Here is a 57,671-nt window from a genome sequence, read left to right on the forward strand (position 1 = left end):
GTCGTCCCGGGTGCGGATCTGCTGGAGCGCCTTCTGCACACAGCGGTGGCCCACCTCGGCGAAGTCCTGGTGGACGGTGGTCAGGGGCGGCACGAAGAACGCGGCCTCGGGGATGTCGTCGAAGCCGACCACGCTGATGTCGTCGGGGACGGCGCGGCCACGCTCGTGGAAGGCGCGCAGCAGCCCCAGCGCCATCTGGTCGTTGGCCGCGAACACGGCCGTGCAGTCGGGCTGTTCGGCGAGCGTGAGTCCGGCCGCGTACCCCGACTCGGCCGACCAGTCGCCGTGCAGCGCCGGTGGCACCGGACGTCCGGCCTCCGCCAGCACCGTGCGCCACGCCTGGGTCCGGCGCTGACCGGAGAAGGAGGTCTGCGGACCGGTGACATGCCATACGGTGCGATGGCCCAGGTCGAGCAGATGTTGTACGGCCTTGCGCGCACCGTCCGCCTGGTCGGTGTCGACCACGGTGTAGCGGTCGCCGGCGTCGGAGTCCACGACCACGGCGTGGACGCCGGGCGGGAGTTGGACGGTGCCGGCGTCCAGGAGACGGATCTCCATGATGACGATGACGGCGTCGACGGCCAGCTCGCCCATGCGCGTGAAGGCCCCCAGCACATTGTCCTGCGTCGGGACGTCGATGGGGATCAGGGTGATCGCGTAGCCCTCGGCCGCCGCGTGGGTGGCGATCGCCTCCACGGTACGGCTGTTGCCGGTGGAGGAGAGGCTGAAGAGGATCACGCCGATGGTGTTGAACTGGCCGTAGCGCAGGGCGCGGGCCGCGCTGTTGGGCCGGTAGCCCAGCTCCCGCATCGCCGCGAGCACCTGCTCGCGCGTCGAGGCGATCACCCCGGGATGACCGTTGGCGACCCGCGAGACGGTCTGGGACGAGACGCCCGCGAGCTGGGCGACGTCGGCCATGGACACCCGCTGCTTACGGCGCCCGCCGGGCACGTCGGAGCCACCCCGTTCCACCACTGGTGCCTCCTTCGATCCCGGTGTGAGCGCTGTTGCGCGCCGCATCGGATGTTACGTGTGGGAAACCTTGACGGCCGTTGGGGCGGATGTCACGATTCCGGCGCCGTCATGTTTACGTAAACATGCTGTCGTCCTGGAAGGGCACGTCGATGCGCAAGACCCCTGTCAGCACCCGCCTCGCCCCCCGACTCCGCGCCACCTTCGCCGCGGTCGCGGTCGCCGCCGTCACCGGCGCCACCCTGGCGGGCAGCCCGGCCTCCGCCGCGCCGAGCACCGACACCACCCAGTTCAAGGGCGTCAACTGGGCCGACCCCCGCGACAACTTCGCCGACGACCTGCTCCAGCTGTCCGGCCTGTCGACCTCGGACGGCTACCGGGAGACGTACACCAAGTCGAGCCGGATCATCGCGGCGTTCCGCGCGAACCTCGGCGCCAACACCGTCCGGCTGCCGATCAATCCGTACACCGTCAACGGCTCCTACTGGAAGTCGTACCGCGGTGTCATCGACGCGGCGACGGCGCAGGGCTTCAAGGTCATCGTGTCCTACTGGGAGGGCACGGGGGAGCGCAAGGACGGCTACATCGACGACACCGCCACCTACTGGCCCATGTGGGACACCGTGGTGAAGGCCTACAAGAACAACTCGAAGGTCTACTTCGAGCCGATGAACGAGCCCCACGGCTACACCGACACCGAGTGGGCCGACATAGCGGCGAAGTGGCTCCAGACCTACTCGAAGGTGCCGCGCAACCGGGTCTTCGTCAGCGGCGCCGGCTACAACGACCACGTCACCTCGGTCTGCGCCGACCCGCGCCTCAAGGGCACGTACCTGTCGCTGCACCACTACGGCTTCTGGAAGTCGTACGCCACCTACGAGGAGTGGGTCGCCGACCTCAAGGTGCGCATCGGTGACTGCGCGAACCGGACCGTGGCGGACGAGTTCGGCGCCCCGATGACGACCGGCCTGAACTACAACGTGCCGACCCCGGACGACAACTACGTCAACTTCATCCAGGCCGTCACCGACACCTTCCGCGAGCTGAAGATGGGCTCCGTGTACTGGCCGGGCCTGCGGACCGACGACACGTACTCGGTCCAGAAGCTGACCGGCACCCCGGCCAAGCCCTGGCTGGCCACCACCAACCAGTCCGGCGCGGACCGCCTCGCCTGGGCGTGGGGCCGGGGCAAGCCCGTCCAGGACTGATCCTCTGCGACCTGTCCGGCCGCGGTGCGCTCGCTCGCACCGCGGCCGACGGTTGTTCGGTACCCCTAGGCGACGCGTGCCCGGTGGCGGCGGACGGCGTCGCGGTTGGCGCAACGTGGGGAGCAGTAGCGCTGTCTGCCCGTGCGTGAGGTGTCGGCGAAGATCGTGGTGCACTCCGTCACGGCGCAGCGTCTGAGGCGGTGCACGCCGCGTCCCGCCAGGTGGAGTGCGGTGCCCACGGCGATCAGGGAGAACAGCACGCCGCCGAGCGGCTGTCCCGCGTCGCGGTAGTGCAGATGCCAGCCGGTGCCGACGTGGTTGGTCATCCGCGGGTAGGCGGCGGCCGCGGCCAGCATCCGGTTGACCAGCTCGGCGCGCTCGTGCTCGTCCGTGGTGTCGACGACCTTCTCCCACGCGTCCAGCACCTCTCCCGTGCGCTCCAGGTCCTCCGGCGTGGCCGGACCTTCCACCACCAGTCCGGCGGCACGGCAGCGGTCGGTGAGCTCGCAGGCGTCCGCCGGGCGGCGGTTGGCCAGGTCGGCGGCCAGCTTCACGGCATCCTCGCCGTAAGGGTTGAGGTGCATAAGGTCATTACATCAGGGTCATGGTCATGGAACAACGCACCGGACCCCGATCCGACGTACGGCAGGCCGTATCCGAGGTACGGCAGGCCGTGGAGTACGACCTCGTCGAACTCGTCCGCCTGCGGACGCTGCTGTTCGAGCACCTCGGAGGCGACTTCTTCGACCCCGCGGCGGCGGACGACGGCTGGCTGGACGCCCTGGCCGTGGTGCTCAAGGAACAGCTGACCGCGGACGGCGTACTCATCCTGGTCGTGGACGGCGCCGACGGCGGCCTCGCCGCCTGCGGGATCGGCACCATCGAGCAACGGCTGCCAGGGCCGCATCTGCACAACGGCCGGATCGGGCAGGTCATCGGCGTGATCACCGACCCCGCCCACCGGCGGCGCGGGCACAGTCGCGCGATCATGCGAGGACTGCTCGACTGGTTCCGGGACCGCGAGGTCGCGCGCGTGGACCTGTACGCCTCCGTCGAGGGCGAACCGCTCTACCGCGAGCTCGGGTTCACCCCGCACCCCGACCCCGCCCTGTACCGGCGCCCGTGAGACACGGTGCGCAGTCCGATGTGAGGATCCACCCGCAACGTGAACCGGACCTGAAAGCCGCACAGTTGCGGCGTGTTCGGCCGGCAAGCGGGCCTCGCCGAGGCGCGGTCAGCCGGCCGTCCGCAGATACGCGCCGAGCCGGGCGATCGCCGAGGGATTGCGCGGGCTCTCGACCAGGTCGACGTAGTCGAGCGTGAAGATCCGCCGGTGCTTGACGGCGGAGACATTGCGCAGCGGGGCGTAGGAAAGCAGGAACTTCTTCTTCTGCTCCGCGCTGACGTCGCCGTAGTCGCAGATCACGATGACGTCGGGGTTCCGCTGGACCACGCTCTCCCAGCCGACCGTGGTCCAGGAGTCCTGCACGTCGTGCATGACGTTGACGCCGCCGGCCTCGCTGATGATCTGGTCGGGGGCGGCGTAACGGCCGGAGGTGAAGGGCTGGTCCTGGCCGCTGTCGTAGAGGAACACCGTCGGCTTCTTCGCCGGCGCCTCGGCATGGACGGCTGCGACCTCCTTCCTGAACCCGGAGATCAGCGTGGCCGCGCGCTTCTCGACGCCGAACAGCTTCCCGAGGTTGGTGAGGTCGGTGTAGAGGGCCTGAAGCGGCGGCATGATGCCGCGTGAGGTCTTCGTCCGGCCGTTGCGGCAGGACTCGGTGAGGATGTACGAGGGGATGCCGAGCTTCTTCAGGGCGTCGGGGGTGAAGCCGGCGTCCTCGCGGAAGCCGTAGTTCCAGCCCGCGAAGACCATGTCGCCGCGGGCGTCGAGGACGTTCTCCTTGGTGAGCTGGTCCTTGGAGAGCCACCTGACCTTGTCGTAGCCGTCCTTCCACGGGACACCGCCGAGGTCACCCTTGTCGTCGGGCATGGCGAACCCGGCCATCCGGTCCTGCAGACCGAGCGCGAACATCAGCTCGGTGATCCCGACGTCGTTGGTGACGACGCGCTCGGGGACCTTGTCGAACGTCACCTTCTGGCCGCAGTTGGTGAGGGTGACCGACGAGGACTTGGCGTCCTTCGACGTCGTCTCCACCGACGCGCCGCATCCGGTGGCGGTCGCGGCGAGACACAGGGCGGCGGCGAGCAGTTTGCGCATGGGGGTCCTCACGGTTTCTGCGGGAGCAGGTCGAAAAGAAGCTGGAGGGCGCCTGTCTCCGGATGGCGTACGGGATGCGCGCGCACCCCGAACACCTTGGCGAGCAGGGCCGGTTGAAGCACGTCGTGCGGCGTTCCGGACGCGACGACCCGGCCGCCCTGGATCACGTACAGGACATCGCAGTGCGCGGCGGCCAGGTTGAGGTCGTGCAGGGCGGTGAGCACGGTGACGCCGCTGGCGCGCACCAGGGACAGCACGTCCAACTGGTGGGCGATGTCGAGGTGGTTGGTGGGTTCGTCGAGGACGAGCACCCGGGGCCGCTGGGCGAGGGCGCGGGCGATCAGGACGCGTTGCTTCTCACCGCCGGACAGGGCGAGGAACCCGCGCTCGGCGAGGTGCTCCACACCGGTGCGCCGCATGGCCTCCGCGCAGATCTCCGCATCGGAGGCGGCCGTACGGTCCCGGTGCGGCAGCCGTCCCATGGCGACCACCTCGGCGACGGTGAAGTCGAACTCCGCCGACGACTCCTGCGGCAGCGCCGCCAGCACCCGGGCGGTGTCCCGGGCCGGCATCGTGTGCACGTCCTCCCCGTCGAGCCTGATTACGCCCCCGGCGGGCCGCAGTGCCCGGTACACACAGCGCAGCAGCGTCGACTTGCCGCTGCCGTTGGGGCCGACCAGCCCGACGAACGCCCCGCTGTCCACGGCCAGTCGGAGGTCGTCCACGATCCGGGCCCCGGCGATCTCGACCGTCACGTCCTCGATGTCGAGCCTCATCGTCAGCGGCCTCCGAACGCGTAGCCGCCGCGCCGCATCAGCAGCAGGAAGGCGGGCACACCCACCACGGCGGTGATCACTCCGACGGGCAGCTCGGCGGGCGCCAGCAACAGCCGGGACAGCACATCCGCCCATACGAGCAGGACGGCCCCGGCGAGCGGCGCCACGGCCAGCACCCGCCGGTGGTCGGCGCCGACCAGCATCCGTACGACATGCGGCACCATCAGCCCGACGAACCCGATGGCCCCGCTGACCGCGACCACGGTCCCGGTCACCGCGGCGGTCACGAGGAACAACTCCCGTCGCAGCAAAGTCGGACGGACGCCCAGCGCGGCCGAGGTCTCATCGCCCATGGCCAGCGCGTTGAGCGACTCGGCCCGCCACCGCAACCACGCCCACCCGGCCGCCACGGTCACGGCGACGAGCGGCACCTGCGCCCAGGCCGCCCCGCCCAGACTGCCGAGCAGCCACATCAGCGCCGACCGGGCCGCCTCACCGCGCGCCGCGCCGAACACCATCACCGTGGTGACCGCCTCGAAGCCGTACGCCAACGCCGTACCGGTGAGAACCAGCCGCAGCGGGGTCAGCCCGTGCGGAGACCGGGCCGCGGCGTAGACCAGCACCATCGCCGCGAGCGCCGAGCCGAACGCCGCTACCGACAGTGCCCAGATCCCGAGCCCGGCGAACGCGCCGAGCAGGATGACCGCGTTGGCGCCCACCGCGGCTCCGGAGGAGATGCCGAGCACGAAGGGGTCGGCGAGCGCGTTGCGGACCATCGCCTGCACGGCCACCCCGACGGCCGCGAGCCCCGCCCCGACGACGGCACCGAGCACGACCCGCGGCAGCCGGATCTCCCAGACGATGGTGTACGCGGCGACGTCGTCGGCGTGCACGGTCCCGCCGGTCAGCCCGGCCCACAGAAACCGGAAGACCTCCGCCCAGCCGATCCCGGCGGCCCCCAGTCCCACGCCGCCGACCAGGGACACCAGGAGGAGCAGTGCCGTCCCGATCACCAACGGGGGCAGGGGTATTCGGCTCGGTGCGGGACTTCGGCGCACGGTCGGGGCGGTCCTTCGAGTGGGGCCGCCTGATGAACGTCAAGGAGCCGGCCCGTACGACCCGAGGCCGCGCGGTCCCCTCTCGCAGTCCTCGGCGAGCAGTCAACGGGTCGCGCCACCCACGGGCGATCGGGCTCACGCGACACACGGTCGCGCACACCGTTGCGGGTCAGCGCCGGGCTCTCACCGGACTTCCCCCGCGGGAGGCTCGGGGAGCGTAGCAAACAGAGGTGCCGACCGGCCGTGGGGGTAGGCGCAGTTGTGCCCTGCCCGGTGGACGAGCGCGTGGCGTTCCTGACCGCGGTGGCCGCACGGCCCGAACCGGCGCGTGAGCACCCGCGCTCCCGGCTGCTCACGGCCCTCGTACCGATCACCACGGCCACGGCGGCCGCGGCCGTGGTGATGATCATCACCGCGATCCCGTCGGGCGGCGAGACCCGGCTGCCGGAGGTGACCCCGCCGCCCACGGTCGCGGGCACTCACGGCCGCCGTCCTCGTTGCCCACCACCCCGGCGCCGCGCTGAGCCTCATGCGCGCAGGACGACACGCTCCCGGGTCCGGTCGCCGCGGAAGGCCCATTTCAGGTCCGGCTCCATGACGAACCGGAACGCCCTGCGCACGGGCGGTGTGCACAGCACGGTCACGATCACGGCCGCGACGATGGTGACGACGATCTCGCCGAGCGGCTCGTACAGCCAGGCGGGGTCGTACCAGCCCCAGTACTTGGAGCCCTGGGCGACGAACCCGTGCAGCAGATAGCCGTACAGCGTGCCCGCGCCCAGCGCCGTGAACCACATCCGCCGCCCGGGCACCCAGGAGAGGAAACAGGCCACCAGCAGAATCGAGCAGGCGAAGACGACCAGGGTCATGAACGGGCCGTACCAGGCGGGCGCACCGAGTTCCTGGGCGCTGTCCCGGTGGTAGAACCAGGCGCCGCTCATTCGCGGCACCGCCCAGTACGCCAGCGCGAGCGCGCTCACGAACACCGGCACCGCCGCGATCCGCACCTTCCAGCGCCGGATCAGCCGGAAGTGTTCCGGCTTCAGACACAGGCCGAGCACGAAGTACGGCAGGAACTGCAGGGTGCGCTGGAGGTCGAAGTCCTCGCCGATGGACGGTGCCGTGGTCGCCAGCATGGCGACGGCGAGGGCGAGCGGCAGCGGCCACCGTACGGAGCGCCAGACCGGGGTGGTCAGCCGCCAGATGAACAGGGCTGCCAGGAACCACGTCAGATACAGCGGCTCCTGCAGGCTGACCGGGCGGTCCGGCACCCCGTCGGTCCACCGGGTGTAGAAGGTGTACGCCGTCTCGAAGACGATGTACGGGACGGCGACCCCGGTCACCAGCCGCCTGAGCCGCTGCGGGCTCGCGTCGAAACTCCGGGAGAAGTAGCCGGCGATCACGATGAACGCGGGCATGTGGAAGGCGTAGACGAGCATGTAGAGCGCGGAGACGGCTCTGCTGCCGTCGCGCAGCGGTTCCCACGCGTGCCCCGTGGCCACCAGCACGATCGCCAGGTACTTGGCGTTGTCGAAGAACGCGTCCCGCTGTTTCACGGGCTCGGTCCGCGGTGCCGTGTCCTGCCGGGGTGCCTTGGGTGCGACGTCGGTGGCCGGGCTCACCACACCGCCCCCTGCGCACCGCGCAGGAAGTCGGCAGATACGTGTCTGACGGAAGTGGCTGCTGTGATGAGTACCTGGGACATCCCACGCGCCTGACCACTTCTCGGCGCGGCAAACCTCTCAGGCCGCCGGACGCACCAGCCCGGACTCGTAGGCGAAGGTCACCGCCTGGACGCGGGCCCGTCCGCCGATCTTGGCGAGGATGTGGCTGACATGCGATTTGACGGTGGTCGGCGCGATGGACAGCCGCGTGGCGATCTCGGCGTTCGACCAGCCGGAGGCGACGGCGGCCAGGACGTCGCGCTCCCGCTGGGTGAAGGTGTCGAGCCCCACGTCCGACGCGCTGGGCCCGAGGGGTTGCAACTGCCGGACGGTGTCGATGAGAGCGCGGGTCAGATGAGGGGTGATGACCGAGTCCCCGGTGGCCACGACGCGGATGGCGGCGATCAGCTCGCCGGGGGTGGTGTCCTGGGGGAGGAAGCCACCGGCACCGGCGCGCAGGGCGGCGTAGGCGTGACCCTCGTGGCTGGTGGGGGTGAGGACCAGGACGCGTGCCGGGCTGACGGGCTGGTCCGACACGGCGAGGGCCGGGGGCCGGGTGATCCGGCGGATCACCTCGGTGCCTTCCGTCTCATGGATACGGCCGTCCAGCAGGACGACGTCCGGGCGCAGCACGGCGGCCAGCCGGACCGCCTCGGTTCCGCTGCGGGCTTCACCGGCGACGGTCAGATCGGGCTCGGCGGCCAGCAGGATGCGCAGGCCGTGGCGTTGGAGGGACTGATCGCTGGCGATGAGTACGGAGGTCATGCCGGCTCCTTCTAAACGAAACCGTTTCGTTCACCTGGACCTCAGAATACCCCTCCGCCATCGAAACGGAGCCGTTTCCTTTGTGGTCTCGATCACCTCCTCCGCTCAGAGGAACGGCGTGCCCGGGTCCAGCCCGGCAAGGACCCGGCCGTACAGCTCCAGGTTGGTCGCCGGATTGACGAACGCATGCAGATTCAGCGCCTGCACATCCCGTACGGCCCGCTGGATCGGCACCTCCCGATGCAGGGAGGAGGCCCCGGAGGCGGAGGCGACGAGATCCACGGCCTCCTTGGCCAGCCGCGCCGCATAGCCGGTCTGCGCACGGATCTTCGCCCGCTCCTCGGTCGTGAACGGCTCACCGGCCTCGATCCGGGCGACGAGGTCGCTCGTCAGCAGTTCGGCGCAGGAGACCTTCATCGCGGCCTCGGCCGACTGGAGATGGGTGACGGCGGCCTCGTGCTGCCGCTGGTGGAAGGTGTACGCGATGCCCCGCCGGTGAATGCGTTCGGTGAACTCGGCCAGGGCGCCCCGGGCCACACCGAGCGCGTGGGACGCGGTCCAGACACAGAACATCAGCAGGACGGGCATCCGGTAGAAGGGGTCGTCGGCGCCGGCCTTCGAGGGGAACTCGCCCGCCAGCAGCGGCCCGACGGGCAGGACCCGGTGCGCGGGCACGACGACGTCGCGGGCGACGACACTGTTGCTGCCGCTCCCGGCCAGCCCCGAGACGTACCAGTCGTCGAGAACCTCCAGCTCCGCCATGGGCACGGCGGCCCACAGCACCTCGGGCGGCCCTTCACCGGCCTCGACCCGCACCGTCAGCAGATGCCAGTCGGCGTCCTGGCAGCCGGTGGCGAAGCCCGAGGTGCCGTTGACGACATAGCCCTCGTCCGTCGCGACCGCCGTGGCGTCCGGGATGAGAGTCCCGCCGACCCTCACATCGGGGCTCGTGAAGATCTCGTCCTGCGCCTCGTCGGGAAAGAGCGCGGCGATGAAGGCGCAGCCGGCCTGGATCAGCGCCGTGAACCCGGCCGAACCGCACGCGGCGGCGACCTCGGCCAACGCGTCCACCTGGGTACGCGGCCGCGTCTGATAACCGCCGTACCGCCGGGGCACGTTCATCCGGTACACCCCGGCGTCCGTCAGCGCGGCGACGACCTCGGCGGTCACCCTCCTCTGCTCCTCGGTGCGCAGCGCGTGCTCGCTGATCAACGGCCGGAGCGCGTGGACACGCGCGACGAGGTCCGCGTCGGAACGGGGTGCTGGCATGGGCGACCTCCAGTGCCCCACCGTGACGCGAAGGGGCGGAATCGTCAATGGCCCTTCAGGCAACGGGAGTTGGGATCTTCGTGCGGCCGGACGAGGTCGCCCGGAGCCTGCGACCGCGTCGGGTGGGGCCCCAGGGCTTGAGGACCGAGATCACCGTCATGAAGACGTAGGCGGACAGGGACACGATCGGCCCGAACAGCACGTCGCCGGCGTCGGGCAGCGGTCCGCCCGCGGTGACGGCCGCGACCGCGGAGTTCACCCCGGGGCGCAGGGCGAAGACCGTCGCGGTGGTCGTGGCGAGGGTCAGCCAGAACTTCGTCCAGACCCAGCGATGCCGCGCCAGACCCCACTGCGTGCCCAGCGAGAGCAACAGGCCGCTCAGGAGCGTGAGAAGCGCCAGCGGGAGCAGCAGCCAGTCCGCGAACAGCTTCATGGTCCGGACGGAGGCTTCTACGGTCACCGCCGACCCGGTGGTGGTCGCGGTGATCCCCAGCGCCAGCAGCCCGAGCGTGAGCCCGAGCCAGCCGGCGGAGGCGGTGACATGGACGACGAGGGAGGCCCGGCGGGCGGGACGTGTCAGTTTCACCCGATCCACGGTGCCGGGCCGGGGCTTTCGGGGCGTCTGACGGCGGGAGTAACCGCGCGTACTTGCCTCGGAGTACGGTGCTCAGCCCTTCGGCAGATACGCGCTCAGGGCGCTGATGAGCGCGTCGAGGGGCGGCTGCTCGGCGGAGCGGTCCGTGTGGACGGTGCGGCCGTCGAAGCGGACTTCGTACTGGAGCATGTCCGCGGCGCTCATGTTCATCGTGAAGTCCGATACGTCGTCCAGCGCCGGATCGCCGAGAAGCAGGCGCAGCTTCCTGAACTCGGCCGCGGTCGTCCGGCGTACCACCGAGCCCTTGCGGTCGTCACGGGCGTGCACCGTGCCGTCGCCCCGCAGGACCACCGACCGGCCGACCCCGGCGAAGCCGCCGCTGATGTTCATGGACACCAGCGTCTGCCCCGGGCTCCTGACGGGCACCGGCGCCGGGCTCGTGCTCGGGGACGCGGAGGCCGGCTCGGACGATGAGGCGGGCGTGGTCGACGAGGCGGGCGTGGACGCGGCGCTCGCCTCGATCTCCGTCGTTTCGGCAGCCGTACTCCCGCTGCCCTCGAAAGTGCAGCCCGCCAGCGCAACTGCGCAGACCACCACCACAGCCGCCGAAACCCTGCCGAACACGGTGCCTCCACCTCTCGATTGCCACAGCTGCAGTGTCCGTATCACGGAATCCCGCACTCCGACCCGGAAGAGGCCCGCATACGTCGACGAGCGGCGTACCGTCGTAAGAGTGGACGTCACCGCGGACCGTCTCGTGTCCCGGGCCGCGCACGCACTGAGCCGGGCGGCGGACGGGCTGATCCGTGATGTCGAGGAGTGTCTGCGCGGCGAGGTCCCCGAGTTGTGGGACGACCCCGAGGCCATGGCCTCGGCGAACATCGCCCACCATGTCGTCGGCGTACTGGACAGCCTGGAGCACGGAGTCGAGCCGAGCCGCATCGAACCGCCGGCCGCGGAGATCGAACGGGCCCGCCGGATCGCCCGGCACGGCATCCCCGTCAGCACGCTGTTGCGGGCCTTCCGCCTCGGACAGGGCGTCGTCCTGGACCGGCTGCTCCAGGAGCTGCCGCGGCTCACCGACGACGCCGAACTGATCAGCGCCGCGACCCGCGAACTGCTGGCGACGGCCACCGGCTATGTGGACCGCACGTCCGAGTACGGCGTCCTGGCCTACCAGGAGGAGCGGGAACACCGGCTGCGGGCACGGCTCTCCCTGGTCAACGAGGCGGGCCTGCGCATCGGGACCACGCTGGACATCACCCGCACCACCCAGGAACTGGCCGACCTCGCCGTCGAGCACTTCGCCGACCGGGTGACCGTGGACCTGCTCGACTCGGCCCTGCACGGACACGACGTCCTGACGGCGGAGCCGCCCGTCCTGCGCCGGATCGCCCAGCGACCGCCCGCGCAGGAACCGCGGCTCCACAGCTACCCGGCCGGATCGCCACCGGCCCGGGCCCTGGCCACCGGAGAGGCCTCCTGGAACCGTTCGACCCTGGTCGTGCCGCTGCGCGCCCGCGGCACGACCCTCGGCATCGCCCGGTTCGTCCGCGACCACACCGCAGACCCCTACGACGACGAGGACCTGCTGCTCGCCCAGGAGATCGCCGCCCGGGCCGCGGTCGCCGTCGACAACGCCCGCCGCTACACCCACGCCCGCGCCACCGCCCTCACCCTCCAGCACAGCCTGCTCCAGCAACACATGCCGCAGCAGTCCGCCGTGGAGGTCGCCTGCCGTTATCTGCCCGCCGGCGACCGGGTCGGCGTGGGCGGCGACTGGTACGACGTCATCCCGCTGTCCGGCGCCCGGGTCGCCCTCGTGGTGGGCGACGTCGTCGGGCACGGCATCCACGCCGCCGCCACCATGGGCCGGCTGCGCACCGCCGTACGCACCCTCGCCGACTTCGACCTGCCCCCCGACGAACTCCTCACGCACCTCGACGACATCGTCATCCGTCTGTCCGCCGAAGCCGCCGGAGACCCGGACGGTGAGCCCGCCGGCGACATCGGCGCGACCTGCCTCTACGCCGTCTACGACCCCGTCTCCCGGCGCTGCACCCTGGCCCGCGCGGGCCATGTGCTGCCCGTCCTGGTGACCCGCGACGGCACCGTCGAGCTCCTCGACCTGCCGCCGGGCCCGCCCCTGGGTCTGGGCGGCCTGCCCTTCGAGGCGGCGGAGGTCGACCTGGCCGAGGGCAGCCTCCTCGCCCTCTACACCGACGGACTGATCGAGGCCCGCGACCACGACGTCGAGGCGGGCCTCGACCTGCTGCGCGGCGCCCTCGCCCGGGCCGGCCCCTCCCTGGAGGCCACCTGCGACACCGTCCTGGAGGCCCTGTTGCCGACTCGCCCGGACGACGACGTCGCCCTCCTCCTCGCCCGCACCCACGCCCTGGGCGTCCGTCAGGTCGCCACCTGGGATCTGGAGGCCGACCCCGCCGCCGTCGGCCGGGCCCGCGCGGACGTCGCCCGGCAACTACGGATCTGGGGCCTGGAGGAGCTCGACTTCACCACCGAACTGGTCGTCAGCGAACTGGTCACCAACGCCATCCGCTACGGCCGGCCCCCCATCCAGCTGCGTCTCATCCACGACCGGGGCCTGCTGTGCGAGGTCTCCGACGCCGGCGGCACCACCCCGCACCTGCGCCGGGCCCGCACCTTCGACGAGGGCGGCCGCGGACTGTTCCTGGTCGCCCAGCTCGCCGAGCACTGGGGCACCCGCCACGCCTCCCACGGAAAGACGGTCTGGGCCGAACTCAACGAGTCCGACGAGGCGCTCCAGACGTTGCTGAAGGTCACCGTGTCAGAATGAACGCCCGTTCGTTCCCCGTCGATGTGGGCAGCGCGACGGCGTGATCGGACGGCACCAGGAAGGGCGTCGATCAGTCGGGGGCCCGTACCTTGAGCACCTGATCGTCGACGTACAGGACCTCCAACTGGCGGTCCGCGCCGGGGACGCTGAGCGCGAGCCGATGCCCCTCCGGGTCCGCCGTCGCCCAGCGGCCGGTGCGCCGCCCGGGTGCGTCGGTGCGGCCGAGGGGGCGGTCGGTGAAGGTGCCGTCCGCGGCGAACTCCAGCCCCCGGCGGCCACGTGCGGGCGGCAGCGGATAGCCCGCCGGGCGGTACACCGTGACGCCGGGGGAGTCCTCCTCGTACGCATGCACCCATGTTCCGATCAGTTCCGGCGGCGGACCGCTCATGGCCGGGCACCTCCTGATCTGTGGCAGGTTGGACCGATACGGAAGGCAACGCCGTACTTACGGCGGAATTTGCGATTCTGCTTACCGTGTCCGTTCCGTCGCCCTACGGTAAACCTCAACGGGCCCGCTCCACCCTCACTTCCGCGCCGTTGCGGTGCGGCCATCTCCAGGCGGTGCAGCGTGCCCGAGAACGAGACCGACGAGACCACCCCCGCCCCCGCACACCGTGTCTGCGGCACGATGCCGGTGCACCGGCGGCTGCTGACCGAGGACCCCTCGTACGCCATGGTGCGGGACGAGGTGGAGAACCGGGCCTTCGCCTTCGAGCAGGGTCTTCGGACGCCGGCCCGCGTCGGTGTGACCGTCATCCCCGTCGTGGTGCACGTCATCCACCACACCTCCGAGCAGGACATCGGCGACGACCAGATCGCCGGCCAGATCGACGTCCTCAACCAGGACTACCGGATGCTCAATGCGGACGTCGCGCAGGTGCCCGCCGTCTGGAAGGACCTCGCCGCCGACTGCCGCATCGGGTTCCGGCTCGCCGACCAGGACCCCGACGGGCGGCCCACCAGCGGTATCACCCGCACGCAGACCGCGACGGACACCTTCGGGATGGACGACGCGATCAAGTTCACGGCGGGCGGTGGCCAGGACGCCTGGCCCGCCGACCAGTACCTCAACTTCTGGGTGGCTCCGCGCCTCTTCGACCCCCAGGTCGGGGAGATCCTCGGCTACGCCCAGTTCCCGGGTGGCGCCGCCGCCACCGACGGAGTCGTCATCACCCACAGTTTCGTCGGTACGACGGGCACCGCGTCGCCCCCGTTCAACCTCGGCCGCACCGCCACCCACGAGGTGGGTCACTGGCTCAACCTCTTCCACATCTGGGGCGACGACGGCCAGGGGTGCAGCGGCAGCGACTTCGTCGCCGACACCCCCAACGCGGGCGGCCCCAACTTCGGCAGGCCCACTTTCCCCCATGTGACGTGCAACAACGCCCCCGACGGGGACATGTTCGTCAACTACATGGACTACACCGACGACGTGGCCATGTTCATGTTCACCCAGGGGCAGGCGGCCCGCATGGACGCCACTCTGGAGGGCCCGCGCTCGTCGTTCCTCCGGGAGAACGCGTAGTCACCAGTCCCGGGCGGCCCGCAGCAGATGATCGCGGACCAATGCCACGTGCGGGTTGCGGGCGGCGCCCGGGCGTTGCACGAGGAAGCCGGTGTTGATGGGCGGGTCGTCCGGATCGTGGAGCAGGACGAGCGCGCCCGAGGCCAGCTCGGCCGCGCACAGATAGCGGGGGAGCACCGAGAACCCCGCACCGCCCATGACCGCTCCTTTCACCGCGTTCAGGTCGGGCATCGTGAGCGCGGGGTCACGCGCCAGACGCTTGCCGAAGACATGCCGCCAGTAGCGGCGCACGATGGGCAGGTCCTCGGCATACGCGACCAGGGGGACGCCGTGCAGCGCGGCCGCCCCCTCCGCCGCGACCCGGGCCGCAGAGCCGATCCGATCCGCCCGCTCGGGGGCGGCGACCAGCACGAACTCCTCGTCGTTGAGGGCCACCGAGGTCAGGGTGCGCCCACGCGGCCGGAAGGTGGCGATCACCAGGTCATGGCGGCCCGCGCGCAGATCCTCCAGGAGCGGCTCGGTCAGACCGGGGGTCACGCGCAGCCGTACGCCCGACTCCACCAGCGGCGCGATACCGGGCAGGACGGAGACGGTGAGGAACTCGGCCGGGCCGGCGAGGTGCACAGGCTCGGCCGGGGCGTCGTCCGCCCCCGTGACCGTGGCGAGCGAGTCCAGGGGGTCGACGATCCGGGCGGCGAGCTCGTCCGCGTAGGGCGCGGGCGCGACACCGCGGGCCAGCCGCTCGAACAGCTCGCGGCCCAATTGGCGCTCCAGAGCGCGGATCTGGGTGGTGACCGTGGGCTGGGACAGGCCGAGGAGCCGGGCTGCGGCGGTGAAGGAGCCGGTGCGGTACACGGTCAGGAACGTGCGGAGCAGATTCAGGTCCAACGGTGCCGCGACCGGGTGGTGATTGGATTCCCTATCTCTCACATACGTGAGCCTATTGGATTCCTATGGGTGGATCGACTTACCGTCAGAGCATGGCAAAGATCCTCTTCGTAATCACCGGCGTCGACCACTGGACGCTGGCCGACGGCACTCAGCACCCCACCGGCTTCTGGGGCGAGGAGGCCGTCGCCCCCTACGAGGCCTTCAAGGCCGCCGGTCACGAGATCACCGTGGCCACCCCCGGTGGCGTCGTCCCCACCGTCGACAAGGGCAGCCTCGCCGCCGAGGTCAACGGCGGTCAGGAGAACGCCGACCGGATCGCGGGCGTCATCGCCGCGGCGACCGAGATCCAGAACCCGATCCGCCTGGAGGACGTGCACCTGGACGACTACGCCGCCGTCTTCTACCCCGGCGGCCACGGCCCCATGGAGGACCTCGCGGTCAACACCGACTCCGGTGAACTGCTCACCAGCGCCCTGGAGTCCGGCAAGCCCCTCGGCGTCGTCTGCCACGCCCCGGCCGCGCTGCTCGCCGCGGTCAAGGCCGACGGAACCAACTCCTTCGCCGGGTACCGGATCGCCGCCTTCACCAACGACGAGGAGACCCAGGCCGGCTTCGCCGACAAGGCCAAGTGGCTCCTCCAGGACCGGCTGACCGAGGCCGGCGTCCAGGTCCAGGTGGGCGAGCCGTGGGTGCCGAAGGTCGTGGTCGACCGCAACCTGGTCACCGGTCAGAACCCGGCGTCCTCGGCCCCGCTGGCCGTGGAGCTCCTGAAGAAGCTGGGCTGAGTCCACCGGAGTGCCGGACCATCGCGATGGTCCGGCACTCCGCTCACTCGGCCGCCCTGAACGACCGCAGCCGCAGCGAGTTCCCCACCACGAACACCGACGAGAACGCCATCGCCGCCCCGGCCAGCATCGGGTTCAGCAGCCCCGCCGCGGCCAGCGGCAGCGCGGCCACGTTGTAGGCGAAGGCCCAGAACAGGTTGGACCGGATCGTGCCGAGGGTCCGGCGGGCGAGCCTGATCGCGTCCGCCGCCGCGCGCAGGTCGCCGCGGACCAGGGTCAGGTCACCGGCCTCGATCGCCGCGTCCGTGCCCGTGCCCATGGCCAGCCCCAGGTCCGCCCGGGCGAGCGCGGCCGCGTCGTTGACGCCGTCGCCGACCATCGCGACCGAACGGCCCTCGCCCTGAAGCCGCTTGACGACATCGACCTTGTCCTGCGGCAGCACCTCGGCGATCACGTCCTGCGGCGCGATACCGACCTCGCGGGCGACGGCCCGCGCCACCGCCTCGTTGTCACCGGTCAGCAGGATCGGGGTCAGACCCAGCGCCCGCAGCCGCGTGATCGCCTCCGCGCTGGTCTCCTTCACCGCGTCGGCCACTTCGAGGACCGCCCGCGCCTCGCCGTCCCAGGCGACCGCGACGACCGTACGACCGGACGCCTCGGCCGCCGCCTTCAACCCGGCCAGCTCCAGGGGCAGTTCCATCGCCCAGTCGCCCAGCAGCCGCTCTCGGCCGACGAGTACCGCACGGCCCTCGACGATGCCCTGCACGCCGAGCCCCGGTACGTTAGCGAAGTCCTCGGGCGTGGGCAGCGCACCCACCTTCTCCAGCGCCCCGTCGGCCACCGCCCGGGCGATCGGGTGCTCCGAGGCGTGCTCCAACGCGCCCGCCAGCCGCAGGACTTCGGCCTCCTCCGCACCCTGCGCGGTGTGCACGGCCAGCAGCGTCATGCGGCCCGTGGTGACCGTGCCCGTCTTGTCGAGGACGATGGTGTCGACCTTGCGCGTGGACTCCAGGACCTCCGGACCCTTGATGAGGATCCCGAGCTGCGCGCCGCGCCCCGTGCCCACCAGCAGCGCGGTCGGCGTCGCCAACCCCAGGGCGCACGGGCAGGCGATGATCAGCACGGCGACCGCGGCGGTGAAGGCTGCCGTCAGGCCGGCCCCGTTGCCGAGCCAGAAGCCGAGGGTGCCCAGCGCGAGGGCGATCACGATCGGCACGAACACGGCGGAGATCCGGTCCGCCAGCCGCTGAGCCGCCGCCTTACCGTTCTGAGCGTCCTCCACCAGCTTCGCCATCCGCGCCAACTGCGTGTCCGAGCCGACCCGGGTCGCCTCGACGACGAGCCGTCCGCCGACGTTGACCGTGGCACCGGCGACCGTGTCACCCTGGGCGACCTCCACCGGCACGGACTCGCCGGTCAGCATCGACGCGTCCACCGCCGACGAGCCCTCGACCACGGTCCCGTCGGTCGCGATCTTCTCGCCCGGGCGGACGACAAAGTGGGTGCCGACCTTCAACTCACCTACCAGAACGGTCTGTTCACTGCCGTCGGCCCGTAGCACGGTGACGTCCTTCGCGCCCAGCTCCAGCAGCGCCCGCAGCGCCGCGCCCGCCTTCCGCTTGGACCGTGCCTCGAAGTACCGCCCGGCCAGGATGAAGGCGGTGACTCCCGCGGCGGCCTCCAGGTAGATGTTCCCGGCACCGTCACCGCGAGCGATCGTCAGCTCGAAGGGGTGCGTCATACCCGGAGTCCCCGCGGTCCCGAGGAACAGCGCCCACAGCGACCAGCCGAACGCGGCCAGCGTGCCGACCGAGATCAGCGTGTCCATCGTCGCCGCACCGTGCCGCGCGTTGGTGAACGCCGCCTTGTGGAAGGGCCATGCGGCATAGGTCACCACGGGCGCGGCGAGGGTCAGCGAGAGCCACTGCCAGTACTCGAACTGCAGGGCCGGGATCATGGCCATCGCGACGACGGGGGCGGCGAGGAGCGTCGCGGTGACCAACCGCTCGCGCAGCGAACGCAGTTCGTGGTCCACCGGCTCGCTCGAGGGTTCCTCCGGCACGGGTTCCTGTGCGGTGTACCCGGTCTTCTCGACGGTCGCTATCAGGTCCTGCACGGTGACCTCGCCGCCGTAGGAGACCTTCGCCTTCTCGGTGGCGTAGTTGACGGTCGCGGTCACCCCGGGCATGCGGTTCAGCTTCTTCTCGATGCGTGCGGCGCACGAGGCACAGGTCATGCCGCCGATGACGAGCTCTGCCTCGGCAGGGGCTCCGGTCGCGGTGGTGGTCATCGATGCTCCTCGATACGGGGCGGGGGTATGTACGTCGCGCTGCTCTGTATACCCGTAGGGGGTATCGATCGCAAGTCTTGACTTTATACCCCCCAGGGGTATGGTCGACAGTGTTCGAGGCCCCGTATCCGAGTCGGCGGCCGTGATCTCCAGGGGCTGGTCATGCGTGCTGGACTCAAGATCTCCGCATTCGCCGCCGCGCTCGCCGCGACGTTCGGCACCGCGTACGGCGTGGGGCAGGGCATCGACCCCCTGGTGACGGAGAGGGCGCCGGAGTCCCATGGGAGTCACGAGGGGGCTCAGGCCGATGGTGCGGCGGAGTCACCCGCCGGCGGCCTCCAGGTCTCCGAGGGCGGTTATGCCCTCGACCTGGAGACCCCGAGCGTCACCGCCGGACGGCGGTCCGACCTGCGGTTCGTCATCCGGGACTCCGCGGGCCGCGCCGTCACGGCGTACGAGCGGGAGAACACCAAGGAACTCCACCTCATCATCGCCTCACGCGACCTCGGCACCTATCGGCATGTCCACCCCGCCCGCGCCGCCGACGGCACCTGGAGCATCCCCGTCGAACTGCCCCGCGCGGGCGACTACCGGGTCCTCGCCGACTTCACCCCGGCGAAGAAGGGCGTGGAGAACCTCGCCCTCGGTGCGGACCTCGCGGTCGCGGGCGCGTACGAGCCGCAGCGGCTCCCGGCGGCGACCGACACCGCGGACGTCGACGGCTACCAGGTCCGGCTGACCGGCGGCCTGACCCCGCGCACCGCGAGCGAACTGAAACTCACGGTCTTCCGTGCCGGCAGGCCCGTCACCGACCTTCAGCCCTACCTCGGCGCCTACGGCCACCTCGTCGCCCTGCGCTCCGGCGACCTGGCCTATCTGCACGTTCACCCCCATGGCCGGCCGGAGCCCGGTCCGGCTGTGTCCTTCGAGGCCACCGCGCCCAGCAGGGGCACGTACCGGCTGTTCCTCGACTTCAAGCACGACGGCCAGGTGCGCACGGCCGCGTTCACTGTGCGGGCCGGTGAACAGGCCGAGGCGCACGGCCACTGACTCAGATCCGGCCCGGCCGCCGCTGCCGTCGCAGCAGCCCTCCAGACGAGGAAGGCGCCGGTGCAGGTGGCGGCCCGAAGGTTGGGGCCCGGCGCCCGGGTGAGGCGCCGGGCCGGCTGCGGTGCGATGAGGCCACGAAGGGGATCGGGCCGGCCGCGGCGGTGGCCACCGCGCAGGCGGCCGTGCCGAGGACGAGGATCAGCAGCCGGGTGCGCTGGACGGGGACCCCGAGCCCGGCGACACCGAGCGCGACACCGGCGGCACTGCCGGCCAGGGTGCGGGGGACGCGGACGTCCCAGATCACGGAGCTCGCCGTGGAGCCGTCGTCGTGGAACAGGGCGTTGACGACCGTGGACAGCGGCAGCGAGCGTGAGCCGATCGCCAGGCTGAGCATGGCTGCCGCGATCAGCAGAAGCCGGCCGCCGAACGCGGCGAACGTGCGGAGGGAGTTCCGGCGCCGACGCGCCGGCCGGTCCTGCCCGACAAGTGCCGCTGCCACGGCGTCAGTTGCCACCATGACCCTCCGCGCGGTGCGGCGAGGACCGGCCGACTGCCGTCGGTGAGGTCGACTGTCGCTCAGGGCTGGTTGGTCAGATAGCCGCCCATGGACGTGAAGTACTCCGCGGCGGGCAACTCCCGTCCGTCCTCGGTCCGTACCCGGGTGATGGCGAGCCCGTGGTTGCGGCCCGTCCGGGCGTCGGCTCCGGCGACGATGACGACGCCGTCGCCCTCGCGGTAGAAGATGCGGCCGGGCGTGCCGCCGTACCGGCCCTCGGACACGACCGCGGCGAGGACCTCGAGCCGCTTTCCCCTGTGGTGGGTGAAGGCGCTGGGGTACGGCTCCGACTGGGCGCGGACCAGGCGCTCGAGGTCCTCGGCCGGCCAGGTCCAGTCGATGCGGCTGTCGTCGATGGAGCGCTTGTGGAAGAAGCTCGCCCGGGACCGGTCCTGCCGGGTGAACTCCGTCTGTCCGGAGGCGATGAGGTCGAGTGCGCCGATGGTGACCGGGGCGATCAGGTCGACCGTCCGGTGGAAGAGGTCGGTGGCGGTGTCCGTCGGTCCCACCGGAACCGCCTCCTGGCGCACGATGTCGCCGGCGTCCAGTTCCTGGTTCATCAGGTGGGCGGTGACGCCGACTTCGGACTCGCCGTTGATCAGCGCCCAGATCAGCGGAGAGAACCCGGCGTACTCCGGCAGCAGTGAGTCGTGCACGTTGAGTGTGCCGTGGCGCGGGAGGCCGAAGATGCGCGGTGGGATCCAGGTGCGCCAGTTGTTGGCCACGATGATGTCCGGGTCGGCCTCCTTGAGACGCTCGAACAGCTCCTCGTCGTCGGGGCGGTTGCGCAGCAGCACCGGGACGCCGTGCTCCTCGGCCAGGTCGGCGACCGAGTCGCTCCAGATCTTCTCGTACGCGTGCTCGCTCTTGGGGTGCGTCACGACCAGCACCACGTCGTGCTCGGAATCCAGCAGGGCTCTCAGGGTCCGGTGCCCCCAGGTCTGATAGCCGAACATGACGACCCGCATGCGCTTCCTCCTCGGAGCAGGGGACTGGCCGCGCCAGTAAAGCAAGCCTTACCTAAGCACGCAACGGCGCTCGTTGGGGCGCATGTTGAGGAGCGGTGCGCCCCTCGACGCCTGGTTTGCCTATCGACAGCTTCACGGGATCAGCTTAGCCTTGCCTAAGTTTCGGGCCGCGACGGCTGTCGATGTGCCCGATTTCCGGACTTCCCGCGCTCGACAATCGGACGCCACCCCACCCCAGGGCGGCCGACCCCGCACGATGGGAGTGACATGGCACAGGCTCTTCCTGACGACGCATCACTGATCCACGACCTCATAGGCGTTGGCTTCGGCCCCTCCAACGTGGCCATGGCGATCGCGCTCAACGAGCACAACGCACGCGTCGACAGACAGGAAGTGGTCAGCGCTCACTTCTTCGAGCAGCAGCCCAGCTTCGGCTGGCACCGCGGCATGCTGATCGACGACGCGACCATGCAGGTGTCCTTCCTCAAGGACCTGGTGACGCTCCGCAACCCGTCCAGCGAGTACAGCTTCCTCTGCTATCTGAAGAGCAAGGGCCGGCTGATCGACTTCATCAACCACAAGAACCTCTTCCCCCTGCGGGTGGAGTTCCACGACTACTTCGAGTGGGCCGCCGCCCAGGTCGACGACATGATCTCCTACGGCCACGAGGTCGTCGCCGTCACACCGGTCACCCGCGACGGAGTCGTGGAGTACCTGGATGTGACGGTCCGTTCGGCGGAGGGGCTCTCGCTCCACCGGGCCCGCAACCTGGTCCTCGGCACCGGTCTGCGCCCCCTCATGCCCGAGGGTGTGGCGCGCACCGATCGCGTCTGGCACAACGCCGAACTGCTCACGAAGATCGAGGCCCTGGAAGGCGGTTCGCCCTCCCGGTTCATCGTCGTGGGTGCCGGGCAGAGCGCCGCCGAGAACGTCGCCCACCTGCATCGGCGCTTTCCCCGGGCCGAGATCTGTGGCGTCTTCTCCCGCTACGGCTACAGCCCCGCCGATGACAGTGGCTTCGCCAACCGCATCTTCGACCCTTCGGCGGTGGACGACTACTTCACGGCGCCCGACGAGGTCAAACGCAGCCTCATGGACTACCACGGCAACACCAACTACTCCGTGGTGGACATCGATCTGATCGACGATCTGTACCGGCGGATGTATCAGGAGAAGGTCCTCGGGACCGAGCGGCTGCGCTTTCTCAACGTCTCCCGCCTCATCGATGTCGACGAGCGACCGGACAAGGTCCGCGCCACGGTGAAGTCGCTCGTCACCGGCGAGGAAACTCCCTTGGACGCCGACGTCCTGGTCTGTGCGACCGGCTACAGCCCCGCCGATCCGCTCCGGCTCCTCGGGGAGATCGCGGACCGCTGCCATAGCGACGACGAGGGCCGGGTCCGCGTCGAACGCGACTACCGCATCGCGACCCACCCCGAGCTGCGCTGCGGCATCTACCTGCAAGGCGGCACCGAACACACGCACGGCATCACCTCCGACCTGCTGTCCAACACCGCGATCAGGGTCGGCGAGATCCTCGACTCGATCCTCGACCGGAGCCTGAAGACGGCGTCCGACGAGGCACGTCCGATCGCGGACGGGATCGGCACGGCCCGCTAGCCACGCTCAACGGCCGTGACCTCGAAGGGATAACGTACGTCCGCATGAGCACGACTGCGGTGGAGCGCCCCGCGCCGGCGGGCCCAACTGAGGCCCGTCGGCACCGAGTTGTGGGCCTGGCGGGCCTGCTGGTGCTCCTCGTGATCGCGGCGGCCGTGTCCCTCGCCGTCGGTGCCCGCGCGTTGAGTCCCGCCGAGGTGTGGCACGGGCTGTTCGCGGCGCCGGAGTCCGACCAACGGCTCACCGAGATCAGGCTCATCGTCCAGACGGTGCGAGTGCCCCGGACGGTGCTCGCCGTCGTGGCGGGCATCGCCCTGGGGATCGGCGGAGCGCTGATCCAGGGCTACACCCGCAACCCGATCGCCGACACGGGCCTGTTGGGGGTGAACGCCGGTGCCTCGTTCGCCGTGATGGTCGCGATCACGCTGTTCGGGCTCACCAACCCGTTTCAGTACGTCTGGTTCGCCTTCCTGGGTTCGGCGCTCGCCGGTGTCGTCGTGTTCGGGCTGTCGAGCCTGGGCCGGGGAGCCGGCAACCCGTTGACGCTCGCCCTGGCCGGTCAGGGTGTCGCGGTGTTCCTCGCGGCGATGACCACAGCGGTCTCGCTGACGGATCAGGCGGCGCTGAACGCACTGCGGTTCTGGAACGCGGGCTCCGTGGCGGGCGTCGGATTCGGCGTCATCTGGCCGGTGACCGCGTTCATCGCGGTCGGACTGGTGCTGGCGGTGGTCACGCTGCCGGCCGTCAATCTGCTCAACCTGGGAGAGGACGTGGCGCGCGGGCTCGGCGTGAACATCGCGCTGAGCCGGACCGTGGGCATCGTCGCCATCACCCTGCTGGCGGGCGCGGCGACCGCGGCCTGCGGCCCCATCGCGTTCCTCGGGCTCATGGTGGCGCACCTGGCCCGCTATCTGACCGGGCCGGACTACCGCTGGCTGGTGCCGTACGCGGGTCTGCTCGGCGCCGTCGTCCTGCTGGTGTGCGACATCGTGGGCCGCCTGGTGGTACGGCCGGGCGAACTGGAGGCGGGGGTCGTGGTCGCCCTGCTCGGTGCCCCCTTCTTCGCGGCTCTGGTGTGGCTCGGAAAGTTCAAGAACGCATGAACGGGACAGAAGTGAAGCCAGTGCTGGCGCCGGGCGTGCGGCTCGGCCGGATGTCGTTCGTCTGGCGGCCCTGGATCGTGTCCGTCACGCTGCTCCTGGCGACGGCGACCTTCCTGTTGTTCTGTCTGTCGATCGGTGTGGGGGACTTCCCGATCGGCCTGGACAGGGTGATCGCCACGATCCTCGGCCGGGGCGAGCCGGTCGACGAGTTCGTGATCATGGATCTGCGGATGCCGCGCGCCCTGGCCGGGCTCGTCGTGGGCATCGCGCTGGGGGTGTCCGGAGCGATTACGCAGTCCATCGCGCGCAATCCGCTCGCCAGTCCGGACGTGCTGGGGATCACCTCGGGCGCCAGTGCGGTCGCCGTGTTCCTGGTGACCGTCTCCGGTGGTGCCGCCACGGCGGTCGTCGACTCCGTGGGGCTGTCGGCGGCGGCGCTCGCCGGCGGTCTCGGCACGGGCCTGCTGGTCTACCTCCTGGCGTGGCGGCGGGGCATCGACGGACTCCGGCTGATCCTCATCGGCATCTCCGTGACCGCCGTGATGCAGGCGATCACCACCTGGCTGCTGGCCACGGCCGACATCGGGGACGTGGCCCGCGCCCAGGCCTGGCTGGTCGGCTCGCTGGACAACCGGTCGTGGGACGAGGTGTGGATCGCCCTGTGGTGCACGCTCGGCCTGCTGGCCGTCGTCTCCTGCGTGGCCTTCCAGTTCAAGCCGATGCACTTCGGTGACGAGATCGCCGCGGTCCTCGGCGTCCGGTACGCGAGGGTGCGGGCGGTCCTGCTGCTGTGCGCGGTCCTGCTGGCCGGTGTGGCGGTGAGCGCGGCGGGCCCGGTCCCGTTCGTCGCGCTGGTGGCCCCGCAGGTGGCCATGCGTCTGACGAGGTGTCCGACGCCGCCGCTGGTGGCCTCCGGAGTCGTGGGGGCGCTCCTGCTGATCGGCGCGGACCTCGTCGCGCGCACGGCGCTGCCGGTCTCGCTCCCGGTCGGTGTGGTCACCGCCGCGATCGGCGGGCCCTTCCTCGTGTATCTGCTGGTGCGGGCGAACCTCCGACAGGGTTCGCAGTAAAGCTCTATGGACAGAAGGACAGGGGGCCTTGTGGTCACTCAGCACATCACCGAGATCAAGTCGGCGGTCGAGGACACCGCACGGCTGGCCGCGCGCGGCATCACGGTCGGTTACGGGAGCCGGACGGTCATCGAGGATCTCGACGTGGCGATCCCGCCCGGGGTGATCACGACGATCATCGGGCCCAACGGCTGCGGGAAGTCGACCCTGTTGCGAACGCTGTCGCGCCTGCTCAGGCCGGCCGGCGGGACGGTCGTCCTGGACGGCGAAGACATCGGCAGGCTCAAGACCCGCGAGGTGGCGAAGAGGCTTGGCATGCTGCCGCAGGCGCCCGTCGCGCCCGACGGGCTGACGGTGTCCGACCTGGTCGCCAGGGGCCGTCATCCGCACCAGAGTTGGCTGAGGCAGTGGTCGTCCGACGACGCCGCGGTGGTGGAGCGCGCGCTGGCCATGACGGCTGTGGCCGACCTGGCCGACCGCCCGGTCGACTCGCTGTCCGGCGGGCAGCGTCAGCGGGTGTGGATCTCGATGACCCTGGCTCAGGGCACCGACCTGCTGCTGCTGGACGAACCGACCACCTACCTGGACCTGGCACACGCGATCGACGTGCTCGACCTGGTGGACGACCTGCACGAGGGCGGCTGCACCGTGGTCATGGTCCTGCACGACCTCAACCTGGCCACGCGCTACAGCGACAACCTCGTCGTGATGAGAGCCGGCTCAATTCTGGCGCAGGGACACCCGCGTGACGTGATCAGTGCCGAACTGCTGGAAGAGGCCTTCGGGTTGCGGGCCCGGGTGGTCGACGACCCGGTGAGCGACCGGCCGCTCATCGTGCCGATCGGTCGCACGAACGTCCAGCTGAACCCTCAAGGAAATAAGGGGAGTTAGGCTAGGCTAACCTCATTCTTGTGGGTAAGGTTTGCCTGCCCTTAGAACGAGGTGTAGCGGACAGTGCGAAAGCAAGGGATTGCTGATGCTCCTCCATAGAACGACGCTCATGAAGCCCTGGCAGCGGGTCGCGTCCACCGTGTCCGCCGCAGCCCTCGCTGTCGGGCTCCTCGCGGGATGCGGCTCCGACTCGAAGGACGAGGCCGGCGACGACAACTCGCCCGCCGCGGCCGCCGCCGGCGCGTTCCCGGTCACGATGGAGCACGCCTTCGGAACCACGAAGATCACCAAGGCTCCGCAGCGGGTCGTCTCCGTCGGCTACACGGACGACCAGACCATCCTCGCGTTCGGCATCAAGCCGGTGGGCATGGTCGACCAGTACCCGAACCCGGAGGGGCAGAGTCCCGACATCAACACCCAGTGGCCCTGGGTGAAGGACAAGTGGGGCGACACCAAGCCCGAGGTCATCATGGAGAACGGTGACTCCGGCCCCAACTACGAGAAGATCGCCGCACTGCGGCCGGACCTGATCATCGCGGTGTACTCCGAGATCGACCAGGCCGCCTACGACAAGCTCTCCAAGATCGCCCCCACGTTGGGTCGTACGAAGACGGAGAAGGAGCCGTTCAGCGCGCCCTGGCAGGACAACGCCCTCCACATCGCCAAGGCCCTCGGCAAGGCCGAGGAGGGCGAGAAGATGGTGGCGGACATCCAGGGCAAGCTCGACGCGGCCAAGAAGGCGCACCCCGAGTTCGGAGACGAGACCGCCGTGGCGCTGTCCTGGTACGAGGACTCGGTGGCGCCGTTCACCTCGACCGACGTGCGTGGCCGGCTGGTGTCGGGCATCGGCTTCAAGTACCAGACCGAGATCGACAAGGTCGCGGGCGGCAGCTTCTACACCAAGCTCTCGCCCGAGCGCATCGACCTGGTCGACGTCGACCGCATCTTCGTCATCAACGACAAGGCGGACACGGACGCGTTGAAGAAGTTCAAGCTCTTCACCAACCTGAAGGCGGTCAAGGACGGCAAGGTGTCGTACCTGCTGGACAGTGAGGGGCCGGCCGTCGGCGCCGCCATCTCCCAGGGCACCCTGCCCTCCATGCCTTACGCGATCGACGAGCTGGTGAAGGCGGCCGAGCAGGGGTGAGCGTCGCCGCCCCGCGCGTCGCTCCGGCGGCCCTGCGCACCACGACCGGACGCGAGGCCACCCGATGGGTCGTGGCACACTGCCGCGAAGTGCCGTGGCTGACCACCGCCACCCTCGTCACCTCAGTGGCCGGGGCGGCGCTCCAGGTGCTCCCGGTGCTGCTGCTCGGCCAGGTGGTCGACGGGGTCGTCGAGGGGGAATCCCGTTCGGTCCTGGTCCGGATCGGGGTCGTGATGGTGGTCGCCGCGCTGCTCGGCGCGGCGGCCACCGCGGCGTCGACCTATCTGATCGGACGGCTCGGCGCCGACCTGCTCGCGCAGCTGCGGGAGGGCGCCGTCCGGGCGGTCCTCGGCATGCCGAGCGCACGGATCGAACAGGTCGGCCGGGGAGATGTGCTGTCCAGGGTCGGGGACGACGTGGCCGTGTTGTCCAAGGGCATCCGGATGGCCGTTCCCACGGTGTTCTCGGCGGGCGTGCTGGTCGCCATCGCCACGGTCGGCATGTTCGGCCTGGACTGGCGGCTCGGCCTGGCCGGCGCCGGCGCCCTGCCCGCGTACGCGCTCGCCCTGCACTGGTATCTGCCCCGGTCCGCCCCGCTCTACCGCAAGCAGCGAGTGGCCCAGGCCGACCGGGCGCAGGCCCTGATCAGCGGTCTGGACGGGCTCGACACGGTCCGGGCCTACCGCCTCGAAGAGGCCTTCCGCGAGAAGGTCACCCATGAGTCGCGCCGGGTGCGCGACCTCGGCATCGAGGTGTTCCACTTCTTCGGCCGGTTCGTCGGCCGCGAGAACCGCGCCGAGTTCATCGGACTGGTCCTGATCATCGTCGTGGGGTACGCCCTGCTGGAGGCCGATGCCGCCAGCCTGGGCGAGGTGTCGGCGGCCCCGCTGCTGTTCCACCGGCTGTTCGTCCCGCTCGGCATGATCATGTTCACCTTCGACGAGGCGCAGAAGTCGGGCGCCAGCCTGACCCGGCTGGTCGGCGTACTGGGGGAGGACGTGGAGGATCGGCTGGTGGGTGACTCGGCCGTCGCTGCGGCGGACGCCACGTCGTACGCGGTGACGGTGGAAGGGGTGACGTTCCGCTATCCCGACAGCGAGGATCCGGTCCTGCGGGACGTCAGCCTGACGATCCCGGCCGGCGGGTCGCTCGCCCTGGTCGGGGCGACCGGCGCGGGCAAGACGACGCTGGCCGCGCTGATCGCGGGCATCGGGACCCCGCAGGCCGGAACGGTGCGCATCGGATCGACCGAACTCGCCGGCCTGGACGAGGCCGGGGCGCGGGCCCTGGTGAGCATCCTGACCCAGGAGACCCATGTGTTCTCCGGTCCGCTCGCCGACGATCTGCGGCTGGCCGCGCCGGGGGCGACCGACGCCGAGCTGCTGGACGCGCTGCGCACGGTCGGTGCCGACCGCTGGGCCGAATCCCTGCCCGACGGACTCAAGACCCCTGTCGGCGAAGGCGGGGAGCGACTGGATGTCACCAAGGTCGCCCAGCTCGCCCTGGCCCGGCTGGTGTTGGGCCGGACGCCGGTGGTGGTGCTCGACGAGTCCACCGCGGAGGCGGGCAGCGAGGGCGCGGCCGAACTGGAACGGGCCGTGCTGGCCGCGTGCGCGGGCCGGACCACGCTGTTCGTGGCCCACCGGCTCACCCAGGCGATGGCGGCGGACCGGATCGCCGTACTGGACGCAGGCCGGGTCGTGGAGCAGGGCACCCACGAGGAACTGGTGGCCCTGGACGGCCGGTACGCGCGGCTGTGGCAGGCCTGGCGAGAAGGCAGTTGAACCCGAGCGGGCCGATCGGGCCCGAGTGACCCCGAGCCATCGCGAGCAAGTCTGAAACTCTCGTGCCTTCGAAGGGATGCTGAGTCCTCGATGACGGAACCGAGCGCAAGCGTCGTACTCCTGTCGCCCGCGCGCCTGGCCGACGTACGCAGGCGAACAGGCGACCACTCCGACCGGACCATCGCCGAAGCATGCGCCATCGGGTTGTCGTACTGGGCGACGGGCCACAGCCCCGAAGGCCTCGACCTCACTCCGGGCACGCTCTTCGCCGACGTCCTCGGCTGGGTCGACAACGGCGGTACCGGACCCGGCGGTTGGGAGGCCGGCGCGGACGGCCGGACCATCGCCGTCCCGGACGGCGTCGACCTGGCCCAGGCGCAACTCGCCCTGGACGACCTCGCCGACTTCCCGGACCGACCCCTCGGCACCATCGGTCCGGCCGGGGTGGCGGAGCGACTCCAGGCGCTGGCTCGTTGGAACGACACCCGGGCCGAGCGCGAACGCCCCACCCTGGTCGAGATGTTCCGCGCGCAGGCGCGCAGCAGGCCGGACGCCATCGCCGTCGTGGACGAGCACCGATCACTGACCTACCGTCAGGCTGCCGAACTCTCCAGCCAGTTGGCCCACCACCTGCTCGAACGCGGCCTCACCGAAGAACAGGTCGTCGGCATCTCCCTCCACCGCTCCGCCGACATGGTCATCGGGCTGCTCGGCGTCCTCCAAGCGGGCTGCGCCTTCGTGCCGCTCGACCCGCAGTGGCCCGCCGCGCGCCGCGCCGTCGTCATCGAGGACGCGCGTGTCGTCGTACAGCTCAACGACTCGGGCGTGAGCGGCCCCGGCGAGCCGGAGGCCGTCGCCGTCGACCTCGGCGACTGGCGCTTCGCCGACCTCCCCACCGAGGGGACCGGGATCACCGTCCCCGGCGACGCCCTCGCCTACGTCATCTTCACCTCCGGGTCCACCGGGCGGCCCAAGGGCGCGATGATCCGGCACGAGGCGATCAGCGAACGCCTGCTGTGGCAGGTGCACGAGATCCTCGGCTTCGGCCACGACGACGCGTCCCTGTTCAAGGCACCGCTGTCCTTCGACATCTCCATCAACGAGATCTTCCTGCCCCTGGTGTGCGGCGCCCGTCTGGTGGTCCTGCGGCCCGGCGGCGAACGCGACCCGCACCACCTGCTGAGCGTCATCGCCGAGCAGCGCGTCACCTTCACCTACCTGGTCTCGTCCATGCTGGACGTCCTCCTGGAGATGGCCGGCGACTCCGGCCGCCTGGACAGCCTGCGGCACGTGTGGTGCGGCGGCGAGGTGCTCACCCCCGAGCTGTACGAGCGGTTCCGCACCAAGCTCGACATCCCCCTCTACCACGGCTACGGCCCCGCCGAGACGACGATCGGCGTCTCGCACGTCATCTACCGGGGCGCGGCGGAACGCCTGTCGACGTCCATCGGCAAGGCCAACCCCAACACCCAGCTGTACGTCCTCGACGACGAACTGCGCCCGGTCCCGGTCGGCGTGGGCGGCGAACTGTACGTCGGCGGCTTCCTGTTGGGGCGCGGGTACGTCAACGCCCCCGACCTGACGGCATCCCGGTTCGTCGCGAACCCCTTCGCCTCGGACGGGTCCCGGCTCTACCGGACCGGCGACCTCGCCCGCTTCGCCCCGGACGGGTCGCTGGACTTCCTCGGCCGGGCCGACAACCAGATCAAGATCCGAGGCATGCGGCTGGAGATCGAGGACGTCGAGGTCGGCCTCGCCGAGCACCCCGGCGTACGGCACACGTGCGTCGTCGCCAAGAAGAACGCCTCGGGCGGCACCTACCTGGTGGGATACGTCATCCCGGCCGCCGGCGGCGAGGAGTTGCGGGCCGACGAGATCAAGGTGTGGGCCACCGCGCACATGGTGGAGTACATGGTGCCCGCCCACATCGTCGTGATGCGGGAGTTCCCGCTCACCGCCAACGGCAAGCTCGACCGCAACGCCCTGCCGGAACCCGAGATCGGGGCGGGCCTCCTCGTCCCGCCCGCCACCGAGAACGAACGCGTGGTGTGCGAGGTCGTCGCCAAGGTGCTGCGGCTCGACGAGGTCGGCGCGGACCAGGACTTCTTCCAGCTCGGCGGCGACAGCATCCTGGCGATCTCGCTGCTGAGCGCGCTGCGCGACGCGGGCCTCCATGTCACGGCACGGCAGATCTTCACGCACAGCTCGGTGCGGGCGCTGGCGGCGGTCGCGAGCCGGGAGGACGTCTCCACCGTGGACCGCGGTGACGTCCCGACCGGCACCGTCGTGGGCTCGCCCATCGTGCAGTGGCTCGGCGAGACCACGGACGCGATCGACGGTTTCGTGCAGTCGGTGGTGCTGAACACCCCCGCCGCCCTGGCCCCTGAGACCCTCGACCAGATCCTGACCGCCCTGATCGGCCACCACGACATGCTGCGCGCCCGGCTCGTACGCGGCGACCGCTGGAACTTCGACATCCCCGAGGCGGGCGACATCCCCGCGGCATGGCAGGAGAGCGACCAACCGCTCGACGCGTGCGTCGCTCTCGCCACCGACGGGCTGGACCCCGACAACGGTGTGATGCTGCGGGCCGTATGGCGCCGTGCGGCCCGCCAGTTGGTCGTGGCCGCCCACCACGTGGTGATCGACGGCGTGTCCTGGCGGGTCCTGATGGAGGACCTGGCCACCGCATGGCGGCAGTCCTGCGCTGGCGAGCCCGTCGAACTGCCCCCGGTCGGCACGTCGTTCCGCCGCTGGACGAGGCTGCTGGAACGCGCGGCGTTCGACGCGGACAGCTCCTACTACCGGCGGCCGCTGCCCGGCGCGGACGAACCTCTGGGCAGGCGCCCGCTGTCCGGGACCGACACCGTCGTCCGGGAGCGGATCCGGACCGTCACGGTCGGCCCCGAGGTCACCGCCGCGCTGCTCGGTGAGATCCCCGCGAAGTTCCACGCGGGCGTCAACGACGTGCTGCTGACCGGGCTGGCGGTCACCCTCGCCCGGTGGCGCCGCGACCGTGGGCAGGCCCAGACGTTCGCGCACATAGAACTCGAGGGCCACGGCCGCGAAGGCGGGTTCGTGGCGGGATCGGTCGGCTTCGAGCCCGAACTGTCGCGCACCGTCGGCTGGTTCACCACCCTGTTCCCGGTGACCGTCGACCCCGGCACGGCACCCGACCTGACCGCGCCCGAGTATCTGACCGCCGCGCTCAAGGCGGTCAAGGAAGACCTGGCCCGGGTGCCGGACAACGGCGTCTCCTACGGCGCCCTGCGCTATCTCACCCAGGTCGAGTTCGAGACACCCGCCCCGCAGGTGCTCTTCAACTACCTGGGCCGGTTTGCCGCGGGCGCGGCCGGAGACTGGCAACTCGCCCAGGCCACAGAACAGTTGGGCGAGAAGCGTGACCCACTGATGCGTCTGCCGCGGGCCCTGGAGTTCAACGCGATCGCCGAACCCGCCCCGGACGGCGGCGGATACGAGCTGGTCACCACCCTCTCCTGGCCCGAGGGGATGTTCACCGACGACGACATCGCGACAATCGGCGGCTACTTCCGCCAGACCCTGGCCGGGCTGGCGGCGCTCGACGAGGGCGGCCACTCGCCCAGCGACTTCCCCCTGGTGCCGCTCGCCCAGCCCGACATCGACGCGTTGGACGGCCCGGCACTGCGGGACATCCTGCCGCTGACCCCCTTGCAGGAGGGCCTGTACTTCCACTCGGTCTTCGACGACGACTCGGCCGGCACCTACGTCGAACAGCAACTCCTCACGCTGGACGGCGAGGTGGACGCGGACCGTCTCGCGGCGGCGGCCACCCGGCTGCTCACCCTGTACCCGAACCTGGCCGCCCGGTTCGTGTCCCTCGCCGACGGCCGGGTGGTCTCCGTCCTGGAGAGCGGTGTCCAGGCGCCGTTCACCACGCTGGACCGCCCCGGCATCACCGACGCCGAGATCCGCGACCTCGCCGAACGGGACCGCAGGGCAGGGTTCGACCTGGCCACCGGTCCGCTGATGCGGTACACGCTCATCCGCGCGGGAGCCGGTCGCACCGTCCTGGTGCAGACCGTGCACCACATCATCGCCGACGGCTGGTCGGTGCCGCCGATGCTGCGTGCGCTGCTGGCCGAGTACCACGCACCGGGCACGGTCCACCCGCTGGGCGGTTTCCCCGACTACGTGGGCTGGCTCGCCGGACAGGACGCCGACGAGAGCGACCGGGTGTGGCGGGCCGAACTCGCCGACCTGCCGGGCGCCTCGCTGGTCGCGGAGGGGCACACCCCCACCGACCGGTTCGCCGACATCGCCGTACCGCCGGAAAGCGACGTGGACGCTGCCGCGCGGTCGGCGGGTGTGCCGCTGAGCGTGGCCGTGCACAGCGCCTGGGCGGTGACCCTGGGCGGCATCCTGCACGGCAGGGACGTGGTCTTCGGGTCCACTGTCTCGGGGCGCGACGCGCAGGTGCCCGGCATCGCGGACATGGTGGGCCTGTTCATCAACACGATTCCCGTGCGAGCCCGTTGGACCGGCACCACCACCGCACGCGACCTGCTCGCCTCGGTGCGGGACCACCAGAGCGCCGTCCTGCCGCACCAGCACATCTCACTGGCGCGGATCAGCCGCCACACCGGTGCCGGCCCGCTCTTCGACACCCTGGTGGTGTTCGACGTGGCGACCGACGTGGACGCACTGCGGGACCCCGGCCACGAACTCGTCGTCACCGGCATCGTGAACGAGGGCGCCCCGCACTACCCGTTGACCCTGGTCGTGGAGCGCACCCCTGACGGCCGCCCGCGCTTCAACCTCATCCACGACGCCGACCTGCTGCGGGGGACGAGCGCCCAGGAGATCCTGCACACGTTCGCCCGGACCCTCAGCGGCCTGCTCACCCGCCCGGACATCCCCGTCGACGACCTCAGGTCCACACCGCCCCGGCACCCGGCGCGCACGGAACCGACCACCCTGGGCGCGCTCTTCGACGCCGCCGCGACCCGTGACCCGGCCGCCACCGCGGTCACCCAGTGCGCCCTCGACGGCGGCACCCGTTCCCTGACGTACGGCGAACTGGCCGAGACCAAGGACGACTTGGCCTCGGGTCTGCGCGCCGCCGGGGTCCGGCCGGGTCGGCGGGTCGCGGTCGCCGTACCGCGCTCCCTGGAGCAGGTCGTCGCCCTGATTGCCATCGTCAGCGCGGGCGGCGCCTACGTCCCGCTGGACCTCGCCTACCCGGACGAACGGCTGGAGTACATCCTCGCCGACGCCGCTCCCCAGGTCGTCCTCGTGGACCGCGAGCACCGCGACCGCTTCACCCGGCTCCTGGACCGGGCCGGAGTGGCGGCCCAGGTGCTCGTGCAGGGAGACGAGCTGCCGCGGGCCGCGACCGGCCCCGAGTCCCGCCCGCACGACCCGGCCTACGTCATCTACACCTCCGGCTCCACCGGCCGGCCCAAGGGCGTCGTCGTCCCGCACTCCAGTGTGGTCACCCTGCTCGCCAACACCCGCCCGGCCATGGGCTTCGGACCGCGGGACGTATGGGTCCAGTTCCACTCCTACTCCTTCGACTTCGCGGTCTGGGAACTGTGGGGCGCCCTGGCGCACGGCGGTGAGCTGCTGGTGCCGGAGTACGGGCTGACCCGCTCCCCGCTCGACTTCCACCGGCTGGTCCGCGAGCGCGGGGTGACCGTGCTCAACCAGACCCCGTCGGCGTTCTACCAGTTCATCGAGGCCGACCGGCAGGCCGACGAGCCGGTCACCGCACTGCGCCGGATCATCTTCGGCGGCGAGGCGCTGGACCTCGGGCGGCTGCGCGGCTGGGTCGAGCGGCACGGCACGGGTACGCCCGAGCTGGTCAACATGTACGGCATCACCGAAACCACCGTGCACGTCACCCACCGGGTGCTGACCGACGCCGACTTCGGCTCCGGTGACGACGCCGGCCCCATCGGCGGCCCGATCCCCGGACTGGTCACCTATCTGCTCGACGACCGGCTCCGGCCGGTGCCCCCGGGCAGGGTCGGCGCGATCTATGTCGCCGGCGACCAGGTGTCGCTCGGCTATCTCGGCAGGCCCGGGCTCACCGCGGGCCGGTTCGTGGCGGACCCGTTCGCGGGCGACGGCTCCCGCATGTACCACACGGGCGACCTGGCCCGCCGTACCCTCGACGGCGAGCTGGAGTTCGCCGGGCGCGCCGACGACCAGATCCAACTCAAGGGATTCCGGATCGAGTTGGGTGAGGTGGAAGCCGCCGTCAGGGAACTGGACGGGGTGGTCGACGTGGCCGTCACCGTCGCGGACAGCGGCGATCACCTGGTCGCCCACATCGTGGGCAGGGTGCCTGGCGACCTCGTCGCCCGGCTGTCGGCGAAGCTGCCCGCGCACATGGTGCCGAGCAGGGTGCTGCCGGTCGAGGCCCTGCCGCTGACAGTCAACGGCAAGCTGGACCGCAAGGCCCTGACCGCGCTGGCCGCGCACGACGAGACCCCCGCGGCCGCGAGCGAGTCCGCGGTCACCGCACTGGTCGGCATCTTCGCCGCGGTACTGCCCGGCGACGCGGACGTGGACGGCGACACGGACTTCTTCCGGGCCGGGGGCGACAGCATTGTCGCCATCACGGTGGTCAACCGGGCCAGGGCGGTCGACGTGCCGATCTCGCCACGAGACGTGTTCCTGCTGCGCACACCGCGCGCGCTGGCCGCGTCCCTGGGGTCGAGCACACCGACGGCCGTGCCCGCCCGCCACGAGGACGGCCCGCTCCCGCCGACACCGATCATCCTGCGCCAACGCGAACTGGGCGGCTCGCTCGCCCGGTTCGCACAGGCCCGGAGCCTGGCCGTCGCCGAAGGCTTCGAGTTCGCCGACGTCGAGCAAGCAGCGACCGCCGTCGTGGCCGCGCACCCGGCGCTCAGGCTGCGGCTGAGCGTCGAGCACGGCGTATGGGCCCTGCGCACCGAACCCGAGCGTGAGGTCACCGTCGTACGGGCAGCCACGGCTCACGCGACGGCAGCGGCCGACGAGGCCGCCGGACGACTCGATCCCGAATCCGGCGATGTCATCGCGTTCTCGTGGCTGGCGGCGAGCCGCACTCTGGTCGTCACCGTGCACCACCTCGCCGTCGACTCCGTGTCCTGGCTGATCCTGCTGGACGACCTGGCCACCGCCCTGCGCGGGGAGCCCCTCGCACCGCCGACCACGTCCTACGCCGAGTACGCCGAGGCCCTGACCCTGCGGTCCGCCCACGCACTCGACGACCTCGGACACTGGATCACCACACTCCAGGCATCCCCGCTGCTGCCCACCGTCCGAGGACTGCGCGAGACGACGGTCGTACTCGCGCCCGACGCGACCGACCGCGTGACGCGTACCGCGCCCGCCGCACTCGGCGTCGACCTCACCGAGCTGCTCTGCGGCGCCCTGCGCACCGCCCTGACCCGCGTCCAGCCCGCCCCCACCGATCTCGCGATCGAACTGGAGCGGCACGGCCGGGTCCCGGCCCTCGACCACCACGACTACACCCGCACGGTCGGCTGGTTCACCGCGATCGCTCCCGTACGGCTCACCGCGCACACCGACCCGGTCGCGGCCGCCCGCGAGCTCGCCGAACGCCAGCCGGACGAGCGCGCCCATGTCGCCTACGGGCAGCTCAGGTATCTCAACGCGCAGACGGCCCCGCTGCTGAACGGCCGCCCGCAGGTGCTGTTCAACCACCTCGGCCGGGGCAGCGAGTCGCAGGCACTGCACGTGGCCGGCGGCGACCAGGGCAGTCCGTACGCCGTCGAGGTCAACACCTGGCTCGACGAGACCACCGGAGCCCTGCACGCGGCCTTCACCCTCGCCGACGGCATCCCCGATGAGATCACCGAGCACTGGCTGAGCGCACTGGAGACCGTCGCGGACGCCGCCGCGACGGCCGAGCGCACGGCACCCGTCACGCCCCTCCAACGAGGCCTGTTCTTCCAGGCCCAGATGGCGGGCGCGGCCGGACACTACGTCGCGCAGAGCTGGTTCACCTTCGACCGGCGCCTGGACACCGACGCGCTGGCCGAGGCGATGGCGCACGTGATCGCCCGGCACCCGGTCGTGGGCGCCGGCTTCACCACGGACGGCGACGGGAACCCCGTCCAGGTACTGCGGGCGGGGCGACGCGTCGATGTCCGCACGGTGGAGCTGTCGACGGACGCGGAGGTCGACGCCCTGCGTGCCCGGGACCGCGACACGGGATTCGACCCAGGGGAGCCGCCCCTGATCCGGCTGACCGTGGTGCGGCTGCCCGACGACCGCGACGGACTGCTGTTCAGCTACCACCTGCTCCTGTGGGACGGCTGGTCCCGCGAGATCGTGCTGCGGGACCTCTTCGACGCCTACGAGGCCGCCCTCGCCGGTGAGTTGCCGGCCCCGGCTCCCGCGCGGCCCGGCTTCGAGGATCACGCCTGGGCACTCGCCGCCAAGGACACCGCCGCATCGGAACGCTTCTGGGCGGAGCACCTGGCGGGCCTGTCCGGCCCGACGCTGCTCGCCGGACCGGCACCGGCGCTGTCGGACCAACTGCCGCCCACGGTCGTCCACACGCTGTCACTCGAGCAGTCGGATCTGTTGCGGGAGGCGGCCAGGGCGCACGGTGTCACGCTGAACTCGGTGCTGACCGGGGCGTTCGGCCTGCTGCTGGGGGCCCACACGGGCCGCAGCGACGCCGTGTTCGGGATGACCGTCTCCGGGCGGGACGGCGAGGGACTCTCGGACATCGTCGGCGTACTGCTCAACACCGTGCCCATGTGGACGCGGGCGCGCCCGGACGACACCGTCGGCGCGTACCTGGCGGCCGTGCAGGCGGCCCGGGTCGCGGCGATGGACCACGAGTACCTGGGGCTCGGCGAGATCCAGCGGGCCGGCGGGCACGAGACCCTGTTCGACAACCTGTTCGTGCTGCAGAACTTCCTCGACAGGGACGCGTTCGCGGAGATGAACGCCCGGCACGGCATCTCCGAGGTGAAGGCCGACGACTCCACCCACTATCCGTTCACCTGGGTCGTCACGCCCGGCGACCGGCTCACGGTCAAACTGGAGTACCGCGACGACGACACCGAGGGCGCCCGCCGGCTCCTCGACGACTATCTGCGGGTGCTGGAGGACGTGGCACGCTCGACCGGACCGGTCGGCGCGCTGCCGGGACCGGGGTCGCGGCCGGTGCCGGGGGAGCGTACGGACGTCGGCACGGACACCGTCGTCGACCGGTTCGACCGGGCCGCGGACCGTGAGCCGGAGCGGATCGCGCTCGTCGCACACGGCCGGACCATGACCTTCGCTCAGCTGCGGGACCGCAGCCGGGCGCTGGCGGGCGTGCTGGCCGGTCGCGGCATCGGCGTGGAGAAGGCCGTGGCGCTCGCGATCCCGCGCTCGCTCGACTCCATCGTGGCGCTGTTCGCCGTACTGCGCGTCGGGGCCGCCTATGTGCCCCTGGAGCTGGACCACCCGGACGAGCGGATCGCCGCGATCGTCGAGGACGCCCGGCCGGACGCGATCCTGACCGTGAGCGCCGTGACACCCCGGCTGGCCGGGCTGACCGGCGACCCGATCGAGCTGGACCGGCCCCTGCCCGAGGCCGCACCGTATGTGACGTTCGCCCCGGACGACCCGCAGCGGCTGCGGCACCCCGCGTACACGATCTACACCTCCGGATCGACCGGGAAGCCCAAGGGCGTGGTGACCGAGTACGCCGGACTCACCAACATGCTGATCAACCATCAGCGGCGCATCTTCGAACCGGTGCTGGCCGACCACGGCCATCGGGTGTTCCGGATCGCGCACACGGTGTCGTTCGCGTTCGACATGTCGTGGGAGGAACTGCTGTGGCTCGCCGACGGCCATGAAGTACACATCTGCGACGAGGAGTTGCGCCGTGACGCACCCCGGCTGGTCGCCTACTGCCTGGAGCACGGGATCGACGTCGTCAACGTGACCCCGACCTACGCACAACAACTCGTGGCGGAGGGACTGCTGGACAGCCCGGCACGGCGTCCCGCCCTGGTGCTGCTCGGCGGCGAGGCCGTCACACCGACGCTGTGGCAGCAACTCGCCGACACCGAGGGAACCGTGGGCTACAACCTCTACGGACCCACCGAGTACACCATCAACACCCTGGGCGTGGGCACCTTCGACTGCCAGGACCCGGTAGTGGGCGTGGCCATCGACAACACCGACGTGTATGTGCTGGACCCCTGGCTGCGCCCCGTCCCGGACGGCGTCCCGGGCGAGTTGTACGTGTCGGGCATCGGCACCGCGCGCGGCTACCTCGGCCAACCCGCCCAGACGGCACACCGGTTCGTGGCGTGCCCGTTCGGTGCGCCGGGCGAGCGGATGTACCGCACCGGGGACCTGGTGATCCGGCGGCCGGACGGGAACCTCATGTACCTGGGCCGCACCGACCAGCAGGTCAAGATCCGCGGGCATCGGGTCGAACTCGGCGAGGTCGAGGCCGTGTTCGCCGCGCACCCGGCGGTGCGGTTCGTCGCCGCCGTCGCGCAGCCCGACCCGCAGGTCGACGGCGCGTACCGGCTGGCCGCCTATCTGGTTCTGGACGGGGCGGATCTGGCGACGGTCGCCGCCGAAGTGGGCGCCGGACTCCCGGACTTCCTGCGGCCCACCCACTACGCCCAGGTCGACGGCATCCCGCTGACCGTCAACGGGAAGGCTGACACCACGGCGTTGCCGGAGGCCAAGCCGCTGGGCACGCTGACCACCGCCGGGGAGCGCGGGCCGCAGACCGAGACCGAGACCGTGGTGTGCGAGTTCTTCGCCGAGGCACTGGATCTGGACGACGACGAGGTGAGCGCGGTGAGTGAGTTCGTGTCCTTGGGCGGGCACTCCATGCTGGCGGTGCGGCTGATCGGGCTGCTCCGCCGGGAGTTCGGCCCTGTGATATCCCTGCGTGATCTGTACGCCCTGCGCACCCCGGAAGCGATTGCCCGCCACCTCGATGACAACTCCTGACACGCAGCGGCCCGGTTCGGGGTCCGACATCCTGAGGACCGCCCTGCGCCGCAACGTCGGTGCCATGACCCGGGGCACCGCCCTGATGGGCCTGTACCAGGCGGGAGAGACCGCCTTCCCCATCGCGCTCGGCCTGATCGTCGAGCACGCGCTGCGGGGTCGCAGCCTCGACGCGCTCGCCCTGTCGGTCGTCGCCCTGGCGGTGATCATCACGACGGTGTCGCTGTCGTGGCGGTTCGGGATGCGCGTCCTGCAGAAGGCCAACACGACCGAGGCACACCGGTGGCGGGTGCGGGTCGCGGCCTGCGCGCTCCAGCCGGTGGCCCGGGACGTCGACCTGAAGTCCGGCGAGGTGCTGACCATCGCCACCGAGGACGCCGACCAGACCGCCGACATCATCGAGGTGGTCCCGCTGCTGATCAGTTCACTGGTCGCGGTGCTGGTCGCGGCGGTCGCACTGGGCCGGGCCGACCTCCGGCTCGGGCTGCTGGTGATCGTGGGAACCGTCGCGATCCTGGCGATCCTGAGCGTGCTGTCCAAACGGATCGGCGACAGCACCCAGGAACAGCAGGCGCGGGTGGCGCGGGCCGGCGCGAAGGTCGCCGACCTGATCACCGGCCTTCGCCCGCTGCACGGTTTCGGCGGCAACCACGCGGCGTTCCGCTCCTACCGGCAGGTCAGCACGGAGGCCCGACACCAGGCGGTCACCGTCGCCAAGGTGAACGGCGCCTACGCGGGCACGGCCCTGGCCCTCAACGCGATGCTCGCCGCCGCGGTGACCCTGATGGCCGGGTGGCTGGCGTTCGACGGCCGGATCGGCATCGGGGACCTCGTCATGGCCGTGGGGCTGGCACAGTTCATCATCGAACCGCTCAAACTCTTCTCCGAGATGCCGAAGTACGTGATGATCGCCCGCGCGTCCGCCGAGCGGATGGCGCTGGTGCTGAGCGCGCCACCGGTGACGACCCCCGGAAGGGAACGCCCCGCCGCGGGCGGCGACCTGGACGTCGACGGGGTACGCCACGGGACCCTGCGCGAGCTCAAGTTCACCGTGTCCGCCGGTGAGTTCGTGGCGATCGCCGCCTACCAGCCGCGCGCGGCGGCCGACCTCGCCGCGGTCCTGGCCATGCGGGTGCCGCCCGACGCGTACGAGGGAGTCGTGCGGATCAGCGGGCAGGCGCTGGCGGAGCTGTCCGTCGAGGCGGTCCGCGAGCATCTGCTGGTGAACCCGTACGACGGTGAGATCTTCGCGGGCACCCTGCGCACCAACATCGACCCGTCGGGCACCAGCCGGACCGTCCCCGAGGCAGTCGAGGCGTCCATGCTGACCGATGTCGTCGCCCTCCACCGCGAAGGCCTCGACCACGGCGTCCGCGACCGGGGCGCGAACCTCTCCGGGGGACAGCGGCAGCGGCTGTCACTGGCCCGGGCCCTCGCCGCCGACTCCGACATCCTCGTGCTGCACGACCCGACCACGGCCGTCGACGCGGTCACCGAGCAGCTCATCGCGCGCAATGTCGCGCGGCTGCGCCGGGGCCGCACCACCGTCGTCATCACCAGCAGCCCCGCCCTCCTGGACGCCGCCGACCGGGTTCTCGTCCTGGACGAGGGGGTCATCGGTGCCGAGGACACCCATCGCAACCTCCTGGCCACCGACGAGGAGTACTGCCTCGCCGTGGCCAGGTGACATCGGCTGCCGGCCGGGAGCCGGGTGCTGAGCGCTCCGCGGGAAGTGCCGCGATGTGCTGTCACCCGTCCGCGGCGCCGTCGTGGCTGGTCGCGCCCCGCGGCGGAGCCGCATATGGATACGGCCCCGCGCCCCTTACGGACGCTGCCGAACCCGTAGAGGACTTCACCCGACCCGCTTAGCCGAGCGCCCAGGCGACATCCCGGAGCAGGGCGTGCCGCCAGCCCGCCCGGTCGTGGTCCGACGCCGACCGTGACACCCGTACGGTCGCGCCGGCCTGTTCGGCCAGGGCCTCGGTCAGCTCGCAGTGGGGCAGCATCCGCGTCTCGTGTTCCCCCACGTCGAACGCGATCCGCAGACCGGACAGATCGGGGCGCTGCCGCAGCCGCTCGGCGAGGGCGCCGCCGACCGGGCCGCCCAGCAGGTCGGCCGACTCCATGGCGTCAGGTGTCCACCAGAACGACCCCGACTGACAGGCGACGCGGGAGACCAGGTCCGGGAACTCCAGTGCCGCGTACAGCGCGCTGAGCCCGCCGAGGCTCTGCCCGGCGACCACCAGCCGGTCCCGGTCGGCGGGTGCGCCGGACTCCGCCAGCAGCGGCAGCAGTTCGTCCCGGACCGCCCGCCACAGCTCGGGCCGGCACGCGAATTCGGCTCGCCGGTCCTTGACCGGAAGGAAGACAAGAGTGACGGCGGGCATCTCGCCACTGGCGACGGCCGAGTCGAAGGCGGTCATGGCGGGGTGCAGATGGAGCCAGTCGTCCCCGTCGAGGAGCAGCACCACCGGTCCGCCACCGCCCACCGGGTGGACGCGTACGGTGCGCCGCCCGCCCAGCAGTTCGCTGCTCCAGCGGAGCCGGGTGCGGGGGAGCGGTAGCACCTCGTCGGGGCCGAGGGCGGGCCAGTGCGGCTGGGCCGGGGCGTCCGGGGTCGCGGCGATGGAACGGTCGCCGCCGGCGCCGACCGGGTTGAACGGGTCGGCGTACGCCGCGCGGTCCACGAGGAACTGGTAGGTGACGCGCAGCCGTGCGGGCATGAGCACCTCGGCGTACCAGCAGTCCGTGTCGGCCCACCGGCGCAGCGGGACCGGCTCCGACCAGCTCTCGAAGCCGATGTCCGCTGCGGACCCCCGCCACAGGAACAGGGTCGTCCAGCCGCCGCCGGGTGCAGGAACCGACCTGGGCGCCCTCACGGCCGCCCAGAAGGCATCGGTGCCGGGCCGGCCGGACAGCCCGAACCTGACGAAGGCGTCCTCCACCACGGGCATGCACGTCTCCTTGTGAGAGCGAGGGCAGAGAAGTTAGGCTCGCTGCAATTAGGCGAGCCTAACCTAAGGCCGGCATTTCCGGGGAGGCACAGTACATGAGCACCAACCCCTTCGACGACGCCGAAGGCCGTTTCCTGGTCCTCGTGAACGACGAGGGCCAGCACTCGCTCTGGCCCTCCTTCGCCGAGGTGCCCGGAGGATGGACGGTCGTCTTCGGCGAGAACTCCCGGGAGGCGTCCCTGGACTTCATCAAGGCCAACTGGACCGATCTGCGCCCCCGTTCCCTCGTGGCGGCCACAGAGACCGACGCCTCGTAGCGCCGCTGTCGCGCGGTGCCGTCCGGGGCGACGGTGGGGTCCGGGCAGCGTCGGACGGGGAACCGGTGGTGTCGTCCTCGACGGAGCCGCAGGCGCTCAGCGGGGTGGGCCCGGCGGTGCCGGGGGCAGCGCTCAGCCCAGCGCGCGATCCAGGTTGAACGCCGCGCTGATGAGCGCGAGATGTGTGAACGCCTGCGGGAAGTTGCCCTGTTGCTCGCCGGTGTGGCTGATCTCCTCGGCGTACAGGCCCAGATGGTTGGCGTACGTCAGCATCTTCTCGAAGGCGAGCCGTGCCTCGTCGACCCGGCCGGCGTGCACCATCGCCTCGACGTACCAGAAGGAGCAGATGGAGAACGTGCCTTCGTCGCCGCGCAGTCCGTCGGGGCTGGCCAGCGGGTCGTAGCGGTAGACCAGGGAGTCGGAGACCAGCTCCTGGGTGAGCGCGTCCAGGGTGGACAGCCACTTGGGGTCGGTCGGGGCGATGAACTTCGTCAGCGGCATCATGAGGACGGCCGCGTCCAGTACGTCGCCGTCCTCGTGCTGCACGAACGCCTTGCGGGTCTCGGACCAGCCGCGGCTCATGATCCGCCGGTAGATCGTGTCGCGGCACTCCAGCCAGCGCGGCAGATCGGCGGGCAGACCGCGACGGTTCGCCATGCGGATGGCCCGCTCGATCGCCACCCAGCACATGAGGCGCGAGTACAGGAAGTTCTTGCGGCCGCCCCGGGTCTCCCAGATCCCCTCGTCGGGCTGGTCCCAGTGCTCGCACACCCACTCCACCAGGGCGCACACATCGTCCCACTGGTCGCTGGAGATCGGCTTGGCCCACTTGTCGTAGAGGTAGATCGAGTCGATCAGCGCGCCGTAGATGTCCAGCTGGAGCTGGTCCGCCGCGGCGTTGCCGATCCGCACCGGCGCGGAGCCGTGATGTCCTTCGAGATGGGGGAGTTCGGACTCGGTGAGGTCGGTGCGGCCGTCGATGCCGTACATGATCTGCAGCGGTCCGGAGGGTTTGCCGTCGCCCGGACTGACGTGCTTGGTCACGAAGTTCATGAACGCCTCGGCCTCGCCGGTGAAGCCGAGCCGCAGCAGGGCGTACACACAGAACGCGGCGTCCCGCACCCACACGTACCGGTAGTCCCAGTTGCGTTCCCCGCCGAGCTGTTCGGGCAGGCTCGTCGTCGGCGCGGCCACGATCGCGCCGGTCGGCGCGTAGGTGAGCAGCTTCAGGGTGAGGGCCGAGCGGTGCACCATCTCCCGCCACCGGCCCCGGTACTTGGAGGCGGAGAGCCAGCGGCGCCAGTAGGCGACCGTGCTGTTGAACTGTTCCTCGGCCTCGGTGCGCGCGCACCTGCGCGGGGTCACCTCACCGCCGACCTGGTCCAGCGCGAACACCGCCGACTCGCCCTCGGCGAGCTTGAAGTCGGCGCGGGCGTCCTGGCCGTCGGTCTCCAGCGGCACGGTCGCGGTCAGGCCGAGCGACAGTTGCGCGGAGTCGAAGACGGCGACGTCGCCGACCATGCGCAAGGTGTGCGGCTGCCTGCCGTAGTCGAACCGCGGGGCGACGCGGGTGCGGAACGGGAGGGAACCGCGCACGCACACCACCCGCCGGATCAGCCGGTGCCGCTCGGACTCGGCCGACTCGCCGTCGACCGGCATGAAGTCCTGCACCTCGCCGACGCCGTCCTCGGTGAAGAAGCGGGTGATCAGCACATTGGTGTCGGGGAAGTAGAACTGCTTCGTCTTCGCCGGCACCGACGCGGCGAGCTCGAAGGACCCGCCGCGCTCCGCGTCGAGGATCGAGGCGAAAACGCTGGGGGCGTCGAAGGCCGGGCAGCAGTACCAGTCGATCGTGCCGTCCGTGCCCACCAGGGCCACGCTCCGCAGGTCGCCGATCAGCCCGTGCTCGGCGATCGGCAGATACGGCTGGTCCACAGGTGTTGCGCTCATCGCGGCCTCCCTGGAACCAGCCTAGGTCGGTTCGGCCCGGCAGGTGCTGCGAACGGACTCAGGCAGCGACGACCCGGATCCCCGCCTCCTCGAAGCGCCGCACGGTGTCCTCGTCGGCCGCCGTGTCCGTGACCAGCGTGTCCACCGTGTCGGCCGCGCAGATCCGGGCGAAGGCCCGCTGTCCCAGCTTGCTGGAGTCGGCGGCCACGATCACCCGCGCGGCGCGCTCGCACAGCAGCCGGTTGGTCGCGGCCTCGGCCTCGTCGTGCGCGGCCGCGCCGTGCGTGACGTCGAAGGCGACCACGCCGAGCACCGCCACATCGATGGTGATCTGGCTCAGCACCCCGTCGGCGAGCGGCCCGATGAGCTCGTACGACTGCGGACGCGCCACCCCGCCGGTCACCACGATCTTGAACTGCGGGCGTACGGCCAGCTCGTTGGCGATGTTCAGCGCGTTGGTGACGACGGTGAGCGCGGGGGAGCCGGATGTCAGGTCGGGGCGGACGGCCAGAGCGCGGGCCACTTCGGTGGTCGTCGTGCCACCGGTCAGGCCCACGGCGGTGCCGGGGGTGACGAGACCGGCGACGGCCTTGGCGATGCGCTGCTTCTCGGAGGCGTGCCGGGCCGTCCTGTAGCTGCGCACGAGCATCTGCTGCTCGGCCAGCTGGTCGAAGTCGCGGCGGATCGTGGCGGACGAGACCTCCAAGCGCACCCCGATGTCACTCGAATGCTTGATTCTGCTCGAAGGCTCGCTATATCTTGCAGAAACAATCACCGCGGTGTTCGTTGACGGGGAGGGACCGCGACATGACCCATGTCGAGGACGAGCTGGTCAGTCAGCCCGAGTGCTGGATCCGCGCGGCGGCCGAGGCGCCGGAACATGCCGCCGTGCTGCCGGCGCCGGGGGAGCGTGTCGCGATCGTGGGGTGCGGCACCTCGTACTTCATGGCGCAGTCCGCCGCGGCGCTGCGCGAGGGGGCGGGCCAGGGCGAGACGGACGCCTTCGCCGCGTCGGAGTACCCGCACGACCGCCCGTACGACCGAGTGCTCGCCCTCACCCGCTCCGGCACCACCACCGAAGTGCTCGAACTGCTCGGGCAGTTGAAGGGCCGGACCCGGACCACGGCCCTCACCGCCGACCCGCACACGCCGGTCGTGCGGGCCGCCGACGACGTCGTCGTCCTCGACTTCGCGGACGAACGCTCCGTCGTGCAGACCCGGTTCGCGACCACCGCCCTGACCCTGCTCCGCGCCCACCTCGGCCTGCACACCGACGCCGTCGTCGCCGACGCCCGCACCGCGCTCGCCACCCCCCTGCCGGACGGACTCGTCGACTGCACGCAGTTCACCTTCCTCGGCCGCGGCTGGACCGTGGGGCTGGCCAACGAGGCCGGCCTGAAGATGCGCGAGGCGGCACTGTCCTGGACCGAGGCCTACCCGGCGATGGAGTACCGGCACGGCCCCATCAGCATCACCACCCGGGGGACCGCGACCTGGATGCTCGGCGAGGCGCCCGAGGGGCTGGCCGAACAGGTGCGGGAGACCGGCGGACTGTGGGTCGCGGGCGGTCTCGACCCGCTCGCCGAACTGGTCCGCGCCCAGCGGCTCGCCGTGGCCGTCGCCGCGGCCCGGGGGCTCGACCCGGACCGGCCGCGCCATCTCACCCGCTCCGTGATCCTCGCCGGTTCGTAGGAGGAGCCGTGCCTCTGGTGACCACCGGCGAGCTCGTCACGCGGGCCGCCGCCGCGCACCGCGCCGTCGCCGCGTTCAACGTCGTCACGCTCGAACATGTCGAGGCGGTCGTCGCCGGCGCCGAGTCGGCGGACGCCGCCGTCGTCCTCCAAGTCAGCGAGAACGCCGTCAAGTTCCGCCTCGGACGACTGCAACCCCTCGCCCGCGCCGCCGTCGCCGCGTGCGAACGCGCGGCCGTCCCCGTCGCGTTGCACCTGGACCACGTCCAGAGCGACTCCCTCCTGAGGCAGGCCGCGGACGCCGGATTCAGCTCCGTGATGTACGACGCCGCCCGCCTGCCCTACCGGGAGAACCTCGCCGCCACCCGAGCCGCCGCGGACTGGGCCCATGCCCAAGGCCTGTGGATCGAGGCGGAGTTGGGCGAGGTCGGCGGCAAGAGCGGCGAGCCGCCGCTCGACGCCCACGCGCCCGGCGCCCGCACCGACCCCGCCGAGGCCCGCACCTTCGTGACCGACTCCGGCGTGGACGCCCTCGCCGTCGCCATCGGCAGCTCGCACGCGATGACCACCCGCACCGCCACCCTCGACCACGCCCTCCTCGCACAGCTCTCCGGCGCGCTGGACGTACCGCTCGTCCTGCACGGCTCGTCGGGCCTGCCGGACGACGAACTGACCGCCGCCGTCGCGGGCGGCATCACCAAGGTCAACATCGGCACCGCCCTCAACATCGCCATGACCGGCGCCGTGCGCGCCTTCCTCACCGCACACCCCGAGGCGGTCGACTCACGCAAGTACCTGGGGGTGGGGCGGGCGGCGATGGCACGGGCCGTGGCGGAAATCATCCGGGTGCTGGGCTGACGCGACTACTTCCTGACAGCCCTCAACACCACGAACTTCGGGTCACTGGCCACCAGTTCACTGTTCCCGAACAGCCGACGCAGCTTGGCGTGGTAGCCCAGGTGACGGTTGCCGATCACCCACAGCTCGCCACCCGGCCGCAGCGCGCCGTGCGCGCCCGTGAACATCCGCCAGGCCGTGGCGTCGGTGGTCGTCTGATGGGAGTGGAACGGCGGATTGTTGAGCACGAGATCGGCACTCCCGTCCGCCACTCCGGCGAGCCCGTCCCCGACCCGGAACTCGGCATGCCCCGGCACGCCGTTCGCCTTGTACGTCGACTCCGCCGAGGCCACGGCCTGGAACGACTCGTCCACGAACAGCACCTCGGCCTCGGGATTCGCCAGCGCCACCGCCGTACCGACCACCCCGTTGCCACAGCCCAGGTCCACGACCCGCTGCGCACCCCTGCTGTCCGGCAGGTGCTGGAGGAAGAACCGGGTGCCGACGTCGAGCCGGTCGGCACAGAAGACACCCGCGTGATTGACCACGGTCCGCCCCGAGACCGCGCCGACGCCGTCGGGCAGCTCATAGCGGTACGGCCACGGACTGGCGGCCGTGCGTGGCGCCGGCCCGGGCGTGCAGAAGATGAGCCGCGCCTTCTTCTCGGCGAGCGAGGTGCGGGTCGGTCCGAGGATCCGCTCGAACAGCTTCAGCGTCGAGGTGTGGATCTCCTTCACCATCCCGGTCCCGACGACGACCGTGCCCTCGTGCACCGCGGGCGCCAGCCGCAGCAGCTGGTCCTCCAGCAGGGCCAGGCTCTTCGGCACCCGCACCAGCAGGACGTCGATCCGGCCGGGCGGCGGGTCCTGGGTGGTGAGGAGCCGTACCGCCCCGGTCTCGACACCGCCCCGGACCAGGTTCGCCCGGGTCGCCTCCTGGGAGAGGTAGGAGTCGGTGATCTGCACCGGCCGGTGCGCGGCCAGCGCCGTGGACAGAGCGCCCCAGCGGTCGCCCAGGACCACGACCGTGCCGGACAGCGGGACCGCCTGTTCGGCCAGATGCGTCAGGAGGTACTCGTCCGAGGCGTCCCAGGCACGCAGCCTGTCACGCGGGTCCTCGGGGAAACGGGCCAGCGAGAGCTGGCCCCAGGGCGTCGCCATACGGTCGTTCATCGTGTCCAGGCTAGCGGAGCCGCAGCTCAGGGCTGCTCGGGCAGGATGGCCTCATGGATGCCGAGCTGTTCCCCAGGCCCCGCACGGAGGTCGCGCCGGGCGCGGTGCACCTACCGGACCGGCTCGACGCGAGCCGGCAGCACGAGCTGCTGGAGGCCTGCCGTGAGTGGGCCCGCCCCCCGGCCGGCCTGCGCTCGGTCCGCACCCCCGGCGGTGGCACGATGACCGCCCGGCAGGTCTGTCTGGGCTGGCACTGGTACCCGTACGCCTACGCCCGCACCGTCGTCGACGGCGACGGCGCCCCGGTCAAACCGTTCCCCCAGTGGCTGGGGGAGCTGGGCCGCAGCGCGGTGCGGGACGCCTTCGGGGTGCCCTCTCCCACGGCGGGCAGCGCCCTCGGGGTGACCTCACCGTCGTACGACATCGCACTGATCAACTTCTACGACGGCGACGCCCGCATGGGCATGCACCGCGACAGCGACGAGAAGGCCGACGACCCGGTGGTGTCCCTGAGCCTCGGCGACACCTGTGTCTTCCGGTTCGGCAACACCCGGACGCGGACGAAGCCGTACACGGACGTCGAGCTGCGCAGCGGCGACCTGTTCGTGTTCGGCGGGCCCTCGCGGCTCGCGTACCACGGGGTGCCGAAGGTGTACCCGGGTACCGCGCCCCCGGAGTTGGGGCTGGCCGGGCGGCTGAACATCACGCTCAGAGTCAGTGGCCGGTAGGACGGCGGCACAGCGGATCATGGGAGACTCGCCCTCATGAGCGGCAATGCGGACCCCCGGCCGACGGGGGAAGGAACGACCTCGAGGACGCGGTTGGACCGGGGACGCGGTGCGCTCGGGCCTGCTCTGGAGCTCGTGCACACCGGGCGTGCCCCCACCCGCGCCGTGCTCACCGCCGAACTCGGGGTGACGCGCGCCACGGCCGGCGCGGTCGCCGCCGAGCTGGAGGCGCTCGGGCTGATCCGGGTCGACGCCCGGCCCGGCGCGGCCGCCGGTTCGCAGGGCCGCCCCTCGCACCGGCTCGCGGTCGCCGAGGAAGGGCCCGTCGTCCTCGCCGCGCAGGTGCACGCCGACGGATTCCGGGCGGCGCTGGTCGGCCTGGGCGGCCGGATCGTCGCCACCGCACCCGGCTGCGAGACCGTCGACGCCGACCCGGCGAAGGTCCTCGCCTCGGTCGTCGAGGCGGGCGCCGAACTGCTGCGCACCACCGGCCTGCGCTGTGTGGGCGCCGGTCTCGCGGTCCCCTCCGCCGTCGCGGAGCCCGACGGGACCGCGCTGAACCCGCTGCACCTGGCCTGGCCCGTGGGCGCCCCCGTCCGCCGGATCTTCGCGGAGTGTGTCCGTGTAGCCGGTATCGCCGGACCGGCCTTCGCGGGCAACGACGTCAACCTCGCCGCGCTCGCCGAGCACCGGCACGGCGCGGGCCGCGGCGCCCGCGACCTGCTGTGCGTGGCCACCGGGCACCGGGGCGTCGGCGGGGCGCTGGTCCTCGACGGCCGTCTGCACACCGGCAGTTCGGGCCTCGCGCTCGAAGTCGGCCACCTGACCGTCAACCCCGAGGGCCGTCCCTGCCACTGCGGCAGCCGCGGCTGCCTGGACGTCGAGGCCGACCCGCTCGCCTTCCTCGACGCCGTGGGCCGCGAGCCCGGACCCGAGGTGTCTCTGCTCCAGCAGTCCAACGAACTGATCCGCGACCACTACGACGATCCGGCCGTCCGCACCGCCACCGGGGCCCTCATCGACCGCCTCGGACTGGGCCTAGCGGGCCTGGTGAACATCCTCAACCCGGACCGCATCATCCTCGGCGGCCTGCACCGCACCCTTCTCGACGCCGACCCGGACCGGCTGCGCGCGGTCGTCGCCGACCGCAGCCTGTGGGGGCAGAGCGGCGGCGTACCGATCCTCGCGTGCACCCTCGACCACAACAGCCTGGTCGGTGCCGCCGAGTTGGCGTGGCAGCCGGTGCTGGACGACCCGCTGGGGGCGCTAACCCACCAGTGACTGGATGCCGAGCACGGAGACCAACTCCAGCTTCTCGGCGGCCTCGGTCCCCGGCTCGGCCGAGTAGACGAGGAGGTGCAGATCGCTGCCCTCCACCCGGAGCAGGTCGCAGTCCAACGTCACCAGGCCCACCTGCGGATGCGCGATCGTCTTGCGCGAAGCCTCCAGCCGGCCGACCACACCCGCGTCCCACAGCTCGGCGAACCGCTCACTGCCCGCCCGCAACTCCGCGATCAGGCGCCGCAGTTGCGGGTCGGTGGGATACCGCGAGGCGGTCGACCGCAGTTCGGCGACCATGCCCACCTCGAAAGCGCGCCGCTCCTCGGCGGTGTGCCGGACCCGGCCCGGTGCGCCGAGGAAGTTGCGCCACACCCCGTTGCGCTCGAAGCCGCGCAGACCGGAGGGGTCGCCCATCAGCGCCGCGTACATCGGATTGGCCACGAGCAGGGTCATCGCCGCGTCGGAGACCCCGACCGGGGTGCCCACCAGCCGGTCCAACAGCCGCTGCACGCTCGGCGTGATGTGACCGGGCACCGTCTCGGGACCCGGCGGCACCAGCCCGGCCAGCCGGAACAGATACCCCCGCTCGTCCCCCGACAGCCGCAGCGCCCGCGCCAGCGCCTCCACGACCTGCCCCGACGGACTGGCCGCCCGGCCCTGTTCGAGACGGGTGACGTAGTCGACCGAGATCCCCGCCAGCAGCGCAAGCTCCTCACGCCGCAGCCCGGCCGCCCGCCGCTGACCACCGGCCGGCAGCCCCGCGGTCGCCGGGGCGACCCGGTCGCGCCAGCGCCGCAGCGCCTGCCCCAGTTCCGTCGTCGTCATGCCTCCAGTCAACCGCGTCGGCCGACACCGTGCCTGGTACTGCGAGTCCCAGGAAGAAGGGTCTTCTGGCTGTCCCGCCGGTCCCGCAGGACGGTGGAGCCATGACTACGACACTCATCACCGGAGCCAACAAGGGCCTGGGCTTCGAGGCCGCCCGCCAACTCGTCGCCGCAGGTCACACCGTCTACATCGGCGCCCGGAGCGCCGAACGCGGCCGCCGCGCCGCCGAACGGCTCGGCGCCCGGTTCGTCCAGCTCGACGTCACCGACGACGCCTCCGTCCAGGCCGCCGCGAAGGCCGTCGAGGCCGACGGCGGGCTCGACGTCCTGGTCAACAACGCCGGCATCGAGGTCCGGGGCGAGAACAACGCCATCCCGGCCGCCGCCGACACCACCGCCGACGAGATGCGCACGGTGTTCGAGACCAACGTCTTCGGCGTCGTCCGGGTGACCCACGCCTTCCTGCCGCTGCTCCAGCGGTCCGCGGCCCCCGTCGTCGTGAACGTGAGCAGCGGCCTGGCCTCGCTGTCCCGGCTGTCCGACCCGGACTCACCGGCGCACTTCTACCAGGCCCTGGCCTACCCGTCGTCCAAGACCACGGTCAACATGATCACCGTGCAGTACGCGAAGGCGTTCCCGGCCATACGGATCAACGCGGTCGAGCCCGGCTTCACCTCGACCGACCTCAACGGCCGCACGGGCACCCAGACCGTCGAACAGGGCGCCGAGATCATCGTCCGCATGGCCCGGCTGGGCCCCGACGGCCCGACCGGCGGCTACGTCGACGTCGAGGGCTCGCTGCCCTGGTGATCCTCGGCGGTCTCCAGGATCCGCGTCCGAGGCGCCCCGGCCAGCGCCGGGGCGTTCTCGGGCGAGCCCCACACCGTCGACTTCAGGAATCCCAGGAACCGCTCGGCACCCGCCACGTCGTCGAAATCGAGGTCCACGACGACGTAGGCGGGATCGTCGACGGGCCGCCGGACGCGATGGCGCCGTACGCCCGCGTCGGCACGCGCGCCCGCGAAGCGGTCGAAAGCCGTCTTCCAGGTGGCGAAGTCCGTGACCGGATGCTCGATGTACAGGGTCGGCATGATTCCTCCTCGGCGCTCGTCACCAGGCTGCGCCGGACCGCGCGGTGCCGTACATCCCAGAAATGTGGGGATACGCTCGGACCATGTCCGGACGGGACCGCGTCGTGCGGCTGTGCGAGGAGGGCGGCGACGCCCGGGAACTGCGCCTGCGGCTCCTCGACGAGCTCCGCGCCACCATCGGGTTCGACGCGTACGCCTTCCTCCTGACCGACCCGGAGACCTCGGTCGGCTGCGCCCCGATCGCCGATGTTCCCGTCCTGCGGGAGCTGCCCCGGGCGATCCGCCTCAAGTACCTGACACGGGCGAACCGTTGGACGGAGCTGCGGGACGTCGCCCTGCTCAGCGACCTCCCCGACCGCTCGGTGAGCCCGCTCTGGAACGAGCTCCTGCGCCACCACGGCATCCGCGACATCGCCTCGGCGGTCTTCCGGGACCGCCACGGCATCTGGGGCTTCCTCGACCTGTGGCGCCGCGACCGTGACTTCACCCCGGCGGAGGCGGCCCGCCTCGCCGACCTCACGGCGCCGATCACGACGGCGCTGCGCCGCAGCCAGGCCGCCACCTTCGTCGTACGACCCTCCCACGAGCCCCGCTCCGAACCCCTGGTGCTGGTGCTGTCGCCCGACATGGGAGTCGTCGGCCAGACCCCGGGCACCCACGCCTACCTGCGTGTCCTGGTCCCCCCGGAGCACGGCCGCCCGACCGTGCCGGCCGGCGCCTACAACGTCGCCGCCCAGCTCCTGGCCGTGGAGGCCGGGGTCGACGACCATCCGCCGCGGGCCCGCGTGCACCTCGCCGACGGGCTCTGGGTGACCCTGCGCGCCGCACGGATGGCAGGCGCCGTCGCCGTCACCATCGAGGAGTCCTCACCCGCCGAGCGGCTGTCCGTCTTCTGCCGGGCCCATGCCCTCAGTGCCAGGGAGACCGAACTCGTCGGCCTGCTCGCCAGGGGCGGCGACAGTCGTACGGTCGCCGCCACCATGTACGTCTCCGAGCACACCGTGCAGGACCACCTGAAGTCGGTGTTCGCGAAGACGGGCACCCACAACCGCCGAGACCTGCTCGCCCGCTCGCTCGGCGCGTAGGCTCGGGGCCATGCGGATCTCCGTCTCCTCGGACATGGACGAACCCGTGGCCCGCAGCCTCGTCGCCGAGCTGCGCGCACGCGGTCACGAAGTGGTCGCCCACGGGGCGTTGCACCCCGGCTCCGACCCCCGGTGGGCGGCGTGCTCTGAGTCGGCGGCCCGGGACGTCGCCACCGGGGCGGCGGACCAGGCGGTGGTGTGCTGCTGGACCGGCACGGGCGCGTCGATCGCCGCGAACAAGGTCGCGGGCGTACGGGCGGCCCTGTGCACCGACGCCTACACCGCGGACGGCGCCCGCCGCTGGAACGACGCCAACGTCCTCGCCCTCAGCCTGCGCCTGACCTCCGAGCCGCTGCTCAAGGAGATCCTCGACGCCTGGTTCACGGCCGAGGCCAGCGAGGACGCCGAGGACCGGGAGAACGTGGCCCGGATCGGGCGCCTGGATCTCAGGAAGCCGTGACTTCGGGCGTCGTGAGGCTCCACAGCGCGGCCACCAGCGGTCGGCGCAGATCGGCCCGCCGTACGCACAACCCGATGGGGAACCGCTCCGGCGCGGGAACCGCCGCGACCACCGACAGCCGGTCGCGCACCGCGCTGTGCTCCAGTACGAGCCGGGGGACCACCCCCGTGCCGCAGCCGAGGGCGACGAGCGTCAACAGCCCTTCGTGGCCGTCCGGTTCGCAGGCCACCTCGGGCACGGTGCCGCGGGCGCGGAACCAGCGGTCGGCGGCGTCGCGGACCAGGCCGCGGTGGGGGAGGACGAAGGGTCCGCAGAGGTCCGGGTCGGGCCGGTCCCGGGCCGTGACCAGGACCAGCTCGGTGACCGCGACCGTCCGGCCCACCAACGGCTCCGGCAGCCGCGCCGGGATCCCCGCCACGGCCACGTCCACCTCGCCCTCGTCCAGCCGGGCCAGCGCCGCCGCCGCGTCTCCGGTGCGCAGGTCGAGCCGTACCTGAGGGTGCGCGGCGCGAAACGGGGCCAACAGGTCGGGCAGCAGCGCCTGGCAGGCGGTCACCGTGGCGAACACGGCCAGCCGGCCGGTGAGTTCGGCGGGATCGGGGTGCTCCTCACGGTAGGAGCGCCACAACTCCAGTGCCTCTACGGCGAATGCGCGGAACCGGTGCCCCTCCGCCGTCAGCGACACCCCGCGCGGGCCCCGGTCGAGCAGCCGGTGCCCGAGCCCGGCCTCCAGCCGCTGCACGGTCCGCGTCAGCGTCGCCGCGCTGACGTGACAGTCGAGACTGGTCCGCCCGAAGTTCAGCGTCTGCGCCAGATGCAGGAAAAGACGCAACTCCCGATGATCTTCACGCATGCTGTGACCTGCATCTTTCATTCGGTGCAACACTCCGCTTCGGATGTTGCGCTTGCCGCAACACCCGCCCGGAGCCTACAACTCGACCATGACCTCGACCACGTACAGCTCCCGTGTCTTCTCCCTCGAGACGATGGACGTGCCCGGCGGCACCGAGACCATCCTGCGCGGCGGCCGGCACCTCTTCCCGCTGCTCCCGCAGGCCTTCGCCGGGGTCCGCCGTATCGGTGTCATCGGCTGGGGCCCGCAGGGCCGCGCCCAGGCCCTGAACCTGCGCGACTCGCTCGCCGGCACGGACATCCGGGTGGCCGTCGGACTGCGCCCCGGCTCGCGCTCGGCCGCCGACGCCCGCGCCCACGGGTTCACGGAGGAGGACGGCACCCTCGGCGACTGGCTCGCTGTCACCGCCGACAGCGACCTGGTGATCCTGCTGATCGCGGACGCCGCACTCGCCGCCCACCACCAGGAGATCTTCGCGGCCCTCAAGGTGGGCGCGGCGATCGGACTCTCGCACGGCTTCCTGCTCGGTCACCTCCGCGAGACCGGCGGCGACTTCCCGCCGGGACACCCGGTGATCGCGGTGTGCCCCAAGGGCATGGGCGACTCGGTGCGGCGGCTCTACGAGCAGGGCGCCGAGATCAACGGCGCCGGGATCAACAGCAGTTACGCGGTCCACGCCGACCCCGACGGCCGGGCCGTCGACCTCGCTCTGGGCTGGTCGGTGGCGCTCGGCTCGCCGTACACCTTCCGCACCACCCTCGACAGCGAGTACCTCTCCGACATCGTCGGCGAACGCGCCATCCTGCTGGGCGCCGTCCACGGCATCGTCGAGAGCCTCTTCACGCGTCACCGCCTCGCCGGGGACGACGAGGTGACGGCGTACGAACGCGCCTGCGAGAACGTGACCGGCCCGATCGCCCGCACCATCTCCCGAGCCGGTCTGCGGGCGGTCCGCGAGAACCTCGACGCCGAGGCCCGTGACGTGTTCGACCGCACGTACACGGCGACGTACGGCCCCGCCCGCGAGATCGTCGCGGAGATCTATGACGAGGTCGCCGACGGCACGGAGCTGCGCAGTGTGATCCTGGCCGAACGGCGGCTCGGCGCCCGCGAGATGAGCCGGATCGGCGGCTCGCCGATGTGGTCGGTGAGCGACCGGGCGCACGCCCGCCGAGCCCAACGGGACCTGCCCGTGGACCCGTTCACCGCCGGGGTCTTCGTCGCCACCATGACGGCCCAGATCGACGAGTTCGCCGACCGAGGCCACCCCTGGTCCGAGATCGTCAACGAGTCCGTCATCGAGGCGGTGGACTCGCTCCTGCCCTACATGCACGCCCGCGACGTCGCCTACATGGTCGACAACTGCTCCCGCACGGCCCGCCTCGGCGCCCGCCGCTGGGGCCCGCGCTTCCAGACCGCCTACGAGCAGATCGCCTTCCCGGCCGCCGGACTCCCGGCGGACACCGCCCTGTTGGCGGCCTTCGACGCCCACCCGGTGCACGATGCCCTGGCCGCGGCGGCCAAGCTGCGGCCGTCGGTGGACATCTCGGTGGCGTAGGAAGAAATGGTTTGCCACCGGTGATCCCGTTCGGATAGGAAGCCTGCATGCTCATAGGTGCCAAGGTCGGGCTCAGGGCCCGCCACGAGGACGACATCCCGATCCTGCGGACGGAGCTCTACGACGACGTGGCCAACTCCGCGCGGGCCGAGGGCCGGCCGTGGCGGCCCGTCACGCCGGGCTCGAAGGACTCGCGGCTCGTGGTGGACGACAAGGAGGAAGGACACGTCCCGTTCTCCGTGGTGGAGCTGGACGGTGGCACCCTGGTCGGCACCGCGACACTGTGGGGCATCGACAACCACAACCGGCTCGCGCACATCGGCCTCGGCCTGCGGCCGTCCGCTCGCGGCAAGGGCTACGGCACCGACGTGGTCGCGGTGCTGTGCCACTACGGCTTCATCGTGCGCGGCCTGCAGCGGCTCCAGATCGAGACGCTGTCGGACAATGCCGCGATGCTGCGCTCGGCCGAGCGCAACGGCTTCGTCCGCGAGGGCGTGCTGCGCTCCTCGGCCTGGGTGATGGGCGAGTTCCTGGACGAGGTGCTGCTCGGGCTCCTCGCCGGGGACTGGAAGCCGGGTCCGAAGGGCTAGGTCTGCCCGGAGCGGCGCCGCGACTCGGTCCCCGCGTAGGCGTGGGCGTCAGTGGTCGTCCTTTCGGACGCGACGCGGTCGGGGGACCAGTTCGCCGCCGCAGTTGGGGCAGATGCCCTGCATCGCCTCGGTGCAGGGCACACAGAAGGTGCACTCGTACGAGCAGATGCGGGCCGGGGCGTCCGGCGGCAGTTCGGCCGTCTCACAGCGTTCGCATCTCTCGCGCATCTCCAGTGCCATCCGTACTCCCGCCCTTTCTTTGCCGGTCAGTGCCACTCGA

46 protein-coding genes, 1 pseudogene and 1 riboswitch (1 of these 48 only partly in view) are annotated in these 57,671 nt (G+C 71.4%); of the genes and pseudogenes, 24 read left to right on the forward strand and 23 right to left on the reverse strand.

The window, feature by feature from the left end:
- Positions 1–975: the 5' portion of a LacI family DNA-binding transcriptional regulator gene (locus TN53_RS09970; RefSeq protein WP_046258095.1), read on the reverse strand. The gene continues 72 nt to the left of window position 1, outside the view; only the first 975 of its 1,047 coding nucleotides appear in the window; the start codon lies at positions 973–975; the stop codon falls past the left edge of the window.
- 149 nt (positions 976–1,124) lie between these two features.
- On the opposite strand from TN53_RS09970, the gene TN53_RS09975 reads away from it, so the two are divergent.
- The gene (locus tag TN53_RS09975) at positions 1,125–2,180 is read left to right on the forward strand and encodes a glycoside hydrolase family 5 protein (RefSeq protein WP_046258162.1); all 1,056 of its coding nucleotides are present in this window, start codon (positions 1,125–1,127) and stop codon (positions 2,178–2,180) included.
- 65 nt (positions 2,181–2,245) lie between these two features.
- Here the strand turns inward: TN53_RS09975 and TN53_RS09980 are convergent, their stop codons facing one another.
- Positions 2,246–2,764, reverse strand: coding sequence for a CGNR zinc finger domain-containing protein (locus TN53_RS09980; RefSeq protein ID WP_046258096.1), 519 nt, complete (start codon positions 2,762–2,764; stop codon positions 2,246–2,248).
- A gap of 26 nt (positions 2,765–2,790) precedes the next feature.
- Here TN53_RS09980 and TN53_RS09985 point away from each other — a divergent pair, with 26 nt between their 5' ends.
- A complete protein-coding gene (locus tag TN53_RS09985; RefSeq protein WP_046258163.1) occupies positions 2,791–3,306 on the forward strand; it encodes a GNAT family N-acetyltransferase in 516 nt (171 codons plus the stop codon).
- 108 nt (positions 3,307–3,414) lie between these two features.
- On the opposite strand, the gene TN53_RS09990 is transcribed toward TN53_RS09985, so the two are convergent.
- The 8 genes from TN53_RS09990 to TN53_RS44815 all read right to left on the reverse strand — a co-directional run bounded on the left by TN53_RS09990 (position 3,415) and on the right by TN53_RS44815 (position 10,918).
- A complete protein-coding gene (locus TN53_RS09990; protein WP_046258097.1) occupies positions 3,415–4,401 on the reverse strand; it encodes an ABC transporter substrate-binding protein in 987 nt (328 codons plus the stop codon).
- An 8-nt stretch (positions 4,402–4,409) separates the two neighbouring features.
- Positions 4,410–5,177 carry an ABC transporter ATP-binding protein gene (locus tag TN53_RS09995; RefSeq protein WP_046258098.1) on the reverse strand — a complete coding sequence of 256 codons (768 nt, stop codon included), beginning with the start codon at positions 5,175–5,177 and terminating at the stop codon, positions 4,410–4,412.
- Positions 5,178–5,179: 2 nt separating this feature from the next.
- On the reverse strand, positions 5,180–6,235 hold the full coding sequence (locus TN53_RS10000; protein WP_046258099.1) for a FecCD family ABC transporter permease: 1,056 nt from the start codon (positions 6,233–6,235) through the stop codon (positions 5,180–5,182).
- 123 nt (positions 6,236–6,358) lie between these two features.
- A riboswitch (cobalamin riboswitch) is annotated at positions 6,359–6,433 on the reverse strand.
- A gap of 329 nt (positions 6,434–6,762) precedes the next feature.
- Positions 6,763–7,857, reverse strand: coding sequence for an acyltransferase family protein (locus TN53_RS10005; RefSeq protein ID WP_234441540.1), 1,095 nt, complete (start codon positions 7,855–7,857; stop codon positions 6,763–6,765).
- Positions 7,858–7,977: 120 nt separating this feature from the next.
- Positions 7,978–8,664, reverse strand: a complete 687-nt coding sequence (locus TN53_RS10010) for a LuxR C-terminal-related transcriptional regulator (protein WP_046258100.1) — start codon at positions 8,662–8,664, stop codon at positions 7,978–7,980.
- 105 nt (positions 8,665–8,769) lie between these two features.
- A complete protein-coding gene (locus tag TN53_RS10015) occupies positions 8,770–9,933 on the reverse strand; it encodes an acyl-CoA dehydrogenase family protein (protein ID WP_095046407.1) in 1,164 nt (387 codons plus the stop codon).
- 55 nt (positions 9,934–9,988) lie between these two features.
- A complete protein-coding gene (locus tag TN53_RS10020) occupies positions 9,989–10,519 on the reverse strand; it encodes a hypothetical protein (protein ID WP_046258101.1) in 531 nt (176 codons plus the stop codon).
- Between the two features lie 81 nt (positions 10,520–10,600).
- A complete protein-coding gene (locus TN53_RS44815; RefSeq protein ID WP_095046408.1) occupies positions 10,601–10,918 on the reverse strand; it encodes a hypothetical protein in 318 nt (105 codons plus the stop codon).
- Between TN53_RS44815 and TN53_RS10030 the strand changes: the two genes are divergently transcribed.
- Positions 10,917–13,343 (forward strand): ATP-binding SpoIIE family protein phosphatase, encoded by a 2,427-nt coding sequence (locus TN53_RS10030; RefSeq protein ID WP_420719092.1) that lies wholly within the window; start codon positions 10,917–10,919, stop codon positions 13,341–13,343. The two genes, TN53_RS44815 and TN53_RS10030, sit on opposite strands and share 2 nt — an antisense overlap.
- Positions 13,344–13,413: 70 nt before the next feature.
- Here TN53_RS10030 and TN53_RS44025 read toward each other — a convergent pair whose 3' ends face one another.
- Positions 13,414–13,731, reverse strand: coding sequence for a hypothetical protein (locus TN53_RS44025; RefSeq protein ID WP_052745166.1), 318 nt, complete (start codon positions 13,729–13,731; stop codon positions 13,414–13,416).
- A 180-nt stretch (positions 13,732–13,911) separates the two neighbouring features.
- Between TN53_RS44025 and TN53_RS10040 the strand changes: the two genes are divergently transcribed.
- Positions 13,912–14,868, forward strand: coding sequence for a zinc metalloprotease (locus TN53_RS10040; protein ID WP_052745167.1), 957 nt, complete (start codon positions 13,912–13,914; stop codon positions 14,866–14,868).
- On the opposite strand, the gene TN53_RS10045 is transcribed toward TN53_RS10040, so the two are convergent.
- Positions 14,869–15,798 carry a LysR family transcriptional regulator gene (locus TN53_RS10045; protein WP_046258104.1) on the reverse strand — a complete coding sequence of 310 codons (930 nt, stop codon included), beginning with the start codon at positions 15,796–15,798 and terminating at the stop codon, positions 14,869–14,871.
- Positions 15,799–15,848: 50 nt separating this feature from the next.
- Here TN53_RS10045 and TN53_RS10050 point away from each other — a divergent pair, with 50 nt between their 5' ends.
- The gene (locus tag TN53_RS10050) at positions 15,849–16,544 is read left to right on the forward strand and encodes a type 1 glutamine amidotransferase domain-containing protein (protein WP_046258105.1); all 696 of its coding nucleotides are present in this window, start codon (positions 15,849–15,851) and stop codon (positions 16,542–16,544) included.
- A gap of 43 nt (positions 16,545–16,587) precedes the next feature.
- Here TN53_RS10050 and TN53_RS10055 read toward each other — a convergent pair whose 3' ends face one another.
- Positions 16,588–18,834, reverse strand: coding sequence for a heavy metal translocating P-type ATPase (locus TN53_RS10055; RefSeq protein WP_046258106.1), 2,247 nt, complete (start codon positions 18,832–18,834; stop codon positions 16,588–16,590).
- Positions 18,835–18,996: 162 nt separating this feature from the next.
- Between TN53_RS10055 and TN53_RS10060 the strand changes: the two genes are divergently transcribed.
- The gene (locus TN53_RS10060; RefSeq protein ID WP_046258107.1) at positions 18,997–19,884 is read left to right on the forward strand and encodes a hypothetical protein; all 888 of its coding nucleotides are present in this window, start codon (positions 18,997–18,999) and stop codon (positions 19,882–19,884) included.
- Position 19,885: 1 nt separating this feature from the next.
- Here the strand turns inward: TN53_RS10060 and TN53_RS47785 are convergent, their stop codons facing one another.
- Together TN53_RS47785 and TN53_RS10070 are read right to left on the reverse strand one after the other, a co-directional pair.
- A complete protein-coding gene (locus TN53_RS47785) occupies positions 19,886–20,383 on the reverse strand; it encodes an iron chelate uptake ABC transporter family permease subunit (RefSeq protein ID WP_234441541.1) in 498 nt (165 codons plus the stop codon).
- Between the two features lie 77 nt (positions 20,384–20,460).
- A complete protein-coding gene (locus TN53_RS10070; protein WP_046258109.1) occupies positions 20,461–21,408 on the reverse strand; it encodes a methionyl-tRNA formyltransferase in 948 nt (315 codons plus the stop codon).
- Between the two features lie 267 nt (positions 21,409–21,675).
- On the opposite strand from TN53_RS10070, the gene TN53_RS10075 reads away from it, so the two are divergent.
- From TN53_RS10075 to TN53_RS10110, 8 genes are all read left to right on the forward strand, one after another.
- The gene (locus tag TN53_RS10075) at positions 21,676–23,028 is read left to right on the forward strand and encodes a lysine N(6)-hydroxylase/L-ornithine N(5)-oxygenase family protein (protein ID WP_046258110.1); all 1,353 of its coding nucleotides are present in this window, start codon (positions 21,676–21,678) and stop codon (positions 23,026–23,028) included.
- A gap of 44 nt (positions 23,029–23,072) precedes the next feature.
- Positions 23,073–24,131 carry a FecCD family ABC transporter permease gene (locus TN53_RS10080; protein ID WP_046258111.1) on the forward strand — a complete coding sequence of 353 codons (1,059 nt, stop codon included), beginning with the start codon at positions 23,073–23,075 and terminating at the stop codon, positions 24,129–24,131.
- Positions 24,128–25,201, forward strand: coding sequence for a FecCD family ABC transporter permease (locus TN53_RS10085; RefSeq protein ID WP_046258112.1), 1,074 nt, complete (start codon positions 24,128–24,130; stop codon positions 25,199–25,201). Before TN53_RS10080 ends, TN53_RS10085 begins: the two co-directional genes overlap by 4 nt.
- A gap of 30 nt (positions 25,202–25,231) precedes the next feature.
- Entirely contained in the window at positions 25,232–26,092 is an 861-nt protein-coding gene (locus TN53_RS10090) for an ABC transporter ATP-binding protein (protein ID WP_046258113.1), read from the forward strand.
- A gap of 85 nt (positions 26,093–26,177) precedes the next feature.
- Positions 26,178–27,239, forward strand: a complete 1,062-nt coding sequence (locus TN53_RS10095; protein WP_046258114.1) for an iron-siderophore ABC transporter substrate-binding protein — start codon at positions 26,178–26,180, stop codon at positions 27,237–27,239.
- Positions 27,236–29,023 (forward strand): ABC transporter ATP-binding protein, encoded by a 1,788-nt coding sequence (locus tag TN53_RS10100; RefSeq protein ID WP_046258115.1) that lies wholly within the window; start codon positions 27,236–27,238, stop codon positions 29,021–29,023. The genes TN53_RS10095 and TN53_RS10100 overlap by 4 nt, the downstream gene beginning before the upstream one ends.
- A gap of 90 nt (positions 29,024–29,113) precedes the next feature.
- A complete protein-coding gene (locus TN53_RS10105) occupies positions 29,114–40,000 on the forward strand; it encodes a non-ribosomal peptide synthetase (RefSeq protein ID WP_046258116.1) in 10,887 nt (3,628 codons plus the stop codon).
- Positions 39,987–41,687 (forward strand): ABC transporter ATP-binding protein, encoded by a 1,701-nt coding sequence (locus tag TN53_RS10110; protein WP_046258168.1) that lies wholly within the window; start codon positions 39,987–39,989, stop codon positions 41,685–41,687. The genes TN53_RS10105 and TN53_RS10110 overlap by 14 nt, the downstream gene beginning before the upstream one ends.
- A gap of 178 nt (positions 41,688–41,865) precedes the next feature.
- Here TN53_RS10110 and TN53_RS10115 read toward each other — a convergent pair whose 3' ends face one another.
- A complete protein-coding gene (locus TN53_RS10115; protein ID WP_046258117.1) occupies positions 41,866–42,954 on the reverse strand; it encodes an alpha/beta hydrolase-fold protein in 1,089 nt (362 codons plus the stop codon).
- Between the two features lie 95 nt (positions 42,955–43,049).
- Between TN53_RS10115 and TN53_RS10120 the strand changes: the two genes are divergently transcribed.
- Entirely contained in the window at positions 43,050–43,271 is a 222-nt protein-coding gene (locus TN53_RS10120; protein ID WP_046258118.1) for an MbtH family protein, read from the forward strand.
- Positions 43,272–43,403: 132 nt separating this feature from the next.
- Here TN53_RS10120 and TN53_RS10125 read toward each other — a convergent pair whose 3' ends face one another.
- Positions 43,404–45,221, reverse strand: coding sequence for a glycoside hydrolase family 15 protein (locus TN53_RS10125; RefSeq protein WP_046258119.1), 1,818 nt, complete (start codon positions 45,219–45,221; stop codon positions 43,404–43,406).
- A 58-nt stretch (positions 45,222–45,279) separates the two neighbouring features.
- Positions 45,280–45,927: pseudogene (locus tag TN53_RS10130) on the reverse strand (DeoR/GlpR family DNA-binding transcription regulator); the annotation flags it as partial.
- Between the two features lie 101 nt (positions 45,928–46,028).
- On the opposite strand from TN53_RS10130, the gene TN53_RS10135 reads away from it, so the two are divergent.
- Together TN53_RS10135 and TN53_RS10140 are read left to right on the forward strand one after the other, a co-directional pair.
- Positions 46,029–46,913, forward strand: a complete 885-nt coding sequence (locus TN53_RS10135) for an SIS domain-containing protein (protein WP_046258120.1) — start codon at positions 46,029–46,031, stop codon at positions 46,911–46,913.
- An 8-nt stretch (positions 46,914–46,921) separates the two neighbouring features.
- Complete coding sequence (locus TN53_RS10140; protein ID WP_046258121.1) at positions 46,922–47,770, forward strand: class II fructose-bisphosphate aldolase; 849 nt, start codon at positions 46,922–46,924, stop codon at positions 47,768–47,770.
- Between the two features lie 5 nt (positions 47,771–47,775).
- Here the strand turns inward: TN53_RS10140 and TN53_RS10145 are convergent, their stop codons facing one another.
- A complete protein-coding gene (locus TN53_RS10145) occupies positions 47,776–48,909 on the reverse strand; it encodes a methyltransferase (RefSeq protein ID WP_046258122.1) in 1,134 nt (377 codons plus the stop codon).
- Between the two features lie 65 nt (positions 48,910–48,974).
- On the opposite strand from TN53_RS10145, the gene TN53_RS10150 reads away from it, so the two are divergent.
- Positions 48,975–49,649, forward strand: coding sequence for an alpha-ketoglutarate-dependent dioxygenase AlkB family protein (locus TN53_RS10150; RefSeq protein ID WP_046258123.1), 675 nt, complete (start codon positions 48,975–48,977; stop codon positions 49,647–49,649).
- A 36-nt stretch (positions 49,650–49,685) separates the two neighbouring features.
- Positions 49,686–50,930 (forward strand): ROK family protein, encoded by a 1,245-nt coding sequence (locus TN53_RS10155; protein WP_095046410.1) that lies wholly within the window; start codon positions 49,686–49,688, stop codon positions 50,928–50,930.
- Here the strand turns inward: TN53_RS10155 and TN53_RS10160 are convergent.
- A complete protein-coding gene (locus TN53_RS10160) occupies positions 50,916–51,755 on the reverse strand; it encodes a helix-turn-helix transcriptional regulator (RefSeq protein ID WP_046258125.1) in 840 nt (279 codons plus the stop codon). The genes TN53_RS10155 and TN53_RS10160 overlap by 15 nt on opposite strands.
- A gap of 101 nt (positions 51,756–51,856) precedes the next feature.
- Between TN53_RS10160 and TN53_RS10165 the strand changes: the two genes are divergently transcribed.
- Positions 51,857–52,564 (forward strand): SDR family NAD(P)-dependent oxidoreductase, encoded by a 708-nt coding sequence (locus TN53_RS10165; protein WP_046258126.1) that lies wholly within the window; start codon positions 51,857–51,859, stop codon positions 52,562–52,564.
- On the opposite strand, the gene TN53_RS10170 is transcribed toward TN53_RS10165, so the two are convergent.
- Positions 52,531–52,845, reverse strand: coding sequence for a hypothetical protein (locus TN53_RS10170; RefSeq protein WP_046258127.1), 315 nt, complete (start codon positions 52,843–52,845; stop codon positions 52,531–52,533). The genes TN53_RS10165 and TN53_RS10170 overlap by 34 nt on opposite strands.
- 83 nt (positions 52,846–52,928) lie before the next feature.
- On the opposite strand from TN53_RS10170, the gene TN53_RS10175 reads away from it, so the two are divergent.
- Both TN53_RS10175 and TN53_RS10180 read left to right on the forward strand, forming a co-directional pair.
- A complete protein-coding gene (locus TN53_RS10175) occupies positions 52,929–53,930 on the forward strand; it encodes a helix-turn-helix domain-containing protein (protein ID WP_234441542.1) in 1,002 nt (333 codons plus the stop codon).
- 10 nt (positions 53,931–53,940) lie between these two features.
- Entirely contained in the window at positions 53,941–54,390 is a 450-nt protein-coding gene (locus TN53_RS10180) for an RpiB/LacA/LacB family sugar-phosphate isomerase (protein ID WP_046258129.1), read from the forward strand.
- On the opposite strand, the gene ilvY is transcribed toward TN53_RS10180, so the two are convergent.
- Positions 54,377–55,243 (reverse strand): HTH-type transcriptional activator IlvY, encoded by an 867-nt coding sequence (gene ilvY / locus TN53_RS10185; protein WP_046258130.1) that lies wholly within the window; start codon positions 55,241–55,243, stop codon positions 54,377–54,379. The genes TN53_RS10180 and ilvY overlap by 14 nt on opposite strands.
- A gap of 88 nt (positions 55,244–55,331) precedes the next feature.
- Here ilvY and TN53_RS10190 point away from each other — a divergent pair, with 88 nt between their 5' ends.
- Positions 55,332–56,801: a ketol-acid reductoisomerase gene (locus tag TN53_RS10190; protein ID WP_046258131.1), complete on the forward strand. Its 1,470-nt coding sequence runs from the start codon at positions 55,332–55,334 to the stop codon at positions 56,799–56,801.
- 47 nt (positions 56,802–56,848) lie between these two features.
- Positions 56,849–57,391, forward strand: coding sequence for a GNAT family N-acetyltransferase (locus TN53_RS10195; RefSeq protein ID WP_046258132.1), 543 nt, complete (start codon positions 56,849–56,851; stop codon positions 57,389–57,391).
- A gap of 48 nt (positions 57,392–57,439) precedes the next feature.
- Here TN53_RS10195 and TN53_RS10200 read toward each other — a convergent pair whose 3' ends face one another.
- Complete coding sequence (locus TN53_RS10200; RefSeq protein ID WP_046258133.1) at positions 57,440–57,631, reverse strand: DUF1272 domain-containing protein; 192 nt, start codon at positions 57,629–57,631, stop codon at positions 57,440–57,442.
- Positions 57,632–57,671 lie beyond the last annotated feature (40 nt).

Source organism: Streptomyces sp. WM6386, assembly GCF_000972385.1.
In the GTDB taxonomy this organism is placed as follows: Bacteria; Actinomycetota; Actinomycetes; order Streptomycetales; family Streptomycetaceae; genus Streptomyces.

Excerpts from the sequence above, each read along its gene's own strand:
- TN53_RS09975 (WP_046258162.1), top strand. The coding sequence starts at position 1,125 with ATGCGCAAGACCCCTGTCAGCACCCGCCTCGCCCCCCGACTCCGCGCC.
- TN53_RS09980 (WP_046258096.1), bottom strand. The coding sequence starts at position 2,764 with ATGCACCTCAACCCTTACGGCGAGGATGCCGTGAAGCTGGCCGCCGAC.
- TN53_RS09985 (WP_046258163.1), top strand. The coding sequence starts at position 2,791 with ATGGAACAACGCACCGGACCCCGATCCGACGTACGGCAGGCCGTATCC.
- TN53_RS09990 (WP_046258097.1), bottom strand. The coding sequence starts at position 4,401 with ATGCGCAAACTGCTCGCCGCCGCCCTGTGTCTCGCCGCGACCGCCACC.
- TN53_RS09995 (WP_046258098.1), bottom strand. The coding sequence starts at position 5,177 with ATGAGGCTCGACATCGAGGACGTGACGGTCGAGATCGCCGGGGCCCGG.
- TN53_RS10010 (WP_046258100.1), bottom strand. The coding sequence starts at position 8,664 with ATGACCTCCGTACTCATCGCCAGCGATCAGTCCCTCCAACGCCACGGC.
- TN53_RS10015 (WP_095046407.1), bottom strand. The coding sequence starts at position 9,933 with ATGCCAGCACCCCGTTCCGACGCGGACCTCGTCGCGCGTGTCCACGCG.
- TN53_RS10030 (WP_420719092.1), top strand. The coding sequence starts at position 10,917 with ATGGACACCAGCGTCTGCCCCGGGCTCCTGACGGGCACCGGCGCCGGG.
- TN53_RS44815 (WP_095046408.1), bottom strand. The coding sequence starts at position 10,918 with ATGAACATCAGCGGCGGCTTCGCCGGGGTCGGCCGGTCGGTGGTCCTG.
- TN53_RS44025 (WP_052745166.1), bottom strand. The coding sequence starts at position 13,731 with ATGAGCGGTCCGCCGCCGGAACTGATCGGAACATGGGTGCATGCGTAC.
- TN53_RS10050 (WP_046258105.1), top strand. The coding sequence starts at position 15,849 with ATGGCAAAGATCCTCTTCGTAATCACCGGCGTCGACCACTGGACGCTG.
- TN53_RS10055 (WP_046258106.1), bottom strand. The coding sequence starts at position 18,834 with ATGACCACCACCGCGACCGGAGCCCCTGCCGAGGCAGAGCTCGTCATC.
- TN53_RS10060 (WP_046258107.1), top strand. The coding sequence starts at position 18,997 with ATGCGTGCTGGACTCAAGATCTCCGCATTCGCCGCCGCGCTCGCCGCG.
- TN53_RS10070 (WP_046258109.1), bottom strand. The coding sequence starts at position 21,408 with ATGCGGGTCGTCATGTTCGGCTATCAGACCTGGGGGCACCGGACCCTG.
- TN53_RS10075 (WP_046258110.1), top strand. The coding sequence starts at position 21,676 with ATGGCACAGGCTCTTCCTGACGACGCATCACTGATCCACGACCTCATA.
- TN53_RS10080 (WP_046258111.1), top strand. The coding sequence starts at position 23,073 with ATGAGCACGACTGCGGTGGAGCGCCCCGCGCCGGCGGGCCCAACTGAG.
- TN53_RS10085 (WP_046258112.1), top strand. The coding sequence starts at position 24,128 with ATGAACGGGACAGAAGTGAAGCCAGTGCTGGCGCCGGGCGTGCGGCTC.
- TN53_RS10095 (WP_046258114.1), top strand. The coding sequence starts at position 26,178 with ATGCTCCTCCATAGAACGACGCTCATGAAGCCCTGGCAGCGGGTCGCG.
- TN53_RS10105 (WP_046258116.1), top strand. The coding sequence starts at position 29,114 with ATGACGGAACCGAGCGCAAGCGTCGTACTCCTGTCGCCCGCGCGCCTG.
- TN53_RS10110 (WP_046258168.1), top strand. The coding sequence starts at position 39,987 with ATGACAACTCCTGACACGCAGCGGCCCGGTTCGGGGTCCGACATCCTG.
- TN53_RS10115 (WP_046258117.1), bottom strand. The coding sequence starts at position 42,954 with ATGCCCGTGGTGGAGGACGCCTTCGTCAGGTTCGGGCTGTCCGGCCGG.
- TN53_RS10120 (WP_046258118.1), top strand. The coding sequence starts at position 43,050 with ATGAGCACCAACCCCTTCGACGACGCCGAAGGCCGTTTCCTGGTCCTC.
- TN53_RS10125 (WP_046258119.1), bottom strand. The coding sequence starts at position 45,221 with ATGAGCGCAACACCTGTGGACCAGCCGTATCTGCCGATCGCCGAGCAC.
- TN53_RS10135 (WP_046258120.1), top strand. The coding sequence starts at position 46,029 with ATGACCCATGTCGAGGACGAGCTGGTCAGTCAGCCCGAGTGCTGGATC.
- TN53_RS10145 (WP_046258122.1), bottom strand. The coding sequence starts at position 48,909 with ATGGCGACGCCCTGGGGCCAGCTCTCGCTGGCCCGTTTCCCCGAGGAC.
- TN53_RS10150 (WP_046258123.1), top strand. The coding sequence starts at position 48,975 with ATGGATGCCGAGCTGTTCCCCAGGCCCCGCACGGAGGTCGCGCCGGGC.
- TN53_RS10155 (WP_095046410.1), top strand. The coding sequence starts at position 49,686 with ATGAGCGGCAATGCGGACCCCCGGCCGACGGGGGAAGGAACGACCTCG.
- TN53_RS10160 (WP_046258125.1), bottom strand. The coding sequence starts at position 51,755 with ATGACGACGACGGAACTGGGGCAGGCGCTGCGGCGCTGGCGCGACCGG.
- TN53_RS10165 (WP_046258126.1), top strand. The coding sequence starts at position 51,857 with ATGACTACGACACTCATCACCGGAGCCAACAAGGGCCTGGGCTTCGAG.
- TN53_RS10170 (WP_046258127.1), bottom strand. The coding sequence starts at position 52,845 with ATGCCGACCCTGTACATCGAGCATCCGGTCACGGACTTCGCCACCTGG.
- TN53_RS10175 (WP_234441542.1), top strand. The coding sequence starts at position 52,929 with ATGTCCGGACGGGACCGCGTCGTGCGGCTGTGCGAGGAGGGCGGCGAC.
- TN53_RS10180 (WP_046258129.1), top strand. The coding sequence starts at position 53,941 with ATGCGGATCTCCGTCTCCTCGGACATGGACGAACCCGTGGCCCGCAGC.
- ilvY (WP_046258130.1), bottom strand. The coding sequence starts at position 55,243 with ATGCGTGAAGATCATCGGGAGTTGCGTCTTTTCCTGCATCTGGCGCAG.
- TN53_RS10190 (WP_046258131.1), top strand. The coding sequence starts at position 55,332 with ATGACCTCGACCACGTACAGCTCCCGTGTCTTCTCCCTCGAGACGATG.
- TN53_RS10195 (WP_046258132.1), top strand. The coding sequence starts at position 56,849 with ATGCTCATAGGTGCCAAGGTCGGGCTCAGGGCCCGCCACGAGGACGAC.
- TN53_RS10200 (WP_046258133.1), bottom strand. The coding sequence starts at position 57,631 with ATGGCACTGGAGATGCGCGAGAGATGCGAACGCTGTGAGACGGCCGAA.